The 57671-nt window shown below is 69.1% G+C and carries 48 protein-coding genes and 1 pseudogene (2 of these 49 running past the window's edge); 18 read left to right on the top strand and 31 right to left on the bottom strand.

The window, feature by feature from the left end; all coding sequences use genetic code 11:
* A protein-coding gene (locus QEP15_RS20780) for an SDR family oxidoreductase (RefSeq protein WP_280148937.1) crosses the window boundary here: on the top strand, positions 1–223 show its 3' portion. The gene continues 80 nt to the left of window position 1, outside the view; only the last 223 of its 303 coding nucleotides appear in the window; its start codon lies off the left edge, out of view; the stop codon is at positions 221–223.
* A 19-nt stretch (positions 224–242) separates the two neighbouring features.
* On the opposite strand, the gene QEP15_RS20775 is transcribed toward QEP15_RS20780, so the two are convergent.
* Positions 243–701, bottom strand: coding sequence for a response regulator (locus QEP15_RS20775; protein ID WP_280147978.1), 459 nt, complete (start codon positions 699–701; stop codon positions 243–245).
* Between the two features lie 315 nt (positions 702–1016).
* Here QEP15_RS20775 and QEP15_RS20770 point away from each other — a divergent pair, with 315 nt between their 5' ends.
* From QEP15_RS20770 to QEP15_RS20755, 4 genes are read left to right on the top strand one after another with little or no spacing between them, the layout of a single operon-like run.
* Positions 1017–4442: a response regulator gene (locus QEP15_RS20770; RefSeq protein WP_280147977.1), complete on the top strand. Its 3426-nt coding sequence runs from the start codon at positions 1017–1019 to the stop codon at positions 4440–4442.
* Positions 4443–4475: 33 nt separating this feature from the next.
* Positions 4476–5315: a CheR family methyltransferase gene (locus tag QEP15_RS20765; protein WP_152382469.1), complete on the top strand. Its 840-nt coding sequence runs from the start codon at positions 4476–4478 to the stop codon at positions 5313–5315.
* Positions 5312–5932 carry a chemotaxis protein CheB gene (locus tag QEP15_RS20760; RefSeq protein WP_056326061.1) on the top strand — a complete coding sequence of 207 codons (621 nt, stop codon included), beginning with the start codon at positions 5312–5314 and terminating at the stop codon, positions 5930–5932. Before QEP15_RS20765 ends, QEP15_RS20760 begins: the two co-directional genes overlap by 4 nt.
* A 20-nt stretch (positions 5933–5952) precedes the next feature.
* Positions 5953–7128 carry a hybrid sensor histidine kinase/response regulator gene (locus QEP15_RS20755; protein ID WP_253854840.1) on the top strand — a complete coding sequence of 392 codons (1176 nt, stop codon included), beginning with the start codon at positions 5953–5955 and terminating at the stop codon, positions 7126–7128.
* 8 nt (positions 7129–7136) lie between these two features.
* Here QEP15_RS20755 and QEP15_RS20750 read toward each other — a convergent pair whose 3' ends face one another.
* Positions 7137–7781 carry a nucleotidyltransferase family protein gene (locus tag QEP15_RS20750; protein ID WP_280147976.1) on the bottom strand — a complete coding sequence of 215 codons (645 nt, stop codon included), beginning with the start codon at positions 7779–7781 and terminating at the stop codon, positions 7137–7139.
* Between the two features lie 206 nt (positions 7782–7987).
* Here QEP15_RS20750 and paoA point away from each other — a divergent pair, with 206 nt between their 5' ends.
* From paoA to QEP15_RS20715, 7 genes are all read left to right on the top strand, one after another.
* Complete coding sequence (gene paoA, locus QEP15_RS20745) at positions 7988–8623, top strand: aldehyde dehydrogenase iron-sulfur subunit PaoA (protein WP_280147975.1); 636 nt, start codon at positions 7988–7990, stop codon at positions 8621–8623.
* On the top strand, positions 8620–9570 hold the full coding sequence (locus QEP15_RS20740) for an FAD binding domain-containing protein (protein ID WP_280147974.1): 951 nt from the start codon (positions 8620–8622) through the stop codon (positions 9568–9570). The genes paoA and QEP15_RS20740 overlap by 4 nt, the downstream gene beginning before the upstream one ends.
* Positions 9571–9574: 4 nt before the next feature.
* Positions 9575–11773 carry an aldehyde oxidoreductase molybdenum-binding subunit PaoC gene (gene paoC / locus QEP15_RS20735; protein WP_280147973.1) on the top strand — a complete coding sequence of 733 codons (2199 nt, stop codon included), beginning with the start codon at positions 9575–9577 and terminating at the stop codon, positions 11771–11773.
* A gap of 30 nt (positions 11774–11803) precedes the next feature.
* Positions 11804–12253 (top strand): DUF6389 family protein, encoded by a 450-nt coding sequence (locus QEP15_RS20730; protein ID WP_152382462.1) that lies wholly within the window; start codon positions 11804–11806, stop codon positions 12251–12253.
* Positions 12254–12485: 232 nt separating this feature from the next.
* Positions 12486–13535 carry a hypothetical protein gene (locus QEP15_RS20725; protein ID WP_217618726.1) on the top strand — a complete coding sequence of 350 codons (1050 nt, stop codon included), beginning with the start codon at positions 12486–12488 and terminating at the stop codon, positions 13533–13535.
* A 430-nt stretch (positions 13536–13965) separates the two neighbouring features.
* Positions 13966–15420, top strand: coding sequence for a DUF1254 domain-containing protein (locus tag QEP15_RS20720; protein WP_152382460.1), 1455 nt, complete (start codon positions 13966–13968; stop codon positions 15418–15420).
* A gap of 88 nt (positions 15421–15508) precedes the next feature.
* The gene (locus tag QEP15_RS20715) at positions 15509–16285 is read left to right on the top strand and encodes a hypothetical protein (RefSeq protein WP_217618725.1); all 777 of its coding nucleotides are present in this window, start codon (positions 15509–15511) and stop codon (positions 16283–16285) included.
* 24 nt (positions 16286–16309) lie between these two features.
* Here the strand turns inward: QEP15_RS20715 and QEP15_RS20710 are convergent, their stop codons facing one another.
* Positions 16310–16924 carry an ABC transporter ATP-binding protein gene (locus QEP15_RS20710; RefSeq protein ID WP_280147972.1) on the bottom strand — a complete coding sequence of 205 codons (615 nt, stop codon included), beginning with the start codon at positions 16922–16924 and terminating at the stop codon, positions 16310–16312.
* Between the two features lie 79 nt (positions 16925–17003).
* Here QEP15_RS20710 and QEP15_RS20705 point away from each other — a divergent pair, with 79 nt between their 5' ends.
* Together QEP15_RS20705 and QEP15_RS20700 are read left to right on the top strand one after the other, a co-directional pair.
* Positions 17004–17798 (top strand): enoyl-CoA hydratase, encoded by a 795-nt coding sequence (locus tag QEP15_RS20705; RefSeq protein ID WP_280147971.1) that lies wholly within the window; start codon positions 17004–17006, stop codon positions 17796–17798.
* A gap of 92 nt (positions 17799–17890) precedes the next feature.
* On the top strand, positions 17891–18223 hold the full coding sequence (locus QEP15_RS20700) for a four-helix bundle copper-binding protein (protein WP_280147970.1): 333 nt from the start codon (positions 17891–17893) through the stop codon (positions 18221–18223).
* An 88-nt stretch (positions 18224–18311) separates the two neighbouring features.
* Here the strand turns inward: QEP15_RS20700 and QEP15_RS20695 are convergent, their stop codons facing one another.
* The 3 genes from QEP15_RS20695 to QEP15_RS20685 all read right to left on the bottom strand — a co-directional run bounded on the left by QEP15_RS20695 (position 18312) and on the right by QEP15_RS20685 (position 22101).
* Entirely contained in the window at positions 18312–18488 is a 177-nt protein-coding gene (locus QEP15_RS20695; protein WP_081100949.1) for a DUF3606 domain-containing protein, read from the bottom strand.
* Positions 18489–18557: 69 nt separating this feature from the next.
* On the bottom strand, positions 18558–20639 hold the full coding sequence (locus tag QEP15_RS20690; protein ID WP_280147969.1) for a DUF8189 domain-containing protein: 2082 nt from the start codon (positions 20637–20639) through the stop codon (positions 18558–18560).
* A gap of 241 nt (positions 20640–20880) precedes the next feature.
* On the bottom strand, positions 20881–22101 hold the full coding sequence (locus QEP15_RS20685; protein WP_062839765.1) for an MFS transporter: 1221 nt from the start codon (positions 22099–22101) through the stop codon (positions 20881–20883).
* Between the two features lie 752 nt (positions 22102–22853).
* On the opposite strand from QEP15_RS20685, the pseudogene QEP15_RS20680 reads away from it, so the two are divergent.
* Positions 22854–23972, top strand: a pseudogene (locus QEP15_RS20680) (YadA family autotransporter adhesin); the annotation flags it as partial.
* Positions 23973–23990: 18 nt separating this feature from the next.
* Here the strand turns inward: QEP15_RS20680 and QEP15_RS20675 are convergent.
* The 19 genes from QEP15_RS20675 to QEP15_RS20585 all read right to left on the bottom strand — a co-directional run bounded on the left by QEP15_RS20675 (position 23991) and on the right by QEP15_RS20585 (position 47524).
* The gene (locus tag QEP15_RS20675) at positions 23991–27116 is read right to left on the bottom strand and encodes a DUF6519 domain-containing protein (RefSeq protein ID WP_280147968.1); all 3126 of its coding nucleotides are present in this window, start codon (positions 27114–27116) and stop codon (positions 23991–23993) included.
* 25 nt (positions 27117–27141) lie between these two features.
* The gene (locus QEP15_RS20670; RefSeq protein WP_280147967.1) at positions 27142–29256 is read right to left on the bottom strand and encodes a phage tail protein; all 2115 of its coding nucleotides are present in this window, start codon (positions 29254–29256) and stop codon (positions 27142–27144) included.
* Entirely contained in the window at positions 29253–32378 is a 3126-nt protein-coding gene (locus QEP15_RS20665; RefSeq protein WP_280147966.1) for a putative baseplate assembly protein, read from the bottom strand. The genes QEP15_RS20670 and QEP15_RS20665 overlap by 4 nt, the downstream gene beginning before the upstream one ends.
* A complete protein-coding gene (locus tag QEP15_RS20660) occupies positions 32375–34831 on the bottom strand; it encodes a baseplate J/gp47 family protein (RefSeq protein WP_280147965.1) in 2457 nt (818 codons plus the stop codon). Before QEP15_RS20660 ends, QEP15_RS20665 begins: the two co-directional genes overlap by 4 nt.
* The gene (locus QEP15_RS20655; RefSeq protein ID WP_280147964.1) at positions 34828–35190 is read right to left on the bottom strand and encodes a GPW/gp25 family protein; all 363 of its coding nucleotides are present in this window, start codon (positions 35188–35190) and stop codon (positions 34828–34830) included. The genes QEP15_RS20660 and QEP15_RS20655 overlap by 4 nt, the downstream gene beginning before the upstream one ends.
* Positions 35191–35201: 11 nt before the next feature.
* The gene (locus tag QEP15_RS20650) at positions 35202–35525 is read right to left on the bottom strand and encodes a hypothetical protein (RefSeq protein ID WP_056326115.1); all 324 of its coding nucleotides are present in this window, start codon (positions 35523–35525) and stop codon (positions 35202–35204) included.
* A gap of 24 nt (positions 35526–35549) precedes the next feature.
* Positions 35550–36065, bottom strand: a complete 516-nt coding sequence (locus QEP15_RS20645) for a phage baseplate assembly protein V (RefSeq protein WP_056326117.1) — start codon at positions 36063–36065, stop codon at positions 35550–35552.
* Positions 36062–37210 carry a hypothetical protein gene (locus QEP15_RS20640; RefSeq protein ID WP_227741290.1) on the bottom strand — a complete coding sequence of 383 codons (1149 nt, stop codon included), beginning with the start codon at positions 37208–37210 and terminating at the stop codon, positions 36062–36064. The genes QEP15_RS20645 and QEP15_RS20640 overlap by 4 nt, the downstream gene beginning before the upstream one ends.
* Positions 37182–37523: a LysM domain-containing protein gene (locus QEP15_RS20635; protein WP_280147963.1), complete on the bottom strand. Its 342-nt coding sequence runs from the start codon at positions 37521–37523 to the stop codon at positions 37182–37184. Before QEP15_RS20635 ends, QEP15_RS20640 begins: the two co-directional genes overlap by 29 nt.
* The gene (locus QEP15_RS20630) at positions 37520–38173 is read right to left on the bottom strand and encodes a hypothetical protein (protein ID WP_280147962.1); all 654 of its coding nucleotides are present in this window, start codon (positions 38171–38173) and stop codon (positions 37520–37522) included. The genes QEP15_RS20635 and QEP15_RS20630 overlap by 4 nt, the downstream gene beginning before the upstream one ends.
* Complete coding sequence (locus tag QEP15_RS20625; RefSeq protein ID WP_056326128.1) at positions 38170–38439, bottom strand: hypothetical protein; 270 nt, start codon at positions 38437–38439, stop codon at positions 38170–38172. The genes QEP15_RS20630 and QEP15_RS20625 overlap by 4 nt, the downstream gene beginning before the upstream one ends.
* A gap of 8 nt (positions 38440–38447) precedes the next feature.
* A complete protein-coding gene (locus tag QEP15_RS20620; RefSeq protein ID WP_152382445.1) occupies positions 38448–39620 on the bottom strand; it encodes an eCIS core domain-containing protein in 1173 nt (390 codons plus the stop codon).
* A gap of 8 nt (positions 39621–39628) precedes the next feature.
* Positions 39629–39871 (bottom strand): hypothetical protein, encoded by a 243-nt coding sequence (locus tag QEP15_RS20615; RefSeq protein WP_152382444.1) that lies wholly within the window; start codon positions 39869–39871, stop codon positions 39629–39631.
* On the bottom strand, positions 39868–41811 hold the full coding sequence (locus tag QEP15_RS20610; protein ID WP_280147961.1) for an ATP-binding protein: 1944 nt from the start codon (positions 41809–41811) through the stop codon (positions 39868–39870). Before QEP15_RS20610 ends, QEP15_RS20615 begins: the two co-directional genes overlap by 4 nt.
* Positions 41808–43100 carry a Pvc16 family protein gene (locus QEP15_RS20605; RefSeq protein ID WP_280147960.1) on the bottom strand — a complete coding sequence of 431 codons (1293 nt, stop codon included), beginning with the start codon at positions 43098–43100 and terminating at the stop codon, positions 41808–41810. Before QEP15_RS20605 ends, QEP15_RS20610 begins: the two co-directional genes overlap by 4 nt.
* Positions 43097–43915: a hypothetical protein gene (locus tag QEP15_RS20600; RefSeq protein ID WP_280147959.1), complete on the bottom strand. Its 819-nt coding sequence runs from the start codon at positions 43913–43915 to the stop codon at positions 43097–43099. The genes QEP15_RS20605 and QEP15_RS20600 overlap by 4 nt, the downstream gene beginning before the upstream one ends.
* The gene (locus QEP15_RS20595; RefSeq protein WP_280147958.1) at positions 43912–44637 is read right to left on the bottom strand and encodes a hypothetical protein; all 726 of its coding nucleotides are present in this window, start codon (positions 44635–44637) and stop codon (positions 43912–43914) included. The genes QEP15_RS20600 and QEP15_RS20595 overlap by 4 nt, the downstream gene beginning before the upstream one ends.
* Positions 44638–44649: 12 nt before the next feature.
* Positions 44650–45174, bottom strand: coding sequence for a phage tail protein (locus tag QEP15_RS20590; RefSeq protein ID WP_056326957.1), 525 nt, complete (start codon positions 45172–45174; stop codon positions 44650–44652).
* 67 nt (positions 45175–45241) lie between these two features.
* Positions 45242–47524 (bottom strand): phage tail sheath subtilisin-like domain-containing protein, encoded by a 2283-nt coding sequence (locus tag QEP15_RS20585; RefSeq protein ID WP_280147957.1) that lies wholly within the window; start codon positions 47522–47524, stop codon positions 45242–45244.
* Between the two features lie 422 nt (positions 47525–47946).
* On the opposite strand from QEP15_RS20585, the gene QEP15_RS20580 reads away from it, so the two are divergent.
* Positions 47947–50547, top strand: a complete 2601-nt coding sequence (locus QEP15_RS20580; RefSeq protein ID WP_425285966.1) for a carbohydrate-binding family V/XII — start codon at positions 47947–47949, stop codon at positions 50545–50547.
* A 9-nt stretch (positions 50548–50556) separates the two neighbouring features.
* On the opposite strand, the gene QEP15_RS20575 is transcribed toward QEP15_RS20580, so the two are convergent.
* The 4 genes from QEP15_RS20575 to QEP15_RS20560 form a co-directional block, all read right to left on the bottom strand.
* Positions 50557–51747 carry a hypothetical protein gene (locus QEP15_RS20575; RefSeq protein ID WP_425285965.1) on the bottom strand — a complete coding sequence of 397 codons (1191 nt, stop codon included), beginning with the start codon at positions 51745–51747 and terminating at the stop codon, positions 50557–50559.
* Positions 51748–51793: 46 nt separating this feature from the next.
* The gene (locus QEP15_RS20570) at positions 51794–52531 is read right to left on the bottom strand and encodes a hypothetical protein (RefSeq protein ID WP_175155206.1); all 738 of its coding nucleotides are present in this window, start codon (positions 52529–52531) and stop codon (positions 51794–51796) included.
* Positions 52532–52549: 18 nt separating this feature from the next.
* Entirely contained in the window at positions 52550–54277 is a 1728-nt protein-coding gene (locus QEP15_RS20565; RefSeq protein ID WP_175155205.1) for an alpha/beta hydrolase, read from the bottom strand.
* A gap of 66 nt (positions 54278–54343) precedes the next feature.
* Positions 54344–55003: a glutathione S-transferase family protein gene (locus QEP15_RS20560; protein ID WP_152382436.1), complete on the bottom strand. Its 660-nt coding sequence runs from the start codon at positions 55001–55003 to the stop codon at positions 54344–54346.
* 167 nt (positions 55004–55170) lie between these two features.
* On the opposite strand from QEP15_RS20560, the gene QEP15_RS20555 reads away from it, so the two are divergent.
* On the top strand, positions 55171–55935 hold the full coding sequence (locus QEP15_RS20555; RefSeq protein ID WP_056326159.1) for a class II aldolase/adducin family protein: 765 nt from the start codon (positions 55171–55173) through the stop codon (positions 55933–55935).
* Between the two features lie 6 nt (positions 55936–55941).
* On the opposite strand, the gene QEP15_RS20550 is transcribed toward QEP15_RS20555, so the two are convergent.
* Complete coding sequence (locus tag QEP15_RS20550; protein ID WP_280147955.1) at positions 55942–56730, bottom strand: hypothetical protein; 789 nt, start codon at positions 56728–56730, stop codon at positions 55942–55944.
* Positions 56731–56895: 165 nt separating this feature from the next.
* A complete protein-coding gene (locus QEP15_RS20545) occupies positions 56896–57357 on the bottom strand; it encodes an SRPBCC family protein (protein ID WP_175155204.1) in 462 nt (153 codons plus the stop codon).
* Positions 57358–57621: 264 nt separating this feature from the next.
* On the opposite strand from QEP15_RS20545, the gene QEP15_RS20540 reads away from it, so the two are divergent.
* Positions 57622–57671, top strand: the 5' end (the start) of a protein-coding gene (locus QEP15_RS20540) for an excinuclease ABC subunit UvrA (protein WP_152382434.1). It continues 2587 nt past the right edge of the window; only the first 50 of its 2637 coding nucleotides appear in the window; its start codon is at positions 57622–57624; the stop codon falls past the right edge of the window.

Genomic DNA, 57671 nt, shown 5'->3' with positions numbered 1-57671 from the left:
GTCCAAGGGCGGCGTGCGCGCCATCCCGCGCAACACCGAAGCCCCTTCGGAGCAGGACCGCATCTGGCAGCGGGAAATGTATACGGATTGTCTGGCCGGCACGCCCATGCACCGCATGGGCAGCATGGAAGAGGTTGCCGCTGCGATCTGCTTTCTGGCGGCGCCCGAGGCGTCCTACATCACGGGTCAGGTGATGTACGTGGCGGGCGGGCACGTGGGGTGAGGACGCCGGTCACGCGGCGTCATGCCGCCTGAACGAGCCGCTCCGGGCTGGCGGCGCCCAAGCGGCTGAAAGAGGCCGTCAGCCGGCCCGAGCCCCCGCGCGCCGGCGACGGCGGCTGCGCCGCTTGCGTCAGGCGGCGCACCGCCTTCAGCACTTCATCCGGGTTGGCCGGCTTGCGCATCAGGACCGCGCGTTCGCCGCAGGCTTCCAGCATTTCATGTTCGGGGCGGCCGCTCAGGACCAGCACGGGCGTGTCGTGCAGGTAGGCGTTTTCCCGCATGGCGGTCAGGAGGGCGCCGCCATCCATGCCGGGCATGGAAAGATCGGTGATGACGAGGTCGGGGCGCAGCGCAATCATCTGCTGCAGCGCGGTGAGTCCGTCGGTATGCGTCGTTACGTCATAGCCTTCGCTGCTCAGGAACTCGCTCATCAGGGCGACCAACGTGGGTTGGTCGTCCACCAAAAGGATTTTCTTCATGATTGTCAGTGCCGCGGACGGCTGGGAATTCGGTTGTCTGCGCCATCGGCTGGCCGCGCGGTCACGCGGGCAGGGCCGGGGCATGCCGGGCTAGGCGGCAGCCGCGAGTAGGGGGCAGTGCGTGCAGGCGGAATCCTAGGGCATGCCCGGGCTGATAGGGTGTCGTAGTTGTATCCATACGCAACCATCTCGCTTCAGGTACCTGTATAGTTGCACAGTTCGAAAGATTTCTATGGCCTTGTTCGGTCCGCATAATCCTTCGGATCCTCGCATTGCGCGATTCGCGCGCCTTTCCTGATTTGGTAAATCGACCTCATGCTGAAATCGCCGCAGCCCGCCAGCCGCCTTGCCTTTCCTCGCACTTTGATGGCCGGATTCGTCTTGGCGGCAGTGGCCACGCTGGTCATTGCCTTCGTCAACGTCCGGTCCGCGGACACCCGGGCGCGGGCCGTCCAGGCCATGGACCGCGCCACCGAGTCACTGCGCCAGCTCAGCCTGTTCAATTCCGCCTTGAAAGACGCCGAGATCGGGCAGCGAGGCTATCTGCTGACGGGCGACCCGTCTTATCTGGAACCCTACGTGCGCTCCGTGCCGCTGATCGAGCAGCGGTTGGCGGTCGTGAAGGAAGCCGCGAATGACAATACCGCGCAGCGCCGGATCGCCAATGACATCGCCGGCATCACGCAGCAAAAGCTGAGCGAACTGAACAACACCATCGAAATGCGCAAGGCGGGCGACGCCGAGGGCGCGATGGCGGTGGTGCGGACCGATTCGGGCAAGGACGCCATGGACCGGCTGCGCGATCTGGTCGGCGAGCTTTACGCACTGCAGATGGATCAGATCCAGCGCGAGCGCAATGCGTGGAACCAGGCCTCGACGACGTCGACCTACTATTCGTGGGGCGGCGCGATGGTGCTTCTGGCCCTGATCCTGGCCTCGGCCGGCATGACCATCCGCGAATACCGCATCAAGGCGCGGCAGGCGTGGGTGACGACGGGCCTGACCGGTCTCAGCATGCGGCTGCGGGGCGACCTGCGCCTGGATGAAATCGGCAGGCGGGCGCTGGATTACCTGGCCGAGTACCTGCATGCCAGCGTCGGCGCGGGGTATGTCGTCAATGGTGACGATCTGGAGCTTTTTGGCGGCTACGCGCTGCCGCCCGAGCGGCTGCCGCAAAAGATCCCGCTGGCGCAGGGCCTGGCCGGCCAGTCGGCCACGTCGCGCAAGCTGCTGCACGTGCGCAACGTCCCTCCCGGCCACCTGGAAGTGTCGTCGGCCACGGGGCGCTCGACGCCGACCGAACTGGTGGTGGCGCCGGCCATGCAGTACGAGCGCGTGTATGCCGTCATCGAGCTGGGCTTCAATCATTCGGTCAGCGAGAGCGAGCGCAGCCTGCTTGAAGGCGCGTCGGAAATGCTGGCGTCGGCGATCCGGGCGGGCATGGACCGTTCGCGTCTGGAAGCGCTGCTGGCCGAGACGCAGCGCCAGTCCGAAGAGTTGCAGACCCAGCAGGAAGAGCTGCGCGTCAGCAACGAAGAGCTGGAGCAGCAAAGCCGCATCCTGCAGGAATCGCAGGCGCGCATGGAATTGCAGCAGACCGAGCTTGAGCAGACCAACCTTAATCTGGAATCCCAGACCGAACAGCTTCTGCGCGTGCAAAGCGCGCTGACGGACAAGGCGCGCCTGTTGACGCAGGCCAGCCAGTACAAGAGCGAGTTCCTGGCCAACATGAGCCACGAGCTGCGCACGCCGCTGAATTCGACGCTGATCCTGGCCAAGCTGCTGTCCGACAACAAGACGGGCAACCTGTCTGCCGACCAGGTGAAGTACGCCCAGACCATCCACGCGGCGGGACGCGACCTGCTGGCGCTCATCAACGACATCCTGGATCTGGCCAAGATCGAAGCTGGCCAGGCCACCGTGGAGGTCGAAGAGGTGGCCGTTGCTTCGACCCTCCAGCGCCTTTTGGAGCCGTTGCAGCCGCTGGCCCAAGAAAAGGGGCTGAAGCTGGAACTGGATATCGCGCGCGACGTGCCCGACACCCTGCGCACGGATCCGCAGCGCCTGGGGCAGGTGCTGAAAAACCTGCTGTCCAACGCCATCAAGTTCACCGACAAGGGATTCGTGGCGCTGCGCGTGGCGCGGGCGCCGGGCAGGATGGTGTCCTTTGCGGTGCACGATACCGGCATCGGCGTGCCCGCCGAACAGCACGAACTGATTTTCGAGGCGTTCCGCCAGGCCGACGGCAGCACGCACCGCAAGCACGGCGGCACCGGATTGGGCCTGTCGATTTCGCGCGATCTGGCCAAGCTGCTGGGCGGCACGCTGTCGCTGACCAGCACCCCCGGGCAGGGCAGCGTGTTCACGCTGCTGCTGCCGATGAACCTGCTGGTTGTTTCGCCCGCGCCGGCGGCCAAGGATCGGACCGATGCGCCTGCGATGCCCGCGATCCCGGCGCAACCGGCCCCGGCCACGCACGCCGTTCCCGCCACCTCGCAGGCCGACCCGCAAGCGTCGGCTGAGCCCGCCGAACCGGAACCCGCGCAAACGTATGCCCGCACCATCCTCGTCATCGAGGACGACGAGCGCTTTGCCGGCATCCTGTCCGATCTGGCGCACGAGATGGGCTTTGGCTGCCTGACCGCGCATACCGCGACGGATGGCCTGGCGCTGGCGTCCCAGCGGCGGCCCGATGCGATCGTGCTGGACGTGAACCTGCCCGACTTTTCCGGCCTGGGCGTGCTGGACCAGCTCAAGCGCAATCCGGCCACCCGGCACATCCCGGTCCACATCGTGTCGGTGGCAGACTACGCGCAGGAAGCGCTGGTCCGCGGCGCGGTGGGTTACGCGCTCAAGCCGGTCAAGCGCGAGGAACTGGTTCATGCGCTGCACCGGCTGGAAGCCAAGTTCACGCAGAACGTGCGTCGCGTGCTGGTCGTCGAGGACGATGACCGCCAACGCGACAGCGTGCGCGAACTGCTGGCGCGCGACGACGTCGAGATCGTGCTGGCCGCCACCGCCGGCGATGCGCTGACGCTGCTGCGCGACACCACCTACGACTGCGTGGTGATGGACCTGAACCTGCCCGACATGAGCGGTTACGAACTTCTGCGCGAAATGGCCGAGCAGGACAGCGTGTCGTTCCCGCCGGTGATCGTGTACACCGGCCGCGCGCTGTCGCGCGACGAAGAACAGCAGCTGCGCCGCTTCTCCAAGTCGATCATCATCAAGGACGCGCGCTCGCCCGAGCGCCTGCTGGACGAAGTGACGCTGTTCCTGCACCAGGTGGAAGCCGAGCTGCCGCCGCAGCAGCGCCAGATGCTGGAGCTGGCGCGCAGCCGCGACACCACGCTGGAAGGCCGCACCGTGCTGGTGGTGGAAGACGACGTGCGCAACGTGTTCGCGCTGTCCAGCATCCTGGAGCCCACCGGCCTGCACGTGGAGATCGCGCGCAACGGACGCGAGGCGCTGGATGCGCTGGGCCGCGCCGGCGCGAACGGCCATCGGGCGGTCGACCTGGTGCTGATGGACATCATGATGCCGGAGATGGACGGCTACACGGCCATGCGCGAGATCCGCGCGCGGCCCGAATGGCGCCGGCTGCCCATCATCGCCCTGACGGCCAAGGCCATGAAGGACGACCAGGAGAAATGCCTGGCCGCGGGAGCCAACGACTACATCTCCAAGCCGCTGGATGTCGAGCGCCTCTTGTCGCTGGTGCGCGTCTGGATGCGCAAGTAAGCCTGACCCGACCAGGACACAGCGATCACGCCCATGCCGACACAGAACAAGGCGCACATCGAAGACATCGAGCAGCGGCTGCTGCTCGATGCCATCTATCACCGGTATCACTATGACTTTCGCGAGTATGCGCAGGCCTCGCTGAAACGGCGCCTGCGCACCGCGCTGGGCGAGTTCGATTGCAAGACGCTGTCGCAACTGCAGGACCGCGTGCTGCACGATCCGTCCGTTTTCACTGGCCTTCTGCAATACCTGACGGTGCAGGTCAGCGACATGTTCCGCGACCCCAGCTACTTCCTGGCGCTGCGCCGCGAGGTCGTGCCCATTCTTCGCACCTATCCCTCGATCAAGGTGTGGGTGGCCGGGTGCAGCACCGGCGAAGAGGTCTATTCGCTGGCCATCCTGCTGCACGAGGAAGGCCTGCTGGACCGGTCGCTGATCTATGCCACCGATATCAATCCGCACGCGCTTCGCGCGGCCGAGCAGGGCGTCTTCGACCTGGACCGGGCGGCGGCCTTCACGGCCAACCACGCCCAGTCCGGCGGACGCAGCTCGCTGTCCGACTACTACACGGCGCGCTATGGCCGGGTGGTGTTCGACAAGTCGCTGCGCGAACACATGGTGTTCTCCGACCACAGCCTGTCCACGGACAGCGTGTTCGCCGAAGTGCATCTGGTGTCGTGCCGCAACGTGCTCATCTACTTCGAGCGCGACCTGCAGAACCGGGCGCTGGGACTGTTCCACGATGCGCTGGTGCATCGCGGATTCCTGGGACTGGGGTCCCGGGAATCGGTCCGGTTCTCGGCGCAGGCCGACGGTTTTGACGACTTCGTGCTGGTGGACCGCATCTACCGCAAGAAGGCTGACCTGTGACCGCGCGCGCACCGGACCCTCGTGCCGATGCGCAGGCCGCAGCCTCCTGGGATGCGATCGTCATCGGCGGGTCCTCGGGCGCGATCGACGCCCTGAATGTCTTGCTGCCGGCGCTTCCGGCCGGCCTGCGCGCCGGTGTGGTCGTGGTGCTGCATCTGCCGTGCGACCGGCGCAGCCTGCTGCCGGACATTTTTGGCTACCGCTGCGCGTTGACCGTGCTGGAAGCCCAGGACCAGCAGCCGATACAGCCCGGCAATGTGTATTTCGCGCCACCCGGCTACCACCTGCTGGTGGATCGGGGGCCGCGCCTGGCGCTGTCGATCGACCCGCCGGTGAATTTTTCGCGCCCGTCCATTGACGTGCTTTTCCAATCAGCGGCCGATTGTTATGGCGATCGGCTGCTGGGCGTGCTGCTGTCGGGCGCCAACGAGGACGGCGCCGAAGGCCTGGCCGCCATCCAGGCTGCCGGCGGCCGCACGCTGGTGCAGTCGCCCGAGTCGGCCCCCGTGCGCACCATGCCGGACGCCGCGCTGGCGCTGGTTCCGGCGGCGCGGGCCCTGACGCCCGACGAGATTGCCGCCGTTTTCGCGCAGTTGCCCACGAGGCGGCTGCCCTGACACCCAACCGCATTGACACCATGATCCCGACATCAGCCCCTTCCCACGACGACCGCATCAAATGCCTGCTGGTCGACGACATTCCGGAGAATCTGATTGCGCTCGAGGCGCTGCTTGCCAGCGACCGTGTCGAGGTGCTGAAGGCCGAATCCGGCCCGCAGGCGCTTGAGCTGTTGCTGCGCCACGGCGACGTCGCGCTGGCGTTGCTGGACGTGCAGATGCCCGACATGAACGGCTTTGATCTGGCCGAACTGATCCGGGGCAGCGAGCGCACGCGCCACATTCCGCTGATCTTCATCACCGCCGGCTCGCGCGAGCAAAACTGGCAGTTCCGCGGCTACGAGAGCGGCGCGGTGGACTTCCTGTACAAGCCGGTGGACCCGTACATGCTGCGCAGCAAGGCGAACGTGTTCTTCGAGCTGCACGAGCGCAAGCGTGCGCTGGCGCAGCAGCTGGAAGAACGCACCGAGGCGCTGCGGGTGAACGAAATGTTCATGGCGGTGCTGAGCCACGACCTGCGTACGCCGCTTCAGGCCATCATCATGGGCGCCACGGTGCTGCAGCGCCGCGGCGACGACGAGCGCGTGGCCAGCCTGGCGCGGCGCATGCTGCAAAGCAGCGAGCGCATGTCGTGCCTGATCGAAGACCTGCTCGATGTGACGCGCATCCGCCAGGCGGGCGGCCTTGCGCTGTCGCCGGAAGCCCTGCGCATGGATGCGCTGGTCGAGCGCACGCTGGACGAGGTGCGCACGGGCTTTCCCGAGCGCCACGTGGAATCGCTTAGCCGCGGCGACGCGGCCGGTTCATGGGACGGCGCGCGCATCTCCCAGGTCATCGCCAACCTGGTCGGCAACGCCTTGCATCATGGCAGCAAGACCGCGCCGGTTCGCGTCGAGGTCAATGGCGAGGCCCCGTGCGAGGTGGTCGTGACGGTGTCCAATGGCGGCACCATTCCGCCCGAGCTGCTCCCGCACCTGTTCAACCCGTTTCGCAGCGGCGCGCGCCGCCCCGGCGGTCATCACGGCCTGGGTCTGGGCCTGTTCATTGCGCAACAGATCGTGGCCTCTCATGGCGGGCGCATCAGCGTGGACTCGCGCGACGACGTGACGAGTTTCCGGGTGGCCCTGCCGCGTCATGCCGAGCCGGCCGGGGCGCCGGTGATCGGCCAGCGCGTCGGCAACGCGACGCCGGCCTGATTTCCGCTTTATTGGCTGTCGCTCCGCACAGCCGCCAGGTCGTCCGGCGTATCCACATCCGCGCATACGCCCGCGTCCTCGACCGCGAGTTCAGTCACGCCGTAACGCGCCAGCACGGCACGCGCGCCCACATCGCCCGACAGCGCCGCCAGCGCCGGCCAGATCGACCGCTGAAAGGCGACCGGATGGCCGCGCTGTCCGCGCCAGACCGGCGCCACGATCGGATGCAGCCGCGCCGCCTGCGCGACCCGCAGGCAGGTGTCCGGGCGGATCCACGGCATGTCGCCCAGGGCGACGAGGCAGGCGTGGATGTCCGCGCCGGCGGTCTGCATGACGTGGCGCGCGGCGGCAGCCAGGCTGTCGCCCATGCCGTCGGCGCGCGGATCGATCGTCACGACCTCGCATCCGGCCTGCGCCAGTAGCGCGGCGACGCGGTCGTTATCCGCGCGAGTGATCGCCACGACGCGCGTGGTGGCCGCGCGCAGCGTCGCCGCGGCGGCGGCCACCACGGGCACGCCGTCCGCAAGGGGCGCAAGCAATTTGTCCTGGCCCCCGGCGGCGCCGGCATAGCGCCGGCCGCGCCCGGCAGCAAGCAGAATGCCCAGGCAGCGCGGGGACGCTGCGTTGTCCGGATTGGTTTCGAGATCGAACATTTTCTTGTCAGGTTGGCGTGGCGGCCGGGCGATTGCCGTCGCTATCATCGATTGTTGACGACGATCTTATCGGGAATTCCAGGGGGCCATGCACGCGGGCGTGCGCATCGTTACGCCCGCGGCTCGCGGCCAGGCACACCGCTTGCTGGGAACCCGCCCTGGATGTCCGGGCTTCGGCCCGCCGGACGCTTACAGGAGTTCCAACCTTGGAAAATCCCACTGATATCAATATGTCGCGGCGCAACCTGCTCAAGGCGGGCGCCGCGTCCGCCACCGCACTCGGAACGCCTGCCATGTCCGCTGCCCAGAACACCGCGCCGCCGCAAAGCCTGAAGTCCACCGTCACGCTGACCGTGAACGGCAACACCCACGAATTGGCGTTGGACCTGCGCACGAGCCTGCTGGACGCGCTGCGCGAGCACCTGCACCTGACCGGCACCAAGAAGGGCTGCGATCACGGGCAATGCGGCGCCTGTACGGTGCTGCTGGACGGCAAGCGCATCAATTCCTGTCTGACGCTGGCCGTCATGCACGATGGCCAGCAGATCACCACCATCGAGGGGCTGGGCACGCCGGGCGCGCTGCATCCGCTGCAGGCTGCATTCGTCAAGCATGACGGTTACCAGTGCGGCTACTGTACGCCGGGGCAGATCTGTTCGGCGGTGGGCATGCTGGACGAGGCCGCGCGCGGCATGCCCAGCCACGTGACCGGATCGCTGAACGAACGCCCGCTGCTGTCCCCCGAGGAAATCCGCGAACGCATGAGCGGCAACATCTGCCGCTGCGGCGCCTACGCCAACATCCTGGATGCCATCGAAGACGTCGCGGAGGGCAAGGCATGAGAGCCTTCACGTACGAGCGTCCCCGGACCGACGCCGAGGCGGCGGCCAGCGCCGCGCGCGAGCCGCGCGCCCGGTTCATCGCCGGCGGCACCAATCTGCTGGACCTGATGAAGATCGAGGTGGAAACGCCTTCGCATCTGATCGATGTCAACGGCCTGGACCTGGACCGGATCGAACCGGCCGGCGACGGCGGTCTGCGCATTGGCGCGATGGTGCGTAATGCGGACCTGGCGGCTCACGAGACCGTGCGCCGCGATTACGAGGTGCTGGCGCGCGCCCTGCTGGCAGGCGCTTCGGCGCAGATCCGCAATCGCGCCACGACCGCCGGCAATCTGCTGCAACGCACGCGCTGCCCCTATTTCTACGACACCAATCAGCCCTGCAACAAACGCGTGCCCGGCAGCGGCTGTTCCGCAATCGGCGGCGTGACGCGGCAACTGGCCGTGGTCGGAGGCAGCCCGGCCTGCATCGCCACGCATCCCAGCGACATGGCGGTGGCGATGCGCGTTCTGGACGCGAAGGTCGAGACGGTGCGCCCGGATGCGACGCGGCGGGTCATTCCCATTGCCGACTTCTACCGGCTTCCCGGCGACACGCCGCACATCGAGACCCATCTGGACGCGGGCGAACTGATCACCGGGGTGGTGCTGCCCAAGCCCCTGGGCGGCAAGCACTTCTACCGCAAGGTGCGCGACCGCGCGTCATATGCGTTTGCGCTGGTGTCGGTAGCCGTCGTGGTGCAGGACGATGGCGCCGGGCGCGTGGCGCTGGGCGGCGTGGCGCCTGAACCGTGGCGCGATGCGTCGGCGGAAGCGCAGCTGCCGGATGGCGCGGCGCGCGTGACCGATGCGCTGTTGGCGGGCGCCGCGCCCACGCCAGACAACGCCTTCAAGCTGACCCTGGCGCGGCGCGCGCTTGGCGCCGTCTTGACGCAAGCGAGGACGTAAGGCCATGAAATTCGAGACTCCCGCGACACAGAATCCCATCGACCAGCTCAAGGTCGTGGGCCAGCCCGTCGATCGCATCGACGGTCCGCTCAAGACGAGCGGCCAGGCCCCGTATGCCTACGAGCATCACGACATCGCGCCGAATGCGGCGGTCGGCTATGTGGTGGGCGCGGCCATCGCGAAGGGCGCCATCACCGCCATGGACACCGATCTTGCGCGCCGCGCGCCGGGTGTCCTGGCCATCGTGACCGCGCAGAACGCCGGCAAGCTGGGCAAGGGCAAGATGAACACGGCCACGCTGCTGGGCGGCCCGGAAATCCAGCACTATCACCAGGCCATTGCGGTGGTGGTGGCCAACACGTTCGAGGAGGCGCGCGCGGCCGCCAAGCTCGTTCGCGTGCAGTATGCGCGGGCGCCGGGCGCGTACGACCTGGCGGCATTGCGGGACAACGGCGCCTCGGGCAAGCACATTCCCAAGACGGACACGGGCGACTTCGATGCCGCGTTTGCAGACGCGCCCGTCAAGATCGACTCCACCTACACCACGCCTGACCAGTCGCACGCCATGATGGAGCCGCACGCGTCGCTCGCCGTCTGGAAGGGCGACAAGCTTACGCTGTGGACGTCCAACCAGATGATTGCGTGGGGACGGTCGGACGTGGCGCGCACGCTGGGTATTCCCAAGGAAAACGTGCGCCTGATCTCGCCCTACATCGGCGGCGGTTTCGGCGGCAAGCTTTTCGTGCGCGCGGACGCCTTGCTGGCCGCGCTGGCCGCGCGCGAGGCGGGCAGGCCGGTCAAGGTGGCGTTGCCGCGTCCGCTGGTGATCAACAACACCACGCACCGGCCCGCCACGATCCAGCGCATCCGGCTGGGCGCGGGGCGGGACGGCAAGCTGACGGCGATTTCGCACGAAAGCTGGTCCGGTGACCTGCCGGACGGCCAGCCGGAAGAGGCCGTGCAGCAGACCAAGCTGCTGTATGCCGGCGCCAACCAGCACACCGCGCTGAACCTGATGACGCTGGACCTGCCCGAAGGCAACGCGATGCGCGCGCCCGGCGAGGCGCCGGGCATGATGGCCCTGGAGATCGCCATCGACGAGATGGCAGAGGCGCTGGACATGGATCCCGTGCAGTTCCGCGTGGTGAACGACACCCAGGTCGATCCCACCGATCCGTCGCGGCCGTTCTCGCGCCGGCGTTTTGTCGAATGCCTGCAGACCGGCGCCCGCCACTTCGGCTGGGACAAGCGGGATCCCAAACCCGGTGCGCGGCGGGAAGGGCAGTGGCTGATCGGGCTGGGCGTGGCCAGCGCCTTTCGCAACAACCTGGTGACCAAGTCGGCCGCGCGCGTGCGGCTGGACGCGACGGGCCGCGTGATCGTCGAGACCGACATGACCGACATCGGCACCGGCAGCTACACCATCATTGCGCAGACGGCGGCCGAAATGCTGGGCGTGCCGCTGTCGCGCGTGGTCGTGCGCCTGGGCGATTCGTCCTTTCCCGTGTCGGCGGGCTCGGGCGGCCAATGGGGCGCGAACAGTTCCACGGCCGGCGTCTACGCGGCGTGCGAGAAGTTGCGCGCGCGGGTCGTTGAACAGTTGGGTTTCGATGCGGCGGGCGCGGTGTTTGCCGACGGGATGGTCACCGATGCCGGCGGACGCTCGGCGCCCCTGGTGCGCGCGGCGTCGGGCGGCGAGCTGGTCGCGGAAGACGCGATCGAGTTCGGCGACCTGGACAAGAAATTTCAGCAGTCCACCTTCGGCGCGCACTTCGTGGAAGTGGCCGTGGACGCCGCCACCGGCGAAACCCGCGTGCGCCGCATGCTGGCGGTCTGCGCCGCCGGCCGCATCCTCAATCCCAAGACCGCGCGCAGCCAGGTCATCGGCGCCATGACCATGGGCGTGGGCGCGGCGTTGATGGAGGAGCTGGCCGTCGACCATCGCCTGGGTTATTTCGTCAACCACGACCTGGCAAGCTACGAGGTTCCCGTTCATGCCGACATTCCACGTCAGGAGGTCATCTTCCTGGACGAGGACGATCCGGTGTCGTCGCCGATGAAGGCCAAGGGCGTCGGCGAGCTGGGCCTGTGCGGCGTGGCGGCGGCCATCGCCAATGCGGTGTACAACGCGACCGGCGTGCGCGTGCGGAACTATCCGGTGACGCTGGACAAGCTGCTGGACGGGATGCCCGTCGACGCGTGATGCCTTGCCGCCATGCGCTATGCTGGCGCGATGACGAAACACGATTATCAGGACGCGCTGCGCCGCGCGCTGGACGCGCACACGGCGGCCGCGCTGCACACGCTGGCCGGCATGTTCGCGCGATTGCCCGAGAAGGCGCGCGAGATCCAGTTCGGCATCTTTCCCGACCAGGGCGGCGAAGGGACCTTTTCGGTGGTGATCGGGCTGGAAGGGCCGGATCTGTATGTGCTCAATAAAGCCATCGAGGGCTTCCGCGATCTCTTTGACGTGGTGCACGGAGAAGCAGGACTGGAGCCGCCGGTGCCCATGTTTTCCACCGAGCCGGCGTTCTGCGTGCAGGACGCGATAGCCGACGTGGCGGCCGATTGGGTCGAAATGCTATGGGAACAAGGAGGCCGCGCCGTGTCGCCCCTGCCGGCGATGGTCTATGCCCATGACGACTACGGCACGGATCTGCCGCGGGCATTGAGCCGGGCATAGCGGCGAAGTTACTGGCGGACAAGGCGGGGCGGCGGAGCGTCGTCGAGCCCCAAGCGAAACATTCGAAACAACCCATTACGGCTGATTTTCCCGGAATGCGCTTTGTCGGCGCAGTTCTGCGTCACGTTGCCTGCCACCAACTGTTTCAGCGGCCAAACCGGATGTTGCGAACCGTTCCCAAGCCGGTAGGATGCGCGCACATTGCCGTCTTACCGACCCAAGGATCGATCCCATGTCCCTGCCGCGCCCGCGCCTTGCCCTGTCTGCCCTGACGCTTGCCCTGACCCTGTCGGGCTGCGTCACCATTCCGTCGTCCAACGGCGAGGGCACGGCGGACGATCCGCGATACGGCAAGCTGGTCGACCTGATCGGCGAGGCGATGAAGGCGAACATGGCCGTGGTGCTGGTCGCGGACCTGATGCCGCACGCCTCGCTGAAGGACGCCATGCTGATGACGACCTGGACCGGCAACACCGTCTGGATGTTCGAGGCGGACCCGCGCATCACCTTCGGGCGCAAGTTCCAGAACAATTCGCTGCAGCGGGACAAGGACACGACCTACCTGTTCAAGGCCTTTGAAGTCCACATCCTGCCGCCGGGCAAGTACCTGCTGACGGGTGGAGACGATTACAAGCTCAATGCCACGCTGAATCAGATCGGCGCGCGCCCCGGCGCGGAAGGGTCGGGCCGGGGCGCCAACGGCACCGCGTACCTGTCGCCCGAGCTGTACCGCGAGTTCTACAAGGAAACGAACTGGCACGAAGGCACCACGGGCTCGCGCACCAGCACGCAGAAGGTGTGCACGGCCGTGCATCGCGGGTCGGGCGCCTGCGTCGCCTGGGGCGAGCAGCAGGTCACCGAAACCACGCCGGGATCGCGCGCCGGTTACTACGAAGACACCACGTCGCGCGACATCCCGGCCATCAAGGTGCAGTCGCGTGTGCTGCCCAAGCTGGCGCTGGCCAGCTTCACGCTCAAGGGCGGGGATCTGGTGCTGAGCCAGCGCATGCACATGAAGACGCCCAGCTACACGTTCAAGCAGTCCGCCTGCCGCGCGGTGGACCCGAAGATGATCGAGTGCCCGCTGGAAGACTTCACGGTCTACACGTGGCCCGCGCCGATGGATTTTGCGCAGAAGTACTTCGCGCAGCGCACGAACCTGACCGACGCGCAGCGCGAATTGCTGTCCAAGCTCAAGCCGATGCAGATCACGCCCCTGGGCAAGCAGGGCATGCAGGATCCGGTGTGGGGCGTGCCCCTGTCGATCGGCAAGGGCAAATAGGGCAGCGGATTGCGACCAATGGCGGATGGTCGTAGTCATTCCGGCTACTTGAGCCGCTAAAAAACTGCGCATAGATTGACCGAAACCGCTTCGTCCTCGCGCGAGCCGGTCGAATGGATGGTCCGTAGCCCAGTTCCTTCAGTGGTGCGTTTGCTCTGATTTCTTCAGGGAGCCCATTCTTGGACGTCCACCCCGCCTTCCCCTCGCGTGCGCGCTCGCGCACCCGTGCTTTCCCCTTGGCCATGCGCACAAAGGCAGTCCGCCCTTCGGCGGCGCGCTGCCTGCCGTCTGCCGTGGTTTCCCTGACCCTGATCCTTGGAGCGTGCCCCGACACATCACCACCGAATGCGCATTAGCTTGAAAACACCGTCGTGCTTGTTGGAAGTCCCCGAAGTGACCTTCGTCAGACCCATCCATTGGAGCGATAACAATGAAGCTAACTCGCCGCAAACTGAACGCAGGGGGATTGGCCCTGCTGGCTGCAGGATCGCTGGGACCGGCGTTCCGGGCCTCGGCAGCCGCCTCCGAAGGGCTAGTGGCAAACCTGCCGGAAGCCGACGACCGTTTCGTCCTGGCCACCGAAGCCTACATCTACGCCTACCCGCTGGTGACCATGGAGATGACCCGCCGGGTGATCACCAACGTCGCCGAGCCTAAAGGCACGCGCGCCCCGATGGGCCAGCTCATCAAGCTGCGCGAGTATCCGGACGCCAAGTTCCGCGACGTGACGGCGCCGAACGCCGACACCCTGTACACCACCGCCTTTTTCGATGTCGGCGACGAGCCCTGGGTCATCAGCCTGCCCGACATGAACGGCCGCTACGCGCTGTTTCCGCTGCTGGATGGATGGACAACCGTGTTCGACGTGCCGGGCAAGCGCACGACGGGCACCGGCGCGCAGACCTTCGTCGTGACGGGGCCGGGCTGGGAAGGCGCCGTGCCGCAGGGCATGAAGCAATACAAGTCGCCCACGAGCATCGTCTGGCTGCTGGGCCGCATCTATTGCACGGGCACGCCGGAGGACTATGCAGAAGTGCACAAGCTGCAGGACCAGGTGAAGATCGCGCCGCTGAGCGGCTGGGGCAAGGCGTGGACAGCGCCGCAGGGCAAGGTGGATCCGGCCATCGACATGAAGACGCCGGTGCGCGACCAGGTCAACAACATGGATGCCCACGAGTACTTTGCGTTGTTTGCGCAGTTGCTCAAGCGCAATCCGCCGACCGCGGCGGACGCGCCCATGGTGGAAAAAATGGCCACCATCGGCATCGTGCCTGGGCAGGATTTCGACAAGTCCAAGTTGCCTGCCGATTTTGCCAGGCGGGTGCCCGAGACGGGATTCGCGCGGATCATGGCGCATTTCCGGTCCACCGATGGCGACATCCAGCATATCGACGGGTGGGGCTTTACGACCAAGACGGGGATCTACGGCACCAACTACCTGCAACGGGCCTTGGTCACCGCCATCGGGCTGGGTGCGAACCGGCCGCAAGACGCCATCTACCCGACCTCGTTGCGGTCGTCCAACGGGGCGATCCTGCGCGAATACAACGGGTCCGAAAAGTACGTGCTGACGTTCAAGAAAGGCCTGACGCCGCCCGTGTCGGGGTTCTGGTCATTGACCATGTATGACCAGAACTACTTCTTCGTTGATAACCCGCTGAATCGCTATTCCATCAGCGAACGCCAGCCGCTCAAGCGAAAACCCGACGGCACGATCGATCTGTTGATCCAGAACGAATCGCCGGGCCCCGAGCTGGAATCGAACTGGCTGCCGGCGCCCAAGGGCCGATTCATCCTGATGATGCGCCTGTATTGGCCCAACGAAAGCGACCCGTCGATCATCAACGGGTCGTGGACGGTGCCGCCGGTGCGGCGGGTGAGCTGACGCGGTCATGGCGGCATGACGCGCCCCGCGTTTGGGCGGGGCGCCGCGCCCTTTTTTTGACATGCCTTCGGGCCTCGGGGATCTCGCGATGAGAAAGCACATCACTGTCTGCCTGGCATGCGCGGCGTTGCCATTAGGGGCCGCCGACGCGGCCGAGACGACGCCAGCGCCCGTGCTGGACGCTGCGGTTTCCGACGAATGGCAATTCTCGGTCTCGCCGTATCTGTGGGCGCCGGCGCTGTCGGGAAAAGTCACGCATGGGCGCCTGCCGACGGTCGACATCAGCGCCAGCTTCGACAAGATCTTCGACAACCTGGACTTTGCCGCCATGCTGATGGGCGACGCGCGCAAGGGGCGCTATAGCATCATTGGCGACCTGCTGTACGTGAAGGTGGGCGCGCAAGGCGACACGCCGAGAGGCATCCTTGCCTCCGGTGCGGACGTGAAGAGCACGTCGTTCACCGGCCTGATCGGCGGGGGCTATTCCGTGCTGGACCGGTCCGAACACAGCCTGGACGTGGTCGCAGGGTTGCGGGTGTGGTCGGTGGACACGGACATCACGTTCAAGGGGCGGTTTGCTGACGGACGCAAGCGCAGCGACAGCGCGACGTGGGTGGATGCCATGGTGGGCGTGCGAGGCACCTACAACTTTCATCCCAAGGCCTATCTGACGGGCTGGGGCATGATCGGCGCCGGGGGCGCGCAGGCGGACTGGGACCTCGGTCTTGGCGTGGGCTACAGCTTCAACAAATCGGTGTCGGCGACGGTCGGGTACCGGGCAATGGGCGTGGACTACGAGCGCAACGGCTTCAAATACGACGTGGTGCTGCAGGGGCCAATTGCGGGGGTGACCATCCGCTTTTGACGGCAGCGCCGGGCAACCGGTTGCTCAGCGCAGGTCGGCCACGTTGACGGTGCGGGCGCCGCACGCCTGCACCAGTTCGGGGTCATGGCTGGCGAACAGCACGACGCGCGTCTGCGCCCAGGTTTTGAAGACGTCGGCCAACACGCCGCGCGCCTGGGCATCCAGCCCGTTGCTGGGACCGTCGGCCACGACAACCGCCGGGTCACCCAGCGCGGCGGCCGTCAGGTAGACCTTGCGCCGCGTGCCCGTGGACATCTGCTCGAAACGCTTGTCCAGATGCGGCTCCAATCCCAGCCGATGGGCCAGGTCCAGCACGGCGTCGTCCAGCGCAACGTGCTTGGCTGCCGCCACCTGCTGCAGCAGGCCGCGGCCCGTCTGCTCGGGAAATGCCATGCAGTTGTCCGGCACATAGGCCAGACGGGACTGCGCCGCAAGCGGCGCATCGCGCAGCGAGTGCCCGTCGATAAGGACGTCGCCGCTATCGGGCGCCAGCGCGCCGGCAATGATGGCGAGCAAGCTGGATTTTCCGGTGCTGTCTTCTTCGCAGAGCGCCACGCAGCCCGGCGCGAAGGCGTGCGAGAGGCCCTGGAACACGATATGGTCGCCGTAGCGCTTGCTGAGGTTGTCGATGCGTAGCATGCGGCAAGTGTACGAGAGGTTTATTGTCATCAAAAGCCGCCGGTAGCATCGACGGCAAACATTTCTAGCCGGAGACTTCATGACTGCGCCCATCCCCACGTTCCCCCACGCCCGCGTGACGCGCGATTCGCGCGGCGTCTACACCCTGCAGATCCACGACGCGAAGAGCCTGAACATCCTGGCCTCGGCCGTCACGCGTGGCCTGACCGAGGCCGCGCGCTGGATCGCCGCGCAGGACGACGCGCGCGCGGTGGTCATCCGCGGCACGGGCGACCGGGCCTTCGTGGGCGGGGCCAACATCCATGAGATGGCCGAGCTGGACCCGCCGACCGCGCGCGCGTTCATCACGCGGCTGCGTGACCTGTGCGACGCCGTGGCGGATATCCCGGTGCCGACCATCGCACGGTTGCCGGGTTTTTGCCTGGGCGCCGGCATGGAGCTGGCGGCCGCCTGCGACATCCGCCTGGGTTCGGCGGACGGCGTGTTCGGCATGCCCGAGGTGCGCGTCGGCATTCCGTCGGTGATCCATGCGGTGCTGCTGCCCGCGCTCATCGGTCAGGGTCCGACCAACTGGCTGCTGCTGACCGGCGAGACGGTGGACGCCGCGCAGGCGCGGGACTGGGGCTTTCTGGAATTTCTGTGCGAGGCCGGCGAGCTGGACGCGCTGGTCGAACGCACCGTGGCGGCGATCGCGGCCAGCGGGCCGGCCGCGGTGCGCTCGCAGAAGGCCTTGCTGCGCTATTGGACCGGGTCCTCGATCCAGGCCGGTCTGGACCGCAGCGTGGAGGCCTTCGGCGAGGCGTTCACCACCGATGAGCCTCGCCGCTACATGGCGCCGTTCCTGGCGCGCAAATCGCAACGGAAGGCCGGGTAATAGGCGGGAACGCTGCCGGCCCCCTGGATGTGCGCCCTTGCGGGAACGCCGTGTGCTGACCCGCAAGCATTGCCACCACGCAAGGAGCCGACATGACTGCCCAAATGAACGACATGGAACGCTGCATCGATAGTTGCCTGGCCTGCTATCGCATGTGCGTGAAGACCGCCATGAGCCATTGCCTGGAGGCCGGCGGCGAGCACGTCGAGCCTCACCACTTCAGGCTGATGATTGGGTGCAGCGAGATCTGCCGCACCGCAGCGCACGCGATGCTGGTGGGCGTTGAAAACCACAAGGTGGTGTGCGGCGCCTGCGCCGCAATTTGCGATGACTGCGCGGCCAGTTGCGAGGGCATGGACGGCATGGCCGACTGTGCGCGCACGTGCCGAGAATGCGCCGACATGTGCGGAAAGATGGCCGCTTGAGCGGCTATGTCCCGCGCGGCATCTGGCCGGATGGGCCGCGTGTGCCAATCACGGCGTGCCGGGGCCCGAGCACGGGCCCCGGGTCCGGCTATTTACCGAGATGTTCGCGCACCGCGGTAGCCGACGGTCCCACGGCCTTGACCGCCTCGCGCAGTTGGGCCTCGGTGACGCCAAGCGCCTGGGTCCAATAGCGCAGCTCGTGCGGCTCGTTCACGTTTATCCGGGAGCGGTCCTGCGGGCCGCGCTTGCTCAGGTCGTCTGACATGGTTGGGTCCTCCGGGTTGTAACGCCCGGAGGGCAGCAAGCGGCGTGCCTGCGGGTCGCGCCCGCCTTGTCACTGCACGCGTGTTGGCGTGGCCACGCGTGACGTTTGTGCGGGCATGCGCTCGACCGTCAGCGCATCCGGTTCCGACGCGGACGGGCGCACGACCACGGCCTTGCCGGCACTGGCCGCGCCCAGGTTGGGCAGGTCGGCCGGCCGTGCCGCCACGGACGCGAACGGGCCGCCGCCGGTGGCGGGCACGCCGTCCAGCGTCAGGCTGGCGGACCACGTGCCGCCGCGGCGCGAGAGCACCTCGTAGCGCTGCGGCGCGCCGGCGGCGCGGGCGACCACATACAGCGCGCCGTCGATGAGGCTGATGGCGGGCGGCGATGCCGCTTCGGCATCCATCTTGGCGAGCTTGCCGTGTTCGAGCAGCCAGAGGTGTCCCCCCGAGCGCTCCAGGATGGCAAGCACGACGTTGCCGGCGGTGTCGGCCTGGATGGCCGGTCGGCCGATGAAGGGCACGCCCAGGTCCGCCGGCGCGCTCCAGTCCATGTCCAGGTCGGTGGTGTCGCCCGCTTCCACCAGTTTGGTCAGGTGGTTGTTGGCGCGCTGCCGGAAATAAAGCTCGACCCGGTTTTCATGGTTGCGGATGGCAGCCAGGCCGCCCGCGGCTTGCGGCGCGGCCACGCGGCGCCAGCCTTGCCATTCCGACCGGTGGCTCTTGGCGGCTGGCAACTGGCGGGTATAGAAAAGCTCGCCCTTGGCGGCAATGGCGAAGACGACATAGCGCCCGTCGGCGCCGCGCGCGGCGGCCGGTGAACCGGTGACGCCCTCTAGTGGCGGAAGCGCCTGCCACGTGCTCCAGCTGCCGTCGATGCCGGACGGGGTGATCCAGTGCAGCAGCCCGTCGTAGCCCAGCGCGACGGCGGCGGCTTCGCCACGGGGCGCCACCGCCGGGATCTGCGTGACGCGCAAACCGCCCAGCGCCTGCCAGCCCTGCCACGTGCCGTCATGGCGCTGCTTGTTGGCCCATACGCCGCCCAGCGGATCGCGCGCCATCAGGCCGGCGGTGCCGTCGGCATGGGCAAACGAGACCACGGGGCCGGTGGTGCGTCCGCCCAGCGTGTGCCAGCGCTTTTCGGCCGAATCCCAGCTGTTGACGGCCGCATTGGTTTCGCCGGCGGCGAACACGACGAGTCCGCCGCGCCCGTCCGGGTACACCTGCGGCGCGACGTCCTGACGCGACACGTAGTAGGCGCGCTGGACCCACGCGGCGGCGGGGCCGGCCGGTTCCTTGCAGCCGGTGGGGCCGGCGCAATAGTGGTAGTCGTTCCAGGCGTAGTGCTGAAAGATCACGGACTTGCTGGCGATTTCCGCGTCGGCAAGATTGGTGGCGCGTTCCTGGCTGGGGTAATCGATGTATCCCGTCTCGGCGTAGTTGCCGGGCGCGCGCACCATGGCTTCGCGGGCGAGCCTCGCGCTGGCGATGTGGTCGGGGTGGCCGTGGCCGGCGCAGCGCCAGCACAGCTGGGTGTAGGGCACGCTGATCGTGTCGTCCAGGTGGCGCACCGTGGTGGGGCCGTACTGGCGGATCATCTCGGCCAGCGTGTCGACGAGTTGTTCGCGGGTATAGACCTCGGCGTGCGGTCCCAGTGTGTCCACGTTCTGGCCGGGTTCGGATTCGGTGCGGCTCAGCGGCGTCAGGCTGCCCCAGCCCTTGCCCAGCCACGGGTCTTTCAGCCGCATGTGCCAGAGCTGCACGCGCGGATTGCCCTGCAGCGTGAAGCGCGCGATCTGGCGGCCCGCGACGATGCCGGTGTCTTCCTTCCAGGCGTCGGGTTCGCGCGCCATGTAGGCGTAGGCGGCGCGCACGCCGCGCTCGCGGCCCAGCATGTAGCCTTCGCCTTCGCCCGCGTCGCTGGCGGTCAGATAGACGACGCGCACGCAGCCGCCCGCCTCGATGTTGGAGGCGACGTCCGGGTTCATGAAAAGCAGGTCGTCATCCAGATGGGCGACGAAGGCCAGGTCCTTGATCCCGTGGCACTGGGCTAGCGTCGGGGGAGCGGCCCAGGCCTGGTTGGAAAGGAGGGCTACGGCCAGGCAGCAGAGCACCTGGCACAGCGGGCGCAGCAAGGCAGTCAAAGCGGGCATAAAAAAAGCGCTGCATGTCGGTAGGTGCAGCGCGTCTTGAAGTGGTAAAGAGTGCGGAAAGTATAGCTGCGACGTGAACGCGGGCTGCAATAGGCGCTTGCCCGGTGTGGCGCGGGGCCGACGGTTTGTGACAGGCCAAATGGGGGACGTTTTAGGAAGGTGTCTGACACCCTTGAGACGACGTTGCAGGATGACGTCGTTCTCGTTGGGTGTCAGACACCTTCCGTGTCCCCCAATTTGTTCAGCGGGCCGATTCAGTGCTGACGACCAGCTTGTCCGCCCGCGCGGTGCGCGCCCGGCGTTCCAGCATCACGGCCCATAGCCACAGCGGCATGCTGGCTATGGCAAGCAGGCTGCCCACCCAGCCGGTGGAGGTCCAGCCGAACCCGGCCGCGATGGCAAGGCCGCCCAGGAACGGGCCCAGCGCGTTGGCGGTGTTGAAGGCCGAATGGTTGAGCGCGGCGGCCAGCCCCTGGGCGTCGCCCGAGACGTCCATTAGGCGTGTCTGAAGCACGGTGCCCAGCGCGCCACCGACCCCCACCAGGAACACGTTCAGCGTGATCAGCCAGACGTTGTGGGCCATCAGCGGAAAGAGGGCCAGCACCACGGCCGACCACAAGAGCAGCAGGCCGGCCGTGCGCATGACGGCGCGATCGGCAAAGACCGGCACGACCATGTTGCCCACGGTCAGGCCGACGCCGAAGGCGCTCAGCACCAGCGGCACGGTCGCGGGCGACACCTGGGTGACGGCGGTCAGCGTGTCCGCGAGGTAGGTGTAGATGGAAAACAGACCGCCGAATCCGACGGCGCCAATCGCCAGCGTGATCCAGACCTGGCCGCGGCCCAGCGCGCTCAGTTCGCGCAGCGGGCTGGCGTGCGGATCGGCGGCCGTGTCCGGGGCGTACGCGCGCACGCTCAGCATGGTCAGCACCGCCAGCAGCGACACCAGGCCGAAGCTCCAGCGCCAGCCGATGACCTGGCCCAGCCAGTTGGCCATCGGCACGCCGATGATGGTGGCCACCGTCAGGCCCAGGAACACGCGGCCCACGGCCACGGTGCGGCGGTTGGCCGGCACCATGGAACTGGCCACCAGCGAGGCGATGCCGAAGTAGGCGCCGTGCGGCAGGCCGCTCAGAAAGCGGAAGACCAGCATCCAGTGATAGTTGGGCGCGATGGCGCTCAGGCCGTTGCCGATGGCAAAGAGGCCCATCAGGGCGATCAGCAACCGGCGGCGCGGCATGCGCGCGCCCAGCACCGCAAGGATCGGCGCGCCGACCACCACGCCCAGCGCGTAGGCGCTGATCACGTGGCCGGCGGTGGGGGCATCGATGCCCAGCGACTGCGAGAAATACGGAAGCAGGCTCATCGTCGCGAATTCGGTGGTGCCGATCGCGAAACTGCCAATGGCAAGCGCCAGCAGCACCAGGGCGGGCCGGTGCTGCGCGGAAACGGTATGGGACATGGAGACTACAGAAGAGGAATGGCGGAATGCTGCGATGCAACAGCGGCATTGTAGAGGGCCGAACCTGTCATTTGCATGTCGGGTTATTGCGGCGCTCTGACGCGGCGCTATCTGCATTTCGTATATGGGAATGCGACGGCTTTGGGGATTATTGATATTTGTCGTAATGCTGTATCTCAATATAAGAAAACTTCGATGGTTCGGGTTTCGGTGGGTCGGTAGATTGAAAGAAAATTCGCTTATCTCTCAATGAGTTAGGTGGATTTCCTTGCGTTGAATATTTCATAACGACTGCGCGATTGCGCGGGATATACGCCATGAACCTCGATCTCTCCATCGCCTTCAAAGAAACCCACATCATTCTGGGGGGCGTGCAGCACGCCGCCCGTTTGCACCGTCGACGCTGCCACAGAAGCGGCAGGCGTCTCACCCTATCTGCGGTAGCGCTACTGCTGGCCGGCACCGTCAGCCTGGTTTGGGCGCCGGCCGTCCGCGCGGATGGGGAGTTGCAGCTGTGCAATCCCGTCACCGCGGCCGGGATCACCGTAAATGCGCATCAAAGCCCCGCAACCAGCCTGTTCTGTAGCAATCTCGGCGAGGCGTTCTCCCTGAACAACAGTCATACCCTCGGCACCGGGGCAGGCTTCGCCGGATCGACGGCCAGGATTACCGGGTACGACAATGGCACCCTGGAATTGAAGGGCGAGAACGGCATCTCCATGCTGAACACCGTCAACATGAACGGAAACCGGATCACCCAGGTGGGCGCGGGCGTGTTGTCTTCCACCAGCCTTGACGCCGTGAATGGCTCGCAGCTGTACGCGACCAATCTGCAAGTGCAGTCCAATAGCGCGACCATCACGACGTTGGGCACAGCGGTCGCGCAGAACACGGCCACGCTGAACACGCTGACCACCAGCCTCAACAACGGCGAGGTCGGCCTGGTCCGGCAGGACCCGGTCAGCGGCGCCATCACCGTGGCCGCCAGCAAGGGCGGCAATGTGATCGACATGGCTGGCACGGACGGCTCGCGCACCGTCACGGGCGTGGCCAATGGCGTCATCTCGGCAACCAGCACCGACGCCGTGAACGGCAGCCAGCTCTACGCAATTTCCCAACAGGTCGGTCAGCTCAATGCCGCCAACGCCTACGTGCGGGCGGATGGCGCCAACGATGGCAGCGACGACGCCGTGGTCGGCGCGGGCACATTGGGCGCAGCGGTCGGCGCCAACGCCACCGTCACCGCGTCCAACGGCGTGGCAATCGGCGCCAACGCCTCGGCCACCGCGGCAAATAGCGTCGCGCTGGGCGCGGGCTCGGTGGCCGACCGCGCAAACACGGTGTCCATGGGGGCGCAAGGCGCCGAACGGCAGGTCACCCACGTCGCCGCGGGTACGCAAGTCACCGATGCCGTGAATGTGGGACAACTCAATCCCGTCGTGGCCAGCCTGGGTGGCGGCGCGCATATCGATGCTGCCACCGGCGCCGTTACCGGTCCGTCGTATCAGCTTGACGGCCAGACGTATTACAACGTCGGCGACGCGCTGGGTTCGCTGGACACCGGCGTGCAGCGCAACCGCGAAGGCCTGGCCCGGCTGGACAACCGCATCGACCAGACCAACCGCGCCATTGACGAAGTGGCGCGCAATGCTTACTCGGGCATCGCCGCCACGACGGCGCTGACCATGGTGCCGGAAGTCGACCCCGGCAAGCGGTTCGCGCTCGGCATCGGCGCGGCCACGTATCGCGGCTACCAGGCCGTCGCGGTCGGCGCATCGGCGCGCGTCAATGACCGCGTCAAGGTCAAGGCCGGCGTGGGCATTGCCTCGGGCGGGCCCACGGCCGGGGTCGGCGCGTCGATGCAGTGGTGACGACGCCTCGGTCCACGCTCACACCGTCACCACGTTCAACCCGCCGTTCGCCAGGCTCTCCGGATTGGCGCCTGACACGAACAACCGGAAATCGTTGTGGGCGAAGTTGCCGATCACCTTGGCCTGCGTGGCGATAAGCGCGCCCGCGTCGCCGTTGGTCAGGAGGTTGTTGCCCGTCACCGCCGCGTCGAACGCCGGAAAGTGGCTGTAGGCCTCCAGCGCGTTGTCGGCGGCGCGCAGGCAGCGCCACGCGGCAAACTCGCCGCCGGTCTGGATGATGGTGAGCATGGCGCGCGCGGCTTCGGCACCCAGCCGCATGCTGGGCAGGTGATTGCTTTGCAGGGTCAGCGTGCCATCGCCTTCGGGCACCATCTTGCCGGTGCGGATGCCGCCGCCCAGCAGCTTCAATTGGTCCGTCGTCAATTCCGGAAAATCCCCTGATTCCGCAAAGAGCGCAATGCCGCCGCGCAGGCGGTTGTCGCGCACGGTGGTGTCGGCATCGTTGTCCAGCAGCGCCAGCGCGCACGACAGCGGATCGGCCAGCAGCGCGGCGGCCAGCGCGGCGATGGCCGGGCGCAGGCGCTTGGCCACCGGCGTCTCGCGGCCGACCTGCGTGGCCAGCGTGGTCAACGCCGCCTGGACGCGCGGCGTCATCGTCAGCGCATTGCCGGCCGTGCCCGCGCGTAGCAAGGCCGCGATCTCGGCGGTCATCGCCTTGCGCGCGTCCATGGGCTGGCGCGACAGCGCCAGGGCGGCGCGATTGTCGTCATCGTCCAGCAGCGCATCGGGCGCCAGCGCCCGCTTCAGCGCGGCCAGCGTGGGGGCGCGAGTGAATAGCTGATCAAGCCGTTCGGCGGCGCCGCGGCCGGCGGCATACAGGCGGCATGCCTCGATGTGCACGCGCCGGCTGCCGTCGACGCGCACCAGGCTGTTGCCGGGGCCAGCCGGACCCGTGCAATCGACGCGCGAAAGCCGCAGGTCGGCGCATTGGTTGAAGGCGATGGCGCCGGGCTGTCCGCGGCGCGCGATCGCGAGGTCGGCCACGGACACGCTGGCAAAGCCGTCCAGGCTGAAGAGGCGCTCGTCCAGCATCAGCCGGCTGGCCGGTCCGCAGCCATGCAGCATCAGGCGCACACGCGGCCCCTTGATGATGAGGTCGTCGTCCAGCTTGTGCTCGCCCGGCGTCAGGCACAGGCAGATATCCAGGCGGTCCTGGCCGATGAGCGTGCGCAGCGCCTTGTCCAGCGTTGGAAAATCGCCCGCCGGGCCCACGGTCAGGCAGCAGCCGCCGCCATGCGTGCGCCGGCACAGCGCGTCCAGCGCCTCCTGCACCGAGTAGGCCTGTTCCGCGAGCAGGTCCGCGCAATGGCTCGGGTCGTAGGCGACCTCGGCGGCGAGGGCGAGGGTGGCGGTGTAGCGCAGCGGCAGATAGTGGTCGGGCGCGGGTTGGCCCGCCCGCAGCAATTGCGCGGTGGCGCGTTGCACGGGACGGGCGGCGTCGCACGCAAGCGACCAGGCAATCGACGCGATGCCGTCGGCGCCCGTCGTCACGTCCTGGGTGGCGGCGCCATTCGGCAGCCGGCCAGCGTCCACGGTAAAGCGCACGACGGCGCCCGCCACCGGCAGGCTGCCATTGGCCACGCCCGCGCGCAGTTCCGACGGCAACGCCACCACGTCCGGCGTCATCGCGGGGTTGGGCTTGACGCTCTGGCCGTCGCCGCCCGCGTAGTAAAGCTGCGTCAGTTCCGTCAACGCGGGAAAGAGCGGGCGGCAGTCGCTGACGGCGGTCCACGCGCCGGCCTGCCAACGCAGCAGCGCCAATCGTGCGAACGCGCGCAGCACGCCCGCGGGCGCGTTGAAGGCGGGCTTGCCGTCGGGCAGTTGCGGCCATTCGATCGACGCGGTGGCCGTGCGCGCGGGAATGAGCCAATAGTCGCCCACGCGCAGGCGTCCGGGCGAAAACTTGATCTCAATGCCGTCCTGTTCCAGTTCCACCCAGCCGGCGTTGGCGCTGTTGATGGGCGCGGGCGTGATTTCCGCAACGCCGTCCCAGCGGCGTACGCGCGGGTTGGCCGGAAAGCGGGCGGCGTCCAGCGCGTGGCCGATCAGGCTGGCCGGATCGATCGTGACCGTGTTGCCGTCGGTGCGCACGACCTGCGCCAGCGGTCCCGGCTGTCCCAGCAGTTCGTGCGTGTCGTCCAGAAACTCCACCCAGCAGCCCGCGGTGATGGCCAGTACGTCGTCGCGGCCGATGCTGGCGACTTCGAACTCGTTGGCCACGGGATCGTCCAGCCAGCGCACGACGCGCGACAGGATGCTGCCGTTCTCGCGGGACCACTTGTAGCGCGCCTTGCCCGCGCCCGCGCCGTCCTGGTGGATCTCGATGCGGTACAGATGGTTTTCCAGCAGGCGGTAGCCGGCGTCGGGCGGCAGCTGGCAGGGCGTCTTGGGCGGCACGCTGGCCTCGGCGCGCGCCGCCATGCGGGCATCGGGCGCGGCGGTCAGGGCGTCCCACGCGGGCAGCGCGGACAGGCAGGTCAGGGCCGCGTCCGGTGCGCCCACCTGCATCAGCTTGACCTGCCATACCGTCTTTTCTCGGGTGGCGGTGTCGGGGCCGCCCAGCGCGACTTCGCGCATGCTGGTGTCGCCGGCCGGCAGGTCCAGCGTGCACAGGTGGCGCTGCCACGCTTCCAGATAGGCCAGGTACAGGCCTTCGGGCGGCGGGGCGGTCTGGCCGCCCGAGCCGAAGACGACGATGCCATCGATGTCGGCGGGTGTCAGCGCGGGGGGCGGCAGCGGCAGGACGGACGCGCCGGCGGGCAGCACGGGCGACGCCGTCGGGGGCATGTCGGACTGCTTGGCCACGGTGGCAGGCTGCGGGTTCTCGCAAAGCAGGCCGTCCAGATACAGGCGGCCTGCTGACAGCGACAGGTCCTTGCCGGCAGGCGCCAGCGCGAAGCCGGGCGCGGCCAGCGGCACGCCGACGTGGCCGATGGTGTCCGCCGTTTCGGTTTCGATGCGCCGGTTCAGGATGTCCTGCTGCTCATTCCAGTCCGAATCCATCTGCACGCGGCCCTGCTGCATGCGGACGGCCCGGTAGCGCCGGGCGGGGTCGAAGGTGAGGCGGCTGAGATCGGCTTTCATGATGTTGTTCCCGAAGACAGAGGGCTCAGTTCACAGGGATCAATCCCGCTTCGAGGCCGAAGCGCAGATACTCGTCCAGCGCCTGCCGCAGATTGGCTTCGCGCTGGGCCTGCAGCAGGAAATTCCAGGCGCCCATCTCGGCGCCGTTGTCCGCGCCCTCGCGGATCTCGGCTGCGCAACTGCGGGCCAGTTGGCCATACGACGGTGAGCCGAACGTGGTGGCGGTGAACGACGGGGCGACACGCGCGGCCGCCCGCTTGGCGGCCGCGCCGGTCAGGTCTTGCATGGCCAGATCGGGCTGGCAGCGGTAGCGGCGCGGCGTGACGGACGGCATGGGCACGTGGCAATAGCGCACGCAGCCCTCTTGCCGGCGGTTGATGGCAAGCGTGCCGCCGAACAACGTGTTGGACGCGTCCAGCCGTCCGGCGGCCACGCGCCCGAACAGCGTGCTGGCCAGGATGCGCAGGGCGCTGTCGTCCACGTCGACCGCGGCCGCGGCGCTGTCTTGCGCATCGATGAGGCTTGCGTCGATCTCCACCGACGCAAGCGGCGATGCGCAGCGCACGGGCCCGCAGATGCAGCGCGTCAACCGCAGTTCCAGTTCGGGCGCGGCGCCCGTGTGACGCACGCCGCCGCGCGCCGGCACCAGCGTGCAGTGACGCAGCGCAACGGCGCGCAGCGCGCCTTCCAGCCGCAGTCGGCCATCCAGAAGCAGCCCGTCGAGCCGGATGCGGGTGCTGGCGTTGCCGCGCACGCGCCAATCGCCTTGCAGCACGGGACGGCGCAGCGGCGCGGCCTCGATCGACAACCGCGTGTCGGGCAGCACGAGATCCGGGGCAATGGTCTCGGTGCCGTCGTGGTCGATCACGATGCGCACGCGCTGGCCCGCCAGCACCGCGGCCAGCGCCGCCGTCAGCGTGGGCGTGGCCGCCGAGGGCACGCGCAGGAGGGTGTAGAACGCGTTGTCGAACGTGCCAGCCGCGTCATCATCCGCGTCATCGCCATCGGTCGTGCTGCGGGCGTAGGGGCCCGCGCCGATGTCGCCGGGAAAGCCGTAGGCATAGCGCACCTGCACCGATTGCGCGGTGACGCCCGGCGGCAGGGCCAGCCGACCGCGGTGCGGATCCAGGCCCACCAGCACGCCGCCCGCGCCGGGAAAGCTGCGGTCCGGCCGCCCGGGCTTGCGCGCCTTGACGAGCAGGGCGGCGTCGGGCCGGCGCCATGCTTCGGGCGCGACGCCGGGAATGGGCGCAAGATTGCAGATCACCAGATGCTCGGCGGGAACCGGCTGGCCGTCCAGCCACACCTGCACGACGGGGCCAGCGGCGCTGTCGGCAAACCAGCCTTGCGGGGGCGCGTCGCCATCGGTCAGGGCCTGGCGGCGCGCTTGCAGTTCCGCATGCAGATCGCGCCAGGACAGCGGTTCGGGCACGTTGATCGGCTCGGCCAGGTGGTCGATGTCGGTCTCGGTGCGCGGCCGGTTGAAAAGGGGCTGGTCGCGGCCCAGCGGATCGATGGTGTAGAAGCCGTCGTGCGTGGTGGCGCGCGCCGCATCGCCGCGCTGCACGGTGTACGACTGCAACCGCCACAGAAAGAGCGCGACATTGGGCAGGTTGTAGCGTCCGGCCGGCAGCGCGCGCACGTGGGCGGTGTGCAGCTCGGCGCCGAAGGGGCCGTCCACGCGTTCCATCGCGCGCGAATTGCGCAGGTCGGGCGTGCGCAGCGCGTGCGCGCGCGGGTGATTGACGTGCTGCGTGGTGGCGACGCGCTCGAAGCTCTCGGACACGCGGCTTGGCCAGCCGGTGGCGTTGGCCGCCAGTTCTTCCAGCACCAGCGCCGTGCCTTTGCGGCGGCGCAGCCGCAGCGTGTTGGCCACCAGCGCCCGCGGCGAAAAGGCGGCGCCCACGGGATACAGCGCGCGCACGCCGAGCAGGTCGCCCAGATATGGCACCACCCAGTCCTCGCAGGTTTCGATGAACCAGTTGTCGTAGAGCCGGTCCACGTCGGCATCCACCAGCGCGCCCTGGCGCGCCAGCACGTCCAGCAGCGCGCGCAGCGGCCCGCCGGCGGCGGCGTCGCGTTCGCGGTAGAACGCCGGCAAGAGGGCCATCAGGGCATCGGCATCCAGGCGGGTGTTCATGTGCGCTCCGACAAGTCGATGCTGGCGGGATCCGGGCGCAGCAGTTCGGCAGGCTGCAGGGCGCCCTGTTGCCAACGCGCGGTGCGCGCCGGTAGCAGGGCGTCCGGACCGTTGCTGCGCCGCGCGCCCGCGCCGTCCAGGCCGGCGTTGAGCACCAGTGCGTCCAGATCGACCCACGCGACGCCCGGCACGTCCTGCAAGACGGCAAGCACCTCGGCGCCATGCACCGGCTGACCAAACGCCCGCGCGGCAAAGCCGAAGGCGTCCAGGACGCGCGCGCGGGCAGCGACCAAGACGGTCGCCGCTTCAAAGCGCGGATCGATGCCCAGGCCCGCCCGCAGGCCGAAGTCCAGGTAGCGGCACGGCGCCACCTTCAGCGGCTGGTAGGGCGGGCGCGCCGCGTCGATGGCCGCGAGCAGGTTGCGATACAACGCGCCGGCCGGATCCAGCGCGGCGCCATCTTCGCCCGCGACGGTCAGGTGCACGAGCCGTTGCTCGCCGTCCCACTGCCATACCGCCTGCGCCTTGCCGATACCGGTAAAGGCGGCGGCGAAATCCTCGAAGTCGCGCAGCGACACGATGCGGTCCAGCGTGCGTACCCGCAGCGGCGCATTGCGGCGGGCGGCGTCGCCCGCTTCGGGGTCCACGCCGCCGGTCGCGGGCGCGGGATTGACGACCGCCTTGACGCCGGGCGCGCGCGTGAGCAGCACGCTCAGCTGGCCGCGCGCGACATTGCCTTCGCGGCCCAGGCCCACGCGATAACGCGCCTGGACGTTGCCCGATCCGGACGGCAGACGCGCGCCATGCAGGCCGTCGCCGAACTGCACGGTGGCCCCGCCGCTGTCGTCCACCCGCAGCAGATACTCGCGGTCGTCCGGCGCCAGCGCGGTGATGCGCGGCGCCTCGTCCCACAGCAGGCCGTCCACGCGGACTTCCAGGCTGCTCGCCGCGCCGCTGGCGGTGGGCGCGGGCACGAACGTCAAGGGCTCTTGCTGCAGCGTGAAGCGCTGGAAGGCGCGGTTGCCGGCGCCGCTGCCCAGCACCTCCGGCTGGATGCGCATCTGGCGGCTGTCGCCGTGGCTGGCGGGCGCGACGTTGGCGTTGATGCGCACCGTGGCGGGCAGATAGGCGTGCGCCAGGTCGGCGTCCAGCACGAGCGTCGTGCGGCCGCCAGCGCTGTCGTTGCGTTGGATGCGCACGATGTCGCTGGCGTCGGCCAGCGTGACGGTGGCGCGCGCGCCATCCTCGAATTCCAGGTCGGCGCTTGCGCGGTCGCGCGCCACGCGCACGTTGGCCACGGCGTCGCCGCGCAGCAGCCGCTCGCGCGGCGCAACGTTGGCGGCATCGGTGTCGGTCAGGATCAGGCCCGACACCGCCAGCATGCGGTCTTGCGGCAGGTCGGGCTCATACGACGCCAGCACCAGCGTGTGGCCTTGCGTCAGCCCGGAGGCCGGGCGCACGCCCCAGTCCAGCGGGTCGGATTCGCCGTAGGCCGTGGTCTCGCGCAGGGCGTCGTTGAACTGCTCGCGCACGCGCTCGCCCCGCAGCGTGAGGCGCGTGGTCGGTCCCGCCAGCGCAAAGCCCGTGCGCGCGTCGGGGCCCGCGTCGGCAATGCGGTACAGCTCTTCATAGCCCGGCATCGACAGCACGGTCCAGCCGCCGGCCACCCATTTGGGATAGGAGGCGTCCAGGTGCACGCCGTGCACGTCGCCCGGGTACAGGCTGGCCGCGGGAATCGTCTGGCGCGCCAGGCCCGGTCCGGACCACGCCAGCACAAACGTGGCGTCGCCGCCCGCCTCGTAGTATTCGATGCGGATGTCGTGCTTGCGCCCCGCCGCGAGCCGCGCGCTGGCGCTGTATTCGGTGGGAGATTGTTCGCGCCACTGGTCGATGAGCAGGTTGCCGTCCACCCACAGCCGCACGCCATCGTCGGCCGTGACGTGAAAGGTGTAGCTGCCGCTGTCCGGGGCGCGCACCCAGCCCGTCCAGCGCACGCAGAAGTTGTCCGCGGGCACGCCGTCGCCGGGGCCGCCCGCGGCCCAATGAAAATCCAGTTGCGGATCGGTGCGGGTCATCACGCGCTGGCTGAAGGTGCGGCCACGGTAATACTCGCCGTACAGCCCGGCGCCGGGGCCGCTGGCGCCGGGCGGATCGGACACCTCGGCCAGCGTATAGCCCGGCCACTGCGGAAACTGGCTGAATGACGGCTTGGCGTCGTCGGGCATGCCCAGGTAAGCCGCGCGCAGCGTGGCGGGCATGGCGCGCCAATCGGGCGCGTTGTAGCCGAACAGGCGGGCCTGCGCGCGCAGCGCGAAGCAGCGCGGGTTGCGCCCCGCGGGCTGCACGTGCGGCGCGGCGCTGCCCAGGCCCCGCTCCAGCGAGATCAGCGTATAGGCGGGCGCGCCGTCTTCACCGGGACCGGGCACGTATTCGCGGACCTGTGTCAGGCGGCGGAAGTCCCAATTCTCGTTGCCCGGATCGCGCGCGCGCTCGTCGCCGACGACGAGCACGGCGTCGCCGGCCTTCAGGCGCGTGGCCGCGCCGGCCAGGCACAGCGTGCGCGCGCCAAAGCGCGGGGGCGCCGGTTCCAGCCACGCCAGTTCCAGCGCGTTCCAGGCGGCGCGCGCCTCGACGGCCTGCAGGGTTTCGAAGGTCTGCGCGCGTTCGTCCTGCGCGGGCACGCTTTGCGCGCGTGTCCAGGGCTCGATGCGGGCGCGCGGGGGCGCGCCCGGCGCGGTTTCCAGCGAGAACGCCAGCCACGTCGTCGCCGCCACGCCTGGCCGCAGTTCGTAGCCGATGGCCCGCGCCAGCGACTGCACCGACCGGCGCTCGGTCGCGGTCCGCAGGTAGCCCTCGTTGCCGATCCGCTCCTGATAGAACGCCAGCACGTCCAGCACCGCCGCCCAGGCGTCGAACAGGGCAATGACGGGGTCATCGCGGTCGCGCGTCGTCAGCGCCGCCAGGGCCGGCGAGCGCGCCAGGTCCGCCGTCAGGCTGGCAAGAAAGCGGCCATGCGTGCCGATGCGCAGGCGCAAGGCGGGCTGGCCGGGCGGATTGGCCAGGTCCGACGGCGTGAGCGCGGGCTGCCCGGCGCAGCAGCCGCAGTCGTCGCGAGTCGTCATGATCCGCCCTCCACGATGAAGTCGATGCGGCCGTTCTCCGGGAAATTCGGATCGCCGTCGGCGCGCAGCACTTCCAGCGGCGCGGCCAGCAGACGGCCAGTGTCCAGTTCGCCCGCCGGGTCGCGGCCCCAGCGCTGAAAGCGTTCTGCCCGCGCCGACGCCACGCCCGGCACGGCCATGACGGCGCGCATCAGCGCCGACAGCGCCAGCGGCGTGCCGAAGGTGTATCGGTCGGGATGAAAGAAGCCCGGCCGGCCCGCGCGGTCCAGGCCCGCGGTGAAAGCATCGCGCAGCGCCGCCTTGACGTCCGCGGCGAAGTGGCCGGGCGCGGCGCAGACGCGCACCAGGATGTCCAGCGGCACATGCACCGGGTCCGAAAACTCCAGGTCCTGGCCGGCCAGCCGGAAGCGTTCCATGAAGGCGCGCAGCGCGGCGCGAAACGGCGCATCGACGGCCAGCCCGCCGCGCCGGTCCACGGTCAGGAAGACGGTGTGCCAGCTGCCCGTCCAACGCAGGCGGGCCGCCGCGCGCTGCACCTGCGGATGGCGCTGCGCCAGCCGCGCATAGTCGTCGGCGGTGACCGCGCGCTCCTGCACCCGGAAGGCCTCGGGCGCGTTGAGATTGATCGCATCGGCCGGCTCCGGCGCCGCGCCGCCCTGCGCGGGCAGGGGATTGCGCACGCGCGCCACGCCCAGCATCAGGTCCGGATCGTCGGTGACCAGCGCGCCGATGGCTTCCGCGCCCACGTTGCCTTGCGGACCGCCGCCCAGCCGATAACGCGCCAGCAGGCGTTCGCCGGGCGCGGGCGCGGCGCCATAGCGGTTGTCGCCAAAGCGCAGCCACGCCGCGCCGTCGTGTTCCATCTCGACGACGAATTCGCGCGCGTCGCGCGCGCTGGCCAGCAGGCTGCGCTGGGGCGACCACGGCGGGCTGGCCGATGCAGGCACGTCGCCGGGCTGATCGGCGTCGTCGGCCTGCAGCGACATGCCGCTGGGCAGCGCGCGGCGCGGGTCCTGGGCCAGCGCCGCGCTGGCGGGCAGCGGCCCCGCCACGGCAAGCGCATGCCGGTAGGGCTCGGCGCAGGCGAGGCCGGCGTCTGGCAGGCGCGGCCGATAGGGCCGCGCGGCAAACGCATCGCGCGCCGTCGCGGTATCCGGCAGCAACGGCGTCCAATCGCGCTGCATGCCGTGATCGGCGAGGACCACGTTGCCGCGCGCTACCGATACCGCGCGCTTGACCAGCGCGCCGCCCTCGTCGAACTCCTGGCTCACGCACAGCGGGAACGGCAGCGCATCGTCCGGATGCCAGGCGATCAGCAGCAGGTCGGTGCCGGTCAGGTCGTCGCGGCCGGTGCGCGTTTCGGTCAGGCGCACGGCGTGGCGATGCGTGCGGTCCGCATCGGCCTTGCGGCCCGTCAACGGGTCTATCGTCTCTTCGAACACCAGCACGTCGCCGGGCGCAAGCGCCAGCGGCGGATCGTTCACCAGCGCCGCCTGCGTCTGGCCGCGCGGCAGGCAGTACGCCGGGTCGGCGAAGTCATGCAGAAAGATGCGGCTGTGCGCGGTGTGCAACAGCAGGTCGTGCAGCGTCTCGAATACTTCGATGCCGGGCGCGGGCAGCCCGTCCAGCGCGTCGCGGCGGCGCACGGGAGCCGCAAGCGCGGCTTCCGGGGAACTGGTCAATAGCGGCGTGCCGGCAGGGATGACCTTGCCTTCGCCCGCCGCGTGGGCTTGGACAGTGACGAAGACCCGCGCGTTGCAGCCGTCATGCAAGGGATAGTCCAAGAGGCGCGCATGACGGCGCAATGAGGTTCGGCGGCGCGCGGTGTCCAGGTACGCCTCGGTGGCGGCGGCGTCCTGCGCGTACGACAGGTGGTCGGCGGCATAGGCCAGCGTTTCCACCAGCGCCACGGTGAAATCCGCGGGATTGCGCTCGGTGAAGTCGGGCATGCTTTGCGACAGGCGGTCCAGCATCAGCCGCCGGAAGCTTTCGTAGTCCTTGGCCAGGTAATCGAGCAGCGGCTCGGGCGGGGCGGGCGCGTCGCACGCGCGCATATCGGCGCAGTCGAATTCCGACGGGCATCCGGCCTTGAAGTTGATCTCGATGGTGGACAGGCACAGGTCAAAGCCCGGCGCGGGCGCGTCGGGATCGGCGGGGTTCACCAGCGCCAGCGTGTACCACGAGAAGTCGCCGGCCTTGTCCACGCTCAGCCGGATCTCGTTGCCCGACAGCACCGGGTCAGCAGCCAGCGCAATGCCGCGGATGCGCGTGCCGCCTTCGATGCGCACGTGGGTGCGGCCGATGCCGGACACCGGATGCACGCACACCACGCGCAGCGTGCGCTGGTCGGCCGCATCGATCTCGACGAAGGCGATGCCGTTGTCGCCGGGCGGCTGCTGGGCGCGCAGCAGTTGCAGGCGGCGGGGGTTGGCGCTGCGGAACTGGCGGTTCATGGCACGTCCCGGGTAAAGCGCGCCAGCCGCCGTTGCTGGCCCCGGCGCAGCACGTACTGCACGTCCACCTGCAGGGTGGCATCGCGATGCGCGACGTTGACGGACTCCACCGCGATGCGCTCGCCCAGCCACTGCTGCAGCGCACCCTGCACGCTCATCTGCACGGCGGCGGCCAGCGTGTCGCTGTTGGGCGCGAACACCAGTTGCAGCAGACCGCAGCCGAAGTCCGGCCGGTTGACGCGTTCGCCGGGCACCGTGAACAGCACCTGTTCGATCATGTCGCGCACGTGCTCGGCGTCATCGGCATCGCGGCTGCGGCCGCGCGCGTCGGGCTCGAACGGAAAGCGCAGGATGACCATGGCGGTGCGCCTTACATGCCCACGACGCGTGCCTGCGCCTGCAGCGCCAGCATGGGCGTGCCGGTGGGCGTGCAGATCGACGCGCCGGCCTGCAGCGCGGCCGGCTGTCCGCCGATCAGCACACGTGTCGCGCCGCTTAACCACATGCCGGTGACGCAGGGGCCATTGCCCGAGGGCGGGGGCGGAAAGGCGCATCCCGCGATCGAATACGTCGACAGGATGGTCACGGCCGGCTGGCCCGACAACAGCACGCGCGGGTTGGGCGACAGGGGAACGGCCTGGCCGCCGTGCGAACACTGCACGGTGGCGCCTAGATGCAGCAAGGGTCCGGGCATGGCTGCGCCTCCTGTGATTCGAAGTCAGGTCACCGTCAGGGCGCCCTGGTTGATGTTGACGGCCGGACCGGCAAGCATCACGGTCGCGCCCTGGCCGTTGGACAGCGTGATGCCCACGTCGCTGATCGAGATCATCGCGCCGGTCTTGGTCTTGAGCAGGATGCCGCCCGTGGGGCCGGGCAGGTCGGAAATCATCAGCGTATTCTGTCCACCCGTCTGCAGCACGATGCTGGGCGACACCGGCAGCCCCGCCAGCGCCAGCGCGGGCACTTCGGCGGCCGAGCCCCAGAATCCGCCGACCCAGATCGGGTAGTCGGGCTTGCCCTGCTCGAACTCCACCCACACGCCCGAACTGACCTGCGGCACCACGAAGACGCCGCTCTGCTGGCCGGCGAACGGCACGCAGGGCATGGCCCAGCTTGAGACGCCCAGGCCCAGCACGTCGGGCACCTGCACCTGGATGCGGCCCATCTGCATGGGATCGACGTTGTTGATCACCACGCCGCGGAATTTGCCGTAGTGGCGTTGGGGGTCTGTCATGGCGGCACCAGAGGCAGGGTCGAGATCAGGCCGTTGCGGGCCAGCGAGAATTGCTGGCGGAACTCGCCCGCCTTGAGCGTGCTGTCCACCCGCTTGACGTAGTACAGGCCGTCGAACGCCAGGCCCGCGCCGCGCACGCCCACAAGCTGGCGCGACTTGAGCACGTGGCCGTAGCGCAGCACGTTCAGCGATCCATCGGCGGTGACCGCGTCGGCGGTGGTGCCGGCGGCCATGGCCAGGCCGCGTCCCAGCGCGGCGGCCGGCGACAGCTTGGCCGTGTCCTTGAGCAGCGTCAGCCCCTTGGCCAGCGGCGGCAAAAGACCCAGCGGCGGGCTGGCCAGGCTGATGTCGGGCACGGGCAGGGGGATCGGAAACTTGGTCAGGGGGTTCTGGATGAAGATGACGGGCAGCGCGGCGTCCGACTGGTTCACCGAGAACGACAGTGACTCGACGTTGCTGTGCACGTCCATGCCCAAATTGAGCGCCGGCTGCACCGGCCCCAGCCGGATCTCGGGGCCCCAGTACGCCACGTTGGCGCCGGGCAGCGGCCCGGGTTCGATGTAGAACACGTGGCCGACTTCCGCGGCCAGCTGGCGCACGTAGGCCAGGTCCGTGCCTTCATGCAGGGGAATGCGTTCGACGGGGATCGGCACATCGGTGAACGGCGACGGCACGACGAGCGGCAGCATGCCGTAGAGCGCGTAGCGGCCGATGATGGCTGCGACACGCGCGGGTGGCGGCATCGCCGGGTAGGGCAGGCCGCTCATGTCCTGCTTGTCCATCGCCACCGTCAGGTCCTCGCCCGTGACGGTCAGGCGCGATTGGCCGGGCGCGTTGCCGTCGGTGATTTCCTGGCGCGTGACCAGCCCGTCCATCAGCACGGTGGGCAGTCCGTTCAGCGTGGCGATCAGGATGACCCGCAGCCACGGCACCTGGCCGCCCGCGATCACCAGCAGCGTATGCAGCGGCGAGCGGTTGCTGACGGTGAACGACAGCTGAAAGCCCCCCGGGCCGTCGGCCGACGACGACACCTCGACGCGCTCCAGGCCGTCCATGATGGGCCGCGGCGCGGGCACGGGCAGGCCGGGCCCCACCAGCAGCGTCAGGTGCACGCCGCTAAGCATCGCCGCCTCCGAATTGGCCATTGAATGGCGCGCCCAGCGCGGCGGGCAGCGTCACGCGCAGGCTGCGGCCGGGCGCCTCCAGCGCGGCCGGGCGCGGCGCGTCATTGCCGTCCGCCAGACGCCAGTACTGCAGCGGATCGCCCAGCGCCGCCGCGGCCAGCCGGTCCAGCCGGTCGCCGGGGGCAACGGCCACCTCGCCGACCGCGGTAAGCGCCGCCGGGTCCGGCAGGAAGCGGCGGCGCAGGTAGACGAGCGGCCGGCCGTCGGGCCCCGGCATTTCAGCCGTGGGCACGCCGTGATAGCGGCTGTTGGCGGGAAAGCGCTCGACGCTCATGGCAGGGACTCCAATCCGACGGAGCCCAGGTCGCCCAGCCCTGCCAGCGCGGCCAGCCGCTCCTTGCGCTGCTGATACACCAGGTACAGATGGCCCCCCTTGTCGCCGAAGCCCAGGTCGCCGACATGCAGCACGCGCAGGCCCAGCGAGACTTTGGCGCGGATCGGGTTCAGGCGCGCGTCGAAGGCCTCTTCGGTGATCGAGAAATCGGTCACGCGCACGGGCACCACGCGTTCGCGGCTCCAGACGAAGAGACTCAGCGGCGCGACCGTGGGCGCGATCTCCAGCGTGCCCAGATTCGCGATCTGGTTGTTGCGGATGAGCGCGGCGCTGTCCGGGTAGACGATGGTTTCCAGTGCCGCCAGTTGCGCGTGGATGCCGGTGTCGCGCGCGTCGCGGTGTTCGTCCGGAAACTCCAGCTGGTCGGTCGCGTCCAGCTCGGCGTCCAGCCGGATCGTCTCGGCCGGCGGCCCCTTGAGCCGCAGCGGCTCGCCCGCCGCGCCGCCGTCATCCACGCTTTGCGGCTGCAGCGATCGCGTCAGCGTCTCGGGGTTGTACTGCAGCGAAATCAAGCGCTGCACCGCCCCGCTGGAGGGATCGATCAGGATGATGCCGCCGCGCAGCAGGCGGGGCGAAAGCGGTCCGCTCATGGGTAGGCCTGCGGCTCGGCGGCGTTGCGCACCGCGGTGATGCGCTGCGCGCCCACCAGCGATTCGGGCCAGTTGCGCGCCGCGCTGAACAGATCCGGGCGGTAGTCGAACTCCAGCACGAAGCGCGATACCGGCACGCGCGCCACGCAATCGATCTCGACGGCGCGCAGTTTGCCCGGCGGCTCGTCGACCATGGTGACGTCGGCATAGCGCGTCTGGCACAGGTCGAGCACCTCTCCCACGGTCTTGCCAATCCAGTCTTGCATGACGGCTCCTAGATGAGGCTCATGTTCTTGGGGACCGCGCTGGCGGCGTCGGGCCGGCAGGCGCGGTAAAAGCAGACGCCGCAACCGTCGATCGATGCCCGCACGGCGGTCTCGACCTTGGCCTGGAACGTGCCGGTGGCGGCGGCAAAGGCGTCGTTCCAGCGCGTCTTGAAGTCGACGTTGCGCTTGCGGCAGTCGTACACCGCTTCGTAGTCCTGGATGTTCAGCGCGTAATGGCAGCTACCCGCCCCGATGTACTTGACCCAGCCCTGGTTGCCGGCCATGAAGTTGGCCACGTCCGCGCCGGAAAACGCCACGCCCAGCTTGGATCCTTCCGAGCTGCTGTAGGGATGCGTGTGGTACGTGCCGAGGGTGTAGTCGCCTTTTTGCTCGGCGGGCAGGCTGATGCTGCCGCCGCCGCCCGAGCCCGTGCGGATGACGCGCTTGCCGTCCTTGTCGGACACGATGCGGCCGCCGTGCTCCTGCACGGTGTCGCCGCCGTGCCCGGACTTGGACCAGGCGTCGTTGACCGCGTCGTACACGTCGTCCGGCATGGTGTGCGTGCCGGGGCATTTGCGTGCTTCGGCCTCGGCCACGCGCAGGTCGCCCATGCCGGCGCGCTGCACGGTTTGCGCCAGTCCTGGCGCGGCGATGGGCTGGGACAGGTTGTGCGCCGCGCGGTCGGCCTGCGCTTCAAGCGGCGAGTCGGCCGCGCCCAGTTCCAGCGGCAGCCCGGGGCGGTAGCGCGCCTGCTGCTGCACCACGTGCGCCAGCTCATGCGCCAGCAGTTCGCGGCCCTGCCGCGTGCGCGGCGCATAGCGTCCGGCGCCGAAGGCGACGTGCGGGCCGACGGTGTAGGCCTGCGCATGCAGCGCGCGCGCCGAGTCCGCGGCCCGGGCGTCGGCGTGGATGCGCACGCGGCCGAAGTCGTGGCCGTAGCGCTGCTCGAATTCCGCGCGGTCGGCGGCGGCCAGCGGCTCGCCGGGGCTGCGCAGCACGCCCTCGACCTGATCGGGCACCGCCGTCTTCGCGCGCCCGCCCAGCGGCAAGGCCGCGCAGCCGGACTTGCCGCCGTTCTTGCCGCCGTTCTTGCCACCGCATCCGCAGGCGCAGCGGCGCAGCACCAGGCGCGAGCGCGGCGGCGCGGTGTCAGGTTGCGGCGTGAACAAAGCCGTTCGCATGGCCAGGCTCAATGCTTGAGGTGGAACGTGTCGGCGATGGCGCGCCCCGCTTGCGCGCCGGTCTGCGCAGGCTGCGGTCCGTCCGCCATGGTGCGTACCTGATCGGCGCTGCCATCGGCGGCGGCGCCGTTGTGCTGTGCGGCGCGCCGCACCAGTTCGTGCACCAGCGCGGCCACGAACGCATTGCGCTGGGCGGCATCGTGGCTGGGCAGGCTGAGCGCGCGGATATGCAGATGGATTGCGGATTTCATGGCCATCCCCTTGTTTCAGCGTCGGCCAGGGGCCGTTCGCGTTTGGCGGCTTCGGCATGCGCGGCTTGCAGCACGTGAGCCATGGTGACGTCGGAGCCGGCGTCGGCGGCCAGGAAGGCCGCGTTCAGCGCGACGTTGCGGATGCTGCCGCCCGTCAGGTTGAGCCGCGCCAACTGGCGCGGATCGAGGTCGCGGGTGGGCGTGGCGGTCGGGAACACGCCGCGCCAGATGCGCGCGCGCAGGTCCTGGTCGGGAAACGGAAACTGCACGACAAAGCGCAGCCGCCGCAGGAATGCGCTGTCCAGGTTGGACTTCAGGTTGGTGGTCAGCACCGCCAGGCCGCGGTAGGACTCCATGCGTTGCAGCAGGTAGCTGATCTCGATGTTGGCGTAGCGGTCATGGCTGTCCTTGACCTCCGACCGCTTGCCGAACAGCGCGTCGGCTTCGTCAAAGAGCAGGATCGCGCCGCCGTCCTCGGCGGCTTCGAACAGGCGCCGCAGGTTCTTTTCGGTTTCGCCGATGTACTTGCTGACGACGGCGGACAGGTCGATGCGGTACAGGTCCAGTCCCGTCTCGCGCGCCAGCGCTTCGGCGGCCATGGTCTTGCCGGTGCCGCTTTCGCCGGTAAAGAGGGTGGCAAGGCCCAGGCCGCGCGACTGCGCGGCGGCAAATCCCCAATCCTGGTGGACGCGGTAGCGCTGGCGCAGATGCGCCGCGATCTGGCGCAATACCGCCAACTGCGGCTCGGGCAGCACCAGGTCGTTCCAGCCTGCCGCGGGCGTCAGGCGCTGCGCCAACCCGTCCAGCCGGCGGCGGCTGGCCTGCGCACAACCCTGCCACAGCACGGCGGCCGGATCGGCGCCGTCCGCCAGCAGCGCGGGCGCGAGCGCCGCGGCGGTGAGCTGCAAGGTGCGCGAGTCCAGTCCAAACTGGCTGGCTGCATGGTCCACCGCCTGGCCCGCACGCGCGGCTGCCTGCGGACCCAATGCCTGCCGCCACAAGGTTCGGCGGTCCGCCTCCTGCGGCCGGGTCACGGGGTAGTGACGCGACGCCGCGCGCAAGGCGACCGGCTCGCGCACCCCCACCAGGCACAGGCCGCCGGCCTGTTCCACCAGATGCCGCGCCGCGGGCGGCAGGCCGTCGGTCGCGTCGACATAGAGGCCGGCGCCCAGCAGCACGGCCTCGCGCTGCCAGAGCGTCAGCATGGCGTTGCGCTCGGCCGCGTCCGCCGGCACGTCTTCGGCGGCCAGCGCCAGGCACGCCAGCCCGGCGGCATGCGCGGCGCGCGCCGCCACGTCCTCGTGCGCGCCGGCATCGTCGCCTTCCAGCACGAACACCGGCAATGGCGTGCCTTGCGCGGCGGCCACCTGCGCGGCGATTTGCTCCGACGCCTCCGCGTGCGCGGGCGCGGCGTGGGGCAGGGGCAGCGCTGGACGCAACAGCGGGCGAAGGCGCGCGTCGGGTTCGTTCAACCCGGCCAGGTAGTGCAGCACGCGTTCGTCGATGCGCAACCGCGCCGTGCTCAAGTCGGCGGTGTCGTCCACGTCCAGCAGACGCCAGCGGCGCAGCGGGCGTTGCGGCGACAGCGCGCTCCAGTGCGCGCCTTCAAGCTCGGCCAGCGCCAGCGCGAAGCTGGCGTGGCGCTGGCCGCCGCTGCGGCCGTTGGCGTGGGCGCAAAGGTCCGCCAGCACCGCGTCCATCTCGATGCCGGCGCACAACAGCAGCAGGTCGCGCTCGAACGCCGACAGGCCGAAGATGGCCGTCAGCTGGTCGATGGCGGCGTCGCCGTCCATGGCGGCGCGCGCCTGGGCCAGCTGTTGCGCGCCGTGCCGGGGCGGCCGGCTGCCGGGCTTGCGCAGCCGAGTGCGCAGCCGCGTGAATTCCGCTGCCAGCAATTGCTGGTTGGCTTCGGTCCAGCCGGTGGGCGCGCGCGCGTTCATGGCAGCTCGATCTGGCGGTCAAGGTAGCGGACGGGGACCGACTCGCGGTCCACCAGCGGGCTTTCGATGCCGTCCACCCGCAGTCGCGCCAGAAAGCGCGTACCTGCCGGCGGCGCGTCGCGCCATTCGAAGATGAGCGCGCTGGCGGGCGCGGCGGCAGGTTCGGCGGGCAGTTCCCGGTTTCCCAACAGCAGGCTGGCGGCCTGGCCGGGCAAGAGCGGGGGCGCGATGCCCAGCGTCATGCGTACCGTGCCGCCGTTGCGCGTGGCCGAGACCGGCGGCAGCACGGGTTCGGGCGCCAGCACCAGCGCAAGCTGATTGCTGTCGCGCGGCAAGCCGGTATCGGCGGCCTGCACGTGGGCATGCACGCGGTACAGGCCGACAGGCAGGTCTGCCGGCATCGTCAGCCGCAGCCAGGTATCCGTGCCGGCCTCGACGGGCACGTCGCGCTCGGCGTCCAGCGTGGAATGGCGCAGCGTCACCCGCCGCGCCAGGCCGTCCAGATGATGCCCCACGAGCGTCACGGATCCGCCGGGCACGGCAACCGGTTGTCTGCCCGCCGGTTGCACGGACAAGAGCGTGGGCAGCGGCGGCGTCAGGCCGGGAAAGACCAGCACGCCCCGGTCGCGCGGCGTGCCGGGGATAGCCTCGCCGCGGGTCAGCACGGGCAGGGCGCCGCGCGCGGGCCGGCGCGATTCGATCAGCACTACCGACACCTGGAACGCCGCGGTCGGCCGGTAGTGGGCCTGTAGCGCAGACCACAGGCGCGACATCTCTTCGGCGCCCAGCGCCGCGGGCGTGATCTTCAACAGTTCGATCTGGCTGGCCAGGTCCGCGCCGCGCAGGCTTTGGTACACCGTGGGCAGGATGGCGCCGTCGACCACGTCCGGATCCAGCGCGCGGCGCACGGCCTCGCGCGGCAGCACGGCCGACTCGTGCAGCAGTTGCAGCGCGTACCCCAGCAGCACTTCGGCCTGCAGCTCGGCGCGGCCATAGGCTGTCAGCAGATAGTGCAGATCCAGGGCCAGCGGCGGATTGGCGATGCGATCGCCGGCGGCATCGCGCGATGGCAGCGCCGCATTGCGCCACGCGGCGTTGGGCGTGACCTGATGCAGGAACAGGTTCAGCTGCGGGTCTTCCTGGTTGTCCAGCGACACGGCGTCGGGGGCCAGCGCGGACACCTTGACGCCCGCGCCCAGCGTGTCCGTCACGGCATGGTCGATCATGCCCGAGTCGAGCAGGTCCTTGATGACGGCCGTGACCGCCGCGATGGCCAGCGCGTTGCTCATGGCAGCCCCGCGCGCCGCGCGGCCAGGTAGTCGCGCAATGAGAGCGCGGACGATCGCGGGGCCGCCGCCGCGCGCGGGGGCGGCGGGGGCGCGACCTCAAGGCGGTCGATGGTGATGTGCACGTCGGGCGCGGACGATTGCGCGGCGGGACGAGACGCTGGTGATGGGGCGTCGCGTCGTGCGGCAGGGAAGGGCAGCGATGCTGCGGCGGCCGCATTGGGGGCGGCCGCATTGAGGGCGGCCGATGTGTGGGCGGCCGATGCGTGGGCGGCATCGGTGACCGCCTGCGCGGCGACCACGGGTGTTGCGGACGCGGCGCCAGCGGGCGGCGCCACGCTTGCGGAAACGGGCCGCTGCGCCTCAAGGGAGATTGAATCCTGATCGCCCGGATCGGGCACGAGCGGGCTGCGTAATGGCGGGGGCGCCGCGTCCGTGCGCTGCGGCGCGCCGGACGTTCGCATACCGGCATCGGTTACTGGCGCGTTCGCAATGAAGTGCCTCTGCGGCATCGCCGCTTCGCGTCCGGTGGCGCGTGCATGCACGTCCGCCGCCTCGTCGGCATCTCCCAGTGCGTTGAAAGCCGCCCCTTGTGAAAACCGCTGCCCCAGACGGTTCCTGGTGTCCGCCAAGCCCCTGCCGGCCTGCGCGGCCGAATCGTGCCCGGCAAGGTGACCGTCCTGATCCTGCGCGTCGGCGCGCAACGGATCCCGCGGCACGACGCCATGCAGCGCCGCAGCCAGCGGCGAAGGCGCGCTGCGCAGACGCGGGGCGGTGCCCAGGCTGCGGCTGGCCAGCTGGCGCAGGAATCCGCTCATGGCATGGCCTCGCTGTCAGCCATCGCCAGGTAGGCGGCGCGCCGGGCCGGGCCCAGCGCCAGCACCTGCGGCTCGGTCCAGCCGTAGGCGCGCGCCAGGCGGTGCACGTCCCGCAACAGGCCGCGCGCGCACAGGCTGATGTCGTCCCACAGGCAGGTGTCGGCATCCAACGCCGCCGTCCAGGGGTGCGCGCAGTCGGCGCAGCGCAATGACAGCGCGATGTTGGCGGCGGGGTCCAGCGCCTCCATGCGCGCTTCGATGTCTTCCAGCGCCGCGCCTTGCGGCAGGCTGGCCTCGGGTGGTGCACCGACACGGCACGCGCGCAGCAACAGGGCGAGCGCGGCTTCGCTGTCGGCGGCCATCGCCGCGTGCGCCTGGTCCCGGCTGCTGGGCAGGCGCCAGGCGGCGCCGTGCGCGTCGAACATGGGCTCGGCGGACCCGCGCTCCGGCGGCGCGGGCAGGGTCTCGATCAGGGCGGCCAGATCCAGGTCAAACGCCATCGCCGCGCCGCACGCCGGGCAATCGGCGCAGGCCGGCAGCCGCGCGCCGAATGTCGCGCGCCGCAGGCGCAGCAATGACAGCGTCCGCCATCCGACCGGCCGTGACGCCACCTCCTCGCCGGGCATCGCCACGGCCAGCGCGCGCAGGCCACGATCTATCGGGTGGCGGTCACGGCCTACCTCCCACAGCGCAAGAATCTGCGATTCGATCAGGGCGTTCATCGCGGCGCTCCATCAAGCCGGCTCGACAAAGCTTGGTTCGGACGGCTCGGCAACTTCGTAGTCGCGCTCCCATCCTTCGTTTTCCAGCTTGATGGTCTGAATCGCGACGGCGTTGGCGTTGGCGTCCAGATCCGGGATGGCCTGGTATTCCGACACCCAGCAGCGGAACACCTTGTAGGCCAGCACCAGTTGCCCGGCTTCGTTGTAGACCTCGATGATGATGTCCTTGCGAAAGTTCTTCAGCGACACCTCGCTGCCCAGCCCCGAGCCAAAGTTCCACACCTTGTTGGCCCACTGCTCGAACTCGCGGTCGTGCGTGACGCCGCGCTCCAGCGTCACCGCCTCGTACTTGCTGCGGCCGGGGGACTTGCGCCCGCTGGACGGGTCGCCGCCTTCGCGGTGCTCGACCACTTCGGTGGTGCGCTTGAGCGCCGACACCTTGCTGATGCCGGCCACATAGCGGCCATCCCACTTCACCCGGAATTTGAAATTCTTGTACGGGTCGAAGCGCTGCGGATTGACGGTGAACTGCGCCATGGCAATCTCCTGGTAACCGTGGTCGGCGGGCGTGGCGGGCCGCAAGCGGCGCCGCCGCCCGCCGGGCTCAAGCCTGTATCTGGCCGGCCAGTTGCTGGATGCTGATGACGACGAACTCGGCGGGCTTGAGCGGCGCGAACCCCACCAGGATGTTGACCACGCCCCGATTGATATCGTCTTGCGTGGTGGTTTCCCGGTCGCACTTGACCAGATAGGCCTCGCGCGGCGAACTGCCTTGAAAGGCGCCCTGGCGGAACAACGTGTTCATGAACGCGCCGATGTTCAGGCGGATCTGCGCCCACAGCGGCTCGTCGTTGGGTTCGAACACCACCCACTGCGTGCCTCGGTAGAGCGATTCCTCCAGGTACAGGGCCAGGCGCCGCACGGGCACGTACTTGTACTCGGAGGTGAGCTGGTCGGCGCCGCGCAGCGTGCGCGCGCCCCAGCAGACCGCGCCGTACACCGGGAACGTGCGCAGGCAGTTGACCCCCAGCGGGTTCAGGCTGCCGTTCTCGCCATCGGTCAGCGTCGTGGCCAGCGAGACGACGCCGGTCAGGTTGGCGTCGGTGCCCGCGGGGGCCTTCCATACGCCCCGGTTGCCGTCCGTGCGCGCATACAGGCCGGCAACGGTGCCGCAGGGCGGCGCCAGGCGCGGCTTGCCGTTCTTGAGCGGATCGGACACGTACGTCCACGGGTAGTACACGGCCGCGTGATCGGACTTGGGCAGCGCGGTGCCATTGGCCACCGCCACCATCGAGGCGGGGTCGGTGGCCGTGGGCGGCGCGTCCACGATCATGAAGGCGCGCCGCTCTTCGCAGTACGACGCGGCGTCGGCCAGGACGCCGCCGTGCGTGATGGCGGGCAGGCAGAGCAGGTTGAAGATGTCAGCGTCTTCCAGCGCATACAGCCCCTGGCGCAGCGCACGGCTGCCGATGAACGCGGCATAGACGTCGTCCGGCCCGTAAGGCGTTTCGGTGCCGCCTTCCAGCAGCGCGTCGACCGGCGGGGGCGAGGCGACGGCGCCCGCCATCAGGTGCAGCGACGCCGCCAGATCGTTGGCCGGGGCCGCTGCCACCGCGATGGTGGAGCCCATGCCCCGCGAGCCGCTGGCCAGCACCAGCGTGCTGCCCTGCACCCGCGCCGTGAAGTCGCGGAAGGCGGGCGTGCCCGGGCGCAGCGCGCGCACCGCGGCCTGCAATCGCGCCGCCACGTCTTCCAGCTTGGCGGCCAGCGAGCCGCCCGCGGCGGCGGCGTCGCCCACGCTCACGAGTTCCGGGCCCAGGCCATCCAGGGTGATGCGCAGGCTGGTGTGTGTGGCGTCGGGCAGCGCGTCCAGATCGGTCGCGCCGAACGTGTCGCTGGTCAGCGTGGCCGCGTCGGGGGTGGGCGCCGGGCGGATGATGGCCGCGCCGTCGGTCTCGACGCCGCCTGCCAGCGATCCCAGCATCAGCACGCCCGCGGCGTTGTTGCGCGCGCCGGGCAGCACGCGCACGCTGGCGTTTTCGCCGCCCGCGCCGGACGTCATGACAAGGGTGTTGCCGCTGCGCGCCGCCGTGAAATTGGCCAGCGCCGGGCGGCCCATCGCCTGCGCCCGCACCTTGGCCTGGATCGCGGCGGCCAGTGCGGTCAGGCGCTGCGTCGCCGTGCCACCGGCAATGTCGCCGGGCAGCGCGATGCTGACGCCGACGGGCTCCAGCCCGTTCACTGCCACGCGGAAATCGGTGTGCGTCGCGTCCAGCAGCGTCTGCACGTCGCCCAGCGTGCCGCTGACGCTGGTGCCCGCCGGCAGCGCGTCCAGCGCGCCCTGCGACAGCATCCGTTCCAGTCTGACAAGCTGCGACACGCCCTGCACCAGGTCCAGTAGATAACGCGGATCCTTGGCGTTCAGGGAGACGTTGGCATAGCTTTCCGCCCGCCCGTCGCTGGCGCGGATGAACTGGATGTTGAAGGTGCTGGACGGCACGGCGGTGGCGTAGTCCACCCGCACCTGAATGCTGTTGCCGGACACGCCGGGGTCCAGCGCCCGGACCGTCAGCACGTCCACCGCCGTGGCGCTGCGCAGCACGCGCTGCGCGGGCGATGCTTCCTTGACCACACGCACGACCCAGGCGTCGGTGCCGCCGTTCACGAAGAACTGGCGGACGGCATAACCAAGCTCGGCGTCGTCGGCAAGCCCGCCAAAGGCGCGCTCATAGTCGGAGAAGCTGAATATCCGGACCGCCTTGTTGACGGGACCGCGCGGGGCCGCGCCCAGGAAGGCGGCAACCGAGGTCGCGACCCCGGCAATCGTGCGAACGCCGCTGGGAATTTCCTGGATGTAGACCCCGGGATGGGACAGGGTAAGGGCCATGAGCTGCTCCTTCGCGCGGCTGTCCGGACGAGAGGTCCATGCCGCAGGAGAGGCTTAGAGAGCCGCCAGCGCGCCGCTTGAGAGCGGCAGGAAGGGCTGGCGATTCGCGCGAGGCTTGCGCGGGGTGGCGGGCGTTGCGCCGCTCTAGTTGGATTGCAGCGGAAAGGCAATCGGGCAAAAGCAGCAAGCCCTGGTAGGAACGAGTTATAGAATTTCTGCCTGATGCGATCAATAGCTTTTTAGCGGCATTAACGATCTGTTTCTTATTCAGGGTGCGGTCAGCTCGGGTCTTCCGGCAATTGAATGCCGGGGCCCGCTGGCGTATAACCCGAAGCGGCGGCACCCGCTTTCTCGCTTTTTCATTTGCGCAGCGGGACACCCCGGCCGGCTGTGCAGGCGGTCCGAACCTCAAGGAGCGTGATATGCATTGCGTGTCCCGATTGCTGCACCTGCATGCCTGGTTTTTCCGCTTGCCCGCCGCGTCCCGCGCTACCGGCCGCCGCCGGCGCATCGCACGCCTGATGCTGGGCGTGGCGGCTGGAACGACGCTGGCCTTCGGCGCCGCCGCGCAGCCGCAAAGTCCCGGCCAGCCCGGCGCCTCGGTCGCGACCCCGCCGGGCGCGGTCCAGTCCACCGCCGCGCAGCCCGGCGCCGGCCAACCCCAATCCGACTCGTCCGCCGCGCGCGCGCTGCAATGGCCGCGCAGTTTTTCCGCGCCGGATGGCGCGCGGGTCGAGCTCTACCAGCCGCAGATCGACACCTGGACCGCCGACCGCCTGTCCGGCCGCATGGCCGTCGCCGTGGGGCCGGCCAAGGGCAATCCGACCTACGGCGTCGCGGAATTCTCCGCGCGCGCCGACGTGAACAAGCCCGCCGGGCTGGTGCGCCTGTCGGACATCCGCATCGAACGCGTGCAGGTGCCAACGGCGCCCCAAGAGGCCGCGCGGCTGCGCAGCGAGCTGGAGGCCCGCATTCCGCCCAAGGGCGTGGTCACGCCGCTGGACGGGTTGCAGCTGAGCTATGCGCTGTCGCAGAACAACCCGGCCACCCGGACGGTGCCCGTGGACAACACGCCGCCGCGCATCATCTATCGCACGGTCCCGGCGATCCTGGTGCTGGTCGATGGCCCGCCCGCGTGGACGGCGCTGCCCGGCACGCCGGGCTGGCGCCGGGTCGTCAACACCCGCGCCCTGATCCTGGGCGACAACGCCGGACGTCTGTACCTGCAGGCGGCAGGCCACTGGTATGACGCGGGCGACATCAACGGGCCCTGGCGCACCGTGGCGCAACCCCCGCCCGCGCTGCTGGCCGCCGCCGACGCCGCGCGGCGCGGCCCTGCGGCGGACCCCTTGATGCCGCATGACGGCAAGGCGCCGCATCGCGCGCCCGATATCGAAGTGTCCACGGTGCCGGCGGAGCTTCTGATCACGATCGGCCAGGCCGAGTTGCGGCCGGTGCCCGGGACCTCGCTGCTGTCGGTCACCAATGCCGACCACGCCGTGTTCATGAATCCGGGCGACAACCGCTATTACCTGCTTGTGTCGGGCCGCTGGTTCCGCGGCCCCCGGCTGGAAGGACCGTGGTCGTATGTGCCCGGCAAGGACCTGCCGCGCGACTTCGCGCGCATCCCGGCGCGCGATCCGCAGGGCGGGGTGCTGGTGTCGGTGCCCGGTACGCCGCAGGCCCGCGAAGCCGTCATCGCGTCGACCATTCCGCAGACCGCAACCGTGTCGCGCAGCGCTGCCCGGCTGCAGGTCGAATACGCCGGCGGCGCGCCGGTGCTGCGGCCCATCGAGGGCACCACGCTGCATTACGCGGCCAATTCGCAGGCGCCGGTCATCCAGGCCGAAGGCCGTTACTACGCGTTGTCGCAGGCGGTGTGGTTCGTGTCGGATTCGCCCACCGGACCGTGGCGCGTGGCCGACCATGTGCCCGCGGCCATCTACGCCATTCCCGCCACTTCGCCGTTGCATTACGTGACCTACGTGCAGGTCTATGGCTCGACGCCGCAGAGCGTGGTGTTCGGCTATTCGCCGGGCTACATGGGCGTGGTCGTCGCGCCCGATGGCACGGTTGTCTACGGCACGGGCTATTCCTACCCGCCCACGATCGTGCAAAACACCTGGGTCGGCTATCCGCCCAGCTACGGCTACAACGCCGCCTTCGATTCCGCGGCGGGCTTTGCCTTCGGGTTTGCCGCGGCCGAAGCCTGGGGCGGGGCGGCGCCTTACTGGGGCCCGTATTACGGCGCGCCCTATTGGGGCGGCGTCGACGTGAACAAGGTGGACGTCTACGGCGCGTGGGGCGGTTCCGGCACGGTCACCCACGCGGCCGGGTGGAATGGCTGGACGGGCACCGAATGGCAGGGTGCGCACGCGGAAGGCTACAACCCGCAAACCGGCGCCGCCTTCGAAGGCACGCGCGGCGCGGCCTACAACGAATACACGGGCAATGCCGCGGCGGGCCGCCGGGGCGCCTACACCGACCCGGTCACCGGCGCCTCGGGCGCGGGCCGGGCAGGCGCGGTCGAGAACGACGATGGCCAATGGGCCGCGGGCCGGCAGAACGTGAGCACCAATGCCGACACCGGCCGCACCACCTATTCCGCCGCCGGCGCGACCGGCACGGCGGGGCAGGGCGCGGACAGCGTCGACCGGCGCGGCGCCACCTACAACCGCGACACCGGCAGCGGCATGGCGTGGAACAACGGCAACGTGTACGCGGACCACAACGGCAACGTGTACGAACACAACGACAACGGCTGGCAGCAGCACACGTCCTCGGGCTGGCAGCCGGTTCAGCCGAACACGCAGTCCAACTACCTGAACGCGCAGCGTCAGGCGCGCGATTATTCGACGCAGCCGGCGGGCGGCATGAACGGCGGCTGGCAGAACCGCATGGGCGAATCCGCGGGCGGCTGGCAAGGCCGTGGCGAAGGCGGATGGCAGGGCCGCGGCATGGAGGGCCGCGGCTTTGGCGGCGGGTTTGGCGGATTCAGGGGCGGCGGCGGATTCAGGCGCTGAGCGTCTCGCTCAGTCCTGCACCAGATACGCCTCGCCGCCCGGCTTCAGGTACGGCGCGAGTTCGCCAAAAGGCACCTGCGCCAGCGTCCCCAGGCACACGCCCGACGCATGTCCCACGCCGGATACCGACAGGCTGAGCGCGCCGGGCGTCGTCGCGCCCAGCGCAAGGTAGGCCGGCCACAGGTCCCAGCAGCCTTCCTTGGAACGGTCCTCGGTCAGCCCGGCCTCGTCGCGCGCGGCCAGGGTTTTCTGCGCCTGGCCCACCAGCGCCGTCAGGGCGGGGCGGGGCTCGCGGCTGCCCGGTTTGTAGGCATCGAACACGCGGTTCCAATCCAGGATTTCGCCGTGCAGCAGGTCGAACGTGTAGGGATCGAAGTGGTTGTTGGGATGCGCGCCGCCGCAATCCAGGCTGCCGGATTCGGTCACCGTCATCATGGCGCGGGACAGCCAGGGCACGGCCACGACTTCTTCCTCGTAGTTGGCCAGTGTGCCGGCCGACGGATTGCCGCTGGTGTAGGCCGAGGCCTTGCAGGCCAGTGCGGCGTGGCTCATGCGCCAGTGGCGTTGCTCGAGCAGGTGATTGACGCGCGCCATGACCTGCGCGTCCGGATGGCGCGACAGCCGCGGATAGCTGAACTGGGTGCGCGGGTCGCGCCACATGCGATATGCCACGGTGGCGCTGCCCACGTCGGCGCCCACGGGCACGGCGTGACCGGCAAGCTTGAGCGTGTCGTAGGGGACGCGGGCCGCGTCGATGTCTTCGTCAACGCCGATGCTGCCATCGGGCGCCAACGCCCCGGCGTCGTATTGCGCGACCCGCTGCAGCGTGAAGGTGCGCTGCCTGCCCGTGCGCGTGTCGATCCACACGCCGTGATAGCCCTGCGCGTCGCGCTTGCCTTGCCAGGTGGCGGCCGGCTGCGCGCCGGGCGCCGTGGCGGCAGCAAAGGTCATCGGTTCTTGCAGCGCGGCTTCGCTGCCTTTGAGCGGGATGTCCACGCCATGTTCGGGATAGAAGTAGCGGCCCGTCAATTCGTTGCCGGCCGTGGCGCTGTCCAGTTCCATCACGATGTCGCCCACGCCTTGCAGCGTGCCGGTGTAGACGGTGCGCTCGGCGGCGCCGGCATGGCCTGCCTGCCACAGCATGGCCAGCGTCAGGACGCCAAACCGGAACGGGCGCGTGCGTGCAAAGGAAAAGGACATCTGCGTGGGGACCCTGAGACGTGGGCCGGTCAATATACCCGACGGGTCAGGGCTCCCGCGCCGCGGGTTGCCAATGGCCGCGCTCGGGGTCCACGCTGACGCGGCGGCCGCCCGCCCACACCGCTTCTTCGTCCAGCCGCGACGCCATTGCCGGCTCGATATCGAAGGCGATCCCCAGCGCCTGCGCCACCGCCGGGTCTTCGATGGGCAGTTCCCAGGTCAGAAAGAGTTGCGACAGATCCCGCGCTTGCGGGAAGTCCGCTTCGTCGTAGCCGCTGGCGTGGCGGGCGATGACGGCGTGGGGCTGGCAGGTGTCGAAGACGATGGCGACGCCGCGTGTAAGCGGGATGCGGTGCCCGGTGCCGGGAAAATGCACGTCCAGGCCTTTGTCGTCGGACAGGAACAGATTGCAGAACGCGGCGCCGCCGTATTGGCTGCCGTCGTGGTGATAGCGCGCGCCGCGGCAAGCCATGAGCGCCATGTCGCTGGCCGCCAGGACGTCGCCCAATCCCAGCGCGCGCGTCCAGTCGCGCATGGCCTGCACGCAAAGGCCGAACTCCGGCCAGCGGGCGCGGGTGCGCGACAGCGGCATCTGCTCGACGTCGCCCGGCTCCAGCGCCAGCCGGGTCCGGATCTCGCGGTCCCAATCGGCCGTAAGGCGCGCGGGCGGCGCAGGCACGTTCAGGTTCGCGGCCAGCAGGCGCGCGCTGACGCTGCGGCTGCGCAAGGCGTCATCGCGCGAAAAGAAAAGTGACGTCAATCGATCCTGCATGGGGTGATTCATGAGCCGCGCCTGCCGCGCCTAGCCTCCGCGTCCCTCGTAGGCGCCTTCGTCGCCGTCTTCGTCTTCCATTGCCGCCTGCGCGCGCTCCAGCAGATAGGCCTTCAGGCCTTCGAGTGCGTCGGGCGTCCAGCCGGACACGCCGGTCACCGCGACCCAGGCGTCGACATAATGCTGCGGCGCGTAGACGTGGCCATACCCCATCGGCGTCGCGGTGCCCACCGCCATGTCCAGCGCAAGCTGCAGCATGGTCACCACGGGATACCAGCGCAGTTCCGGCGACACGTCCGGGCCCATCGGCGCGTTCATCCACGCGGGCGGACGATACAGGTCGCGATAGTCGAAGAACGTGACCGGGTCGCTCGCGTATTGCAGGTAGACGACGCGCATCGGCCCCCACGGCGCGTCGGCCGGCACCGGCGAACCGTTCTGGTTCATGAAGCGCACGAAGGCGCCATCGCGCAGTTCGGGCAGCCAGGCGGGCGAGCCGGGATTGCGGGCATCGGTAATGGTGCGCCAGACGCGGCTTTCAAAGGGCGGGCCGCTCCAGAGCGCGCCCTGGATCGGGTCGCCGATCATCTCGAACAGTTCGGCCGACCCCGCGGAATTCTTCGCGCCCAGGCTCAGGCCGTGCAGGTACAGCCGCGGCCGCCGGTCCTTGGGCAGCGTGGTCCAGTAGCCATACACCGCCTGGAACAGGGCGCGCGCGGCTTCCGCGCCATATTCGGGTTGCGCCAGCAGCGACAGCGGGCTGGACAGGTACGAATACTGCATGGCCACGCTGGCCACGTCGCCGTTCAGCAGGTATTCCAGCGAGTCCGCGGCCGCGGGGTCGACCCACCCCGTGCCCGTGGGCGTGATCACGACCAGCACCGAGCGGTCAAAGGCGCCCACCCGCTTCATCTCGTCCAGCGCGAGCTGCGCGCGCGCCTGTGGGGTTGCCGCGCCGCGCAGGCCGACGTAGACGCGAATGGGCTCCAGCGCCATGCGTCCCGACTGCGTCTGGATTTCACTGGCGGTGGGGCCGGAGGCGATGTATTCGCGGCCGGCGCGGCCCAGTTCGTTCCAGCGGATCAACGAGGCGGGGCCGCCCGTCTTCAGGTCCGCGGTGGGCTGCGGGCGTTCGGGCTCGAGCAGCGCGTCGAACTCGCGGAACGAGGCGTCCAGCACGTGCAGCGCGCCGCGGAAGAATACGTCGGTCGCCAGCAGCCAGAAGATCAGGATGGCGATGAGCGCGCCCGTCACGTTGGCCACGCGCCGCGGCACGACGCGCCGCACCTGCCGGGAAAGATAGCGGGCGATCAGCTTGAACAGCCGCGCCAGCGCCAGCAGCACGGCAAAGGTGGCCAGGGCGATCAGGCTGACCTTGATGGGATGGGCGCTGGTCACGGGGTCCATCTGCATGAGGGCGCGGATGGTGTTTTGCCATTCGGCGGCGCGGCCCAGAAAGAGGATCGCCACCGCCACGCACAAGAGGCCGATGACGGCATTGATGACCCACGCGGCGCGGCCGCGGGGCGAGGGCAGTTCCAGGTAGGTCCACAGCCAATGCCACAGCACGCCCAGGCCATACCCGGCCGCAAGGCAGGCGCCCGCCAGGACGCCCTGGGTGACGTGCGTTCGGGGAATGAGGGTGGGCGTCAGTGCCGCGGCGAAGAACAGCGTGCCGAGCATGAGGCCGACGCCGGAGAGGGATTCCAGGTGCGACCGGAAGAAGGAAGGCAGGTGTCGATGCAAGGTCTGCTGCACGGTGCGTCCTCATCGGGGAGGGAATGGCGGGGATTCTCGCATGTTGCCGCGGGGGGCGCGGCGTTTTCAGTCGCGGTCGGGCGCGCCCAGCGGAAACAGCGGCCGGTACGGCCGGGCTTCATCGACCGCCCGCGCGAAAGACGGCCGCGCCAGCAGCCGGGCGCGGTAGGCCCGCAGGTGCGGATAGGCATCGGCGATCGGATGCGTCCAATCGGCGTAGAAGAGCGCGGGCGCCGCCGCGCAGTCCGCCAGGGTGAAGTCGTTGCCCGCAGCCCACGTGCGCGTGGCCAGGAGCGCGTCGATCCAGGCGTACGCCGGTTCCAGCTTCTGCGCGGTCAGCGCCAGCGCCTCGTCGCGCTTGGCGGCGTCGCCGGTCAGCGCGCCGTTGACCGCGTGCTGCATCCAGAACATGACGTGCAGGTCGAAGTAGCGGTCCAGAAAGCGCACGTCCAGCGCGGCCATCGGGTCGTCGGGAATCAGCCGGACAGGCCCGGGGTGGGCGAGCTGCAGGTATTCGATGATGATGCTGGATTCGGCGATGTTGCGGCCGCCGTCCACCAGCAGCGGAAACTTGCGCAGCGGCCAGCGCTGCAGCCAGTCGGCGCCATGCTGGGGCGAGTCCGGCCCGATGCCGCGAAATTCGAAGGGCGTCGCGTTTTCGTACAGCGCGACGAGCACCTTCTGGGTGTACGAGGAAAAGGGATGACCGTAAAGTGCAGGCAGCATGCTCGACGTCTCCTGGGTCGTGGCGCACAGGTTAATGGGTCCGAGGCTGTTTCACCAGACGGACGCGTGTCCCGCGCCCCGCTGCGCGTTGCGCGCGAAAAGGAATACAGTGCATGACGGATCCCGGGGCAGTGGCCTCGGGCAGACACCAACAATACGGAGACAGGATGGATACGGCAGGCAAGCAGGGCGCCAGCGTGCGCGAACAGGTCGGCGAAACGGAATGGCAGGTCCGCAAGGATCTGGCGGCGCTGTACCGGCTGGTGGCGCTTTTTGGGTGGGACGATCTGATCTTCACGCACATCACGGCCAAGGTGCCGGGCACGGAGCATTTCCTCATCAATCCCTACGGCATGATGTTCGACGAAATCACCGCGTCCAGCCTGGTCAAGATCGACCTGCACGGCAACAAGGTGATGGAGTCCGAATACGACATCAACCCCGCGGGCTTCACCATCCATAGCTGTATCCATGCGGCCCGCAAGGACGCGATGTGCGTGCTGCACACGCATTCGATCAACGGGGTGGCCGTGTCGGCGCAGAAGGCCGGCCTGTTGCCGCTATCGCAATTCGCGTTCATCGTGCTGCGCTCGCTCAGCTATCACGACTACGAGGGTCTGGCGCTCAACCCCGACGAGCAGCCGCGCCTGGTGCGCGACCTGGGCGCCAACAACTACCTCATCCTGCGCAATCACGGCCTCTTGACCGTCGGCCAGAGCATGGCGGAAGCCTTCCAGGCCATGCACCGCCTGGAAGCGGCCTGCATGGTGCAGGTGCGCGCGCAGGCGGGCGGCGAACTGACCCACATTCCGGCCGACATCCTGGCGCGCGCGGCGGTGGAATCGCCCGCCGACCGCGCCCGCAAGGCCCAACTTGCGTGGCCGGGCCTGCTGCGCCGGTTGGACCGGCGCAATCCGGGGTATGCCGAGTAAGCGCGACTATTTTTTCGCGGTCGGGTCGGCGGACAGGAATTCCGTGCAGTCAGGCAGCGGCTTGGACGGCTCGTAGGACGATGTGCCCGGTTGCCACGCGTAGGTCACGGTGTAGCTGCACTGGCTGTCGGTCTGCGGCGCAAGCTGGGCCTGGGTCAGCGCGGGGCGCGTGCTGGAGTCCTCGTAGCGGCTGGCGCCCGCCGGCGAGCGCGTCGCCTGCGTCTTGACCTGCAGATCGGGCAGTTCCTTGCCCGGCACGGCCTTCAGCGACGCCTTGAATGCGTAGATGTCGCTGCACTGGCCGGCCCGCTTTTGCGGGTCGGCCTCGGTGAAGCACGCGCGGATCGACGCGTCGGCCGTGTACGGCATGACGAGCACCAGGCTGGCGCCGGTCTGTTCGCCCAGGTTGACGTCGTACAGATACAGGTCGCGGCGCGAGAAGCCGCCGCCCGAGAACGGCGTGGACGCCTCGAAGTCCGGCACGGCCGGACCGATCACGCCCACCAGCGCCCGTTCTTCACTCAGCCGGATCAGTTCCGGCCACACGGTGAAATCCTTGAAGTCCGGGATCTCGGGCGAATCCCAGAACCGGTAGTCGGCGCGCAGGGTCCTGCTGGTGGCAAAGGGACCGTTTTCGCCGAACGCGCCATCGGTCTTGATGCCCACGCACCAGTCGGTCTGGGCGTTGCAGTACAGCTTGTTGTCCGCGTTGAGCTTCAAGGGCTCGGTATCGGGGGCGGCCATTGCCGCGGCGGGCAGGGCGGTGCAAAGCAGCAGGGCAAGCACTTTTGACACGATTCTTCCTTCTGGTGGGATGCGCGCGGGGCCGTATGTTACGGCCCCGCGCCACGCCCTCCGGGGGCGCGCCACATTTTGTAGGCAGTCGCACCGTTACGCGCGACCTGATGGTGTCAAAACATGAACAAACGTATCGGAGTGGACGCCGCCGCTGCGGCGGCGTCAGTCGCGCACGGGGCCGTCGGGCACATCGGACTCGACCAGCTGCGCCAGTTGCAGCAGCGATTCCTGCCAGCCCAGGTAGCACATCTCGGTCGGGATGACCTCAGGTATGCCTTCCTGCACGATGACCAGTTCCGTGCCGCACGACACTTGCCGCAAGGTGACGGTGGTGGTCATCTCGCCTGGCAGGTTGGGATCGTTGAAACGGTCCGTGTAGCGGATCTTCTCGCCCGGAACCAGCTCCAGATATTCACCGCCGAACGGCTCTTCATGGCCGGTGGCAAAGTTGTGGAAGGCCATCCTGTGGCGGCCGCCCACGCGCGCGTCCAGTTCCTGGACCGAGCAGGTGTAGCCATAGGGCGGAAGCCACTTGGCTATCGCATCGGGCTCGATGAAGGCGCGATAGACGCGTTCGGGGGTGGTGCGCAGGACGCGAAGGTGTCGTACGGTTCCGGTAGTCATGGTGTAGTCCGCCTTGAAGTGAGGGTGGGTGCATGACTACGACGAACCGCCAACACCCGGATCGACAAGCAATTTGCTGGGGATTTCCCTAGGTCGCGATGGGCTTTCCCATCAGGCCGGCGAACCACGCCCCTGTCAGGCCAGCACCAGCTTCCTGCCCAGATTGAAGGCATCCTGCAGGCCGGTGTTCAAGGGATGGCGGCCGCCAGCAAGTTCCAGGTCGATCACGCCCAGCTCGATCTTCGGTCTATTACTATTTGGACCATGAGCCAGCGCAAGACACCTTCGAAGCCGGGCCCCGATGCCTGCATCCG

This window comes from Achromobacter mucicolens (assembly GCF_029866465.1).
GTDB lineage: Bacteria > Pseudomonadota > Gammaproteobacteria > Burkholderiales > Burkholderiaceae_B > Achromobacter > Achromobacter mucicolens.
This window is presented reverse-complemented; position numbering and strand designations above follow the sequence as displayed.

Coding starts and splice junctions, on each gene's coding strand:
- QEP15_RS20775 (WP_280147978.1), bottom strand. CDS start 701: ATGAAGAAAATCCTTTTGGTGGACGACCAACCCACGTTGGTCGCCCTG.
- QEP15_RS20770 (WP_280147977.1), top strand. CDS start 1,017: ATGCTGAAATCGCCGCAGCCCGCCAGCCGCCTTGCCTTTCCTCGCACT.
- QEP15_RS20765 (WP_152382469.1), top strand. CDS start 4,476: ATGCCGACACAGAACAAGGCGCACATCGAAGACATCGAGCAGCGGCTG.
- QEP15_RS20755 (WP_253854840.1), top strand. CDS start 5,953: ATGATCCCGACATCAGCCCCTTCCCACGACGACCGCATCAAATGCCTG.
- QEP15_RS20750 (WP_280147976.1), bottom strand. CDS start 7,781: ATGTTCGATCTCGAAACCAATCCGGACAACGCAGCGTCCCCGCGCTGC.
- QEP15_RS20740 (WP_280147974.1), top strand. CDS start 8,620: ATGAGAGCCTTCACGTACGAGCGTCCCCGGACCGACGCCGAGGCGGCG.
- paoC (WP_280147973.1), top strand. CDS start 9,575: ATGAAATTCGAGACTCCCGCGACACAGAATCCCATCGACCAGCTCAAG.
- QEP15_RS20730 (WP_152382462.1), top strand. CDS start 11,804: ATGACGAAACACGATTATCAGGACGCGCTGCGCCGCGCGCTGGACGCG.
- QEP15_RS20725 (WP_217618726.1), top strand. CDS start 12,486: ATGTCCCTGCCGCGCCCGCGCCTTGCCCTGTCTGCCCTGACGCTTGCC.
- QEP15_RS20720 (WP_152382460.1), top strand. CDS start 13,966: ATGAAGCTAACTCGCCGCAAACTGAACGCAGGGGGATTGGCCCTGCTG.
- QEP15_RS20715 (WP_217618725.1), top strand. CDS start 15,509: ATGAGAAAGCACATCACTGTCTGCCTGGCATGCGCGGCGTTGCCATTA.
- QEP15_RS20710 (WP_280147972.1), bottom strand. CDS start 16,924: ATGCTACGCATCGACAACCTCAGCAAGCGCTACGGCGACCATATCGTG.
- QEP15_RS20705 (WP_280147971.1), top strand. CDS start 17,004: ATGACTGCGCCCATCCCCACGTTCCCCCACGCCCGCGTGACGCGCGAT.
- QEP15_RS20700 (WP_280147970.1), top strand. CDS start 17,891: ATGACTGCCCAAATGAACGACATGGAACGCTGCATCGATAGTTGCCTG.
- QEP15_RS20695 (WP_081100949.1), bottom strand. CDS start 18,488: ATGTCAGACGACCTGAGCAAGCGCGGCCCGCAGGACCGCTCCCGGATA.
- QEP15_RS20690 (WP_280147969.1), bottom strand. CDS start 20,639: ATGCCCGCTTTGACTGCCTTGCTGCGCCCGCTGTGCCAGGTGCTCTGC.
- QEP15_RS20685 (WP_062839765.1), bottom strand. CDS start 22,101: ATGTCCCATACCGTTTCCGCGCAGCACCGGCCCGCCCTGGTGCTGCTG.
- QEP15_RS20675 (WP_280147968.1), bottom strand. CDS start 27,116: ATGAAAGCCGATCTCAGCCGCCTCACCTTCGACCCCGCCCGGCGCTAC.
- QEP15_RS20670 (WP_280147967.1), bottom strand. CDS start 29,256: ATGAACACCCGCCTGGATGCCGATGCCCTGATGGCCCTCTTGCCGGCG.
- QEP15_RS20665 (WP_280147966.1), bottom strand. CDS start 32,378: ATGACGACTCGCGACGACTGCGGCTGCTGCGCCGGGCAGCCCGCGCTC.
- QEP15_RS20660 (WP_280147965.1), bottom strand. CDS start 34,831: ATGAACCGCCAGTTCCGCAGCGCCAACCCCCGCCGCCTGCAACTGCTG.
- QEP15_RS20655 (WP_280147964.1), bottom strand. CDS start 35,190: ATGGTCATCCTGCGCTTTCCGTTCGAGCCCGACGCGCGCGGCCGCAGC.
- QEP15_RS20650 (WP_056326115.1), bottom strand. CDS start 35,525: ATGCCCGGACCCTTGCTGCATCTAGGCGCCACCGTGCAGTGTTCGCAC.
- QEP15_RS20645 (WP_056326117.1), bottom strand. CDS start 36,065: ATGACAGACCCCCAACGCCACTACGGCAAATTCCGCGGCGTGGTGATC.
- QEP15_RS20640 (WP_227741290.1), bottom strand. CDS start 37,210: ATGGCCAATTCGGAGGCGGCGATGCTTAGCGGCGTGCACCTGACGCTG.
- QEP15_RS20635 (WP_280147963.1), bottom strand. CDS start 37,523: ATGAGCGTCGAGCGCTTTCCCGCCAACAGCCGCTATCACGGCGTGCCC.
- QEP15_RS20630 (WP_280147962.1), bottom strand. CDS start 38,173: ATGAGCGGACCGCTTTCGCCCCGCCTGCTGCGCGGCGGCATCATCCTG.
- QEP15_RS20625 (WP_056326128.1), bottom strand. CDS start 38,439: ATGCAAGACTGGATTGGCAAGACCGTGGGAGAGGTGCTCGACCTGTGC.
- QEP15_RS20620 (WP_152382445.1), bottom strand. CDS start 39,620: ATGCGAACGGCTTTGTTCACGCCGCAACCTGACACCGCGCCGCCGCGC.
- QEP15_RS20615 (WP_152382444.1), bottom strand. CDS start 39,871: ATGAAATCCGCAATCCATCTGCATATCCGCGCGCTCAGCCTGCCCAGC.
- QEP15_RS20610 (WP_280147961.1), bottom strand. CDS start 41,811: ATGAACGCGCGCGCGCCCACCGGCTGGACCGAAGCCAACCAGCAATTG.
- QEP15_RS20605 (WP_280147960.1), bottom strand. CDS start 43,100: ATGAGCAACGCGCTGGCCATCGCGGCGGTCACGGCCGTCATCAAGGAC.
- QEP15_RS20600 (WP_280147959.1), bottom strand. CDS start 43,915: ATGAGCGGATTCCTGCGCCAGCTGGCCAGCCGCAGCCTGGGCACCGCC.
- QEP15_RS20595 (WP_280147958.1), bottom strand. CDS start 44,637: ATGAACGCCCTGATCGAATCGCAGATTCTTGCGCTGTGGGAGGTAGGC.
- QEP15_RS20590 (WP_056326957.1), bottom strand. CDS start 45,174: ATGGCGCAGTTCACCGTCAATCCGCAGCGCTTCGACCCGTACAAGAAT.
- QEP15_RS20585 (WP_280147957.1), bottom strand. CDS start 47,524: ATGGCCCTTACCCTGTCCCATCCCGGGGTCTACATCCAGGAAATTCCC.
- QEP15_RS20580 (WP_425285966.1), top strand. CDS start 47,947: ATGCATTGCGTGTCCCGATTGCTGCACCTGCATGCCTGGTTTTTCCGC.
- QEP15_RS20575 (WP_425285965.1), bottom strand. CDS start 51,747: ATGTCCTTTTCCTTTGCACGCACGCGCCCGTTCCGGTTTGGCGTCCTG.
- QEP15_RS20570 (WP_175155206.1), bottom strand. CDS start 52,531: ATGAATCACCCCATGCAGGATCGATTGACGTCACTTTTCTTTTCGCGC.
- QEP15_RS20560 (WP_152382436.1), bottom strand. CDS start 55,003: ATGCTGCCTGCACTTTACGGTCATCCCTTTTCCTCGTACACCCAGAAG.
- QEP15_RS20555 (WP_056326159.1), top strand. CDS start 55,171: ATGGATACGGCAGGCAAGCAGGGCGCCAGCGTGCGCGAACAGGTCGGC.
- QEP15_RS20545 (WP_175155204.1), bottom strand. CDS start 57,357: ATGACTACCGGAACCGTACGACACCTTCGCGTCCTGCGCACCACCCCC.